This is a genomic window from Aquimarina sp. AU119, from assembly GCF_900312735.1.
GTDB lineage: Bacteria > Bacteroidota > Bacteroidia > Flavobacteriales > Flavobacteriaceae > Aquimarina > Aquimarina algiphila.
On record NZ_OMPF01000003.1, the window covers coordinates 1 to 57671 of the forward strand.

The following is a 57671-nucleotide window of genomic DNA, read 5'->3' on the forward strand; positions in this document are numbered from 1 at the left end:
TTAATTGCAGTATCAAATAAGTTATTGAAACAGGCTTTTGCAATAGCAAAAAGTGGATTGCCTTATGATGAAAATTATATTTCAAGATTAAACTAAAAAGACTTGCTTTTTAACTCAGTTCTTTGTTGTAGCATGTTTTATATTAATTAGTATTTTTTCAAAAAGTGATTCTTCTGTCTCTCTAACTTTCAACAATAATTTATTTTAATCCTTTTTAGATCTATTATTACAATTACCTTGACTATTCTTTCAAGAACTTTTAAATCAAGTTAGCTATGAAGACCCCAAAACATATTACTGCCAGCTTGGATAAATTAAACTTGTGACCTTCACCAGTTTCAAACAAAATAGTTGTAGCAATATGTAAAAATATACCGATCACTATAGCATTAACATAATCCATATATTCAGTAACTAAGACCAAATTATTAGATATAAAGGTACCTAAAGGCGTCATTAGTGCAAATACAACTAAGAAACCAATACTTTGTACTTTGCTGTAGTTAGATTGTAATAAAAAGGTAGTTAATAATGTTGCTATCGGGATTTTATGAATTAATATACCATATACCATGTCATTGTGATGATGAATCGGAAATCCTTCTAAAAAGCTATGAATACAAAGACTTATAAATAGTACCCAAGGAAATTTTTTATCTTCTTTATGTTTATGTTCATGACCATGTTCAACTCCTTGTGATAAAAACTCTAAAATAATTTGCAATAAGATACCGCACATTATAAAGAATCCGGTTTGCTTGGCTTCTATATGATGATACACTTCTGGCAATAAATCAAAAAGTGTTAATGCTAATAGAAATGCGCCACTGAATGATAATAAGAGTTTAGTGCCTATTGACTTTTGTTTTTTGGTTACAAAAGCAATAATAACGCCGATAACAATGGCAAAAACTGGAAGTAAATACCTATTCATAATTATATCTGTAAAAATTCCACATGGGTCTATTCTTATTTTTCTATTTCTTATTACTCTTCGTTCTTGTAGAATAAGTTTTACTAACAATTTTCCACTTACCATCAATTTTTAGCAGATGCATAAAATCAATGTAAGAAAAGGTGTCATATTCTAGCTCTAACTGAGCGTTGGCTGCATCTCCTGCTATATTTATAGCAATCATATAGGTTTTTGTTTCTACGGGGTCATTTGAGTTAGCATACTCGCTTAACGCTTCAATAGCATTTACTTCCTCATATTTTTTGTCTATCCATTTCATGGTAGCACTGGGATGGAATGCTTTTTCAAAAGACCCTTTATTATGCGTAGTCATTCCATCGAAGTAATAATTGATCGTTTTTTCAATCAATTGTAGATCGTTATCTTGTGCTTGTAGTTGTGTCATAATAATTGTATTCAAGATGAATATGAAATATATTTTTTTCATGATTATTTATTTTGAATTTTTAATTCGAAAATCTTAAGGACGTAAAGCAACTTTAAGCGTTCCAGAAGAGCGATCACGCATTAAATTGTATCCTTTTTCTGCTTCAGATAGTGGTAAAATATCAGTAAAAATCTTGCTAGGGTCAATAACACCTCTCTCTACTATAGGAAGTAATTTTTCCATATATGCGGCTACATTTACAACACCTGTATGAATGGTTATATTTCTAAATAATGCTGATGAATAAGGTTGATCAACGGGTTCATAAAGGTGACCAAAACCTAGAACACTTATTGATGCACCAGCTTGAGTCATTTCCATACCTTGGGCAATTGCTGTTTTATTCCCCACAGAATCGATCACAGAATTTGCACCTCTTCCTTCGGTAAGTGATTTTACAAATGCTACGGGGTCTTCATTTTTAGAGTTTACTACGTGAGTAGCTCCAATGGTTTTTGCTAATTCTAATCTGCTATCGTGACGTCCTACAAGAATAATAGTAGAAGGACCAAATAATGTAGAAGCCATTACCGCGCTTAGCCCTACTGCACCGTCACCAATAACTACTACGGTTTCTCCTGTCTTGATATTCGCATTCAATGCACCATGATAACCGGTGGCAAAATTATCTCCTAATGGAAGAACTTTTGTGTCATGTTCATCTCCTGTTAAACCTTCTGGAAGTTTGAATAATGAAGAGTTACCGTAAGGAACACGTATAAACTCGGCTTGTCCACCCTGAATATCATCACCTCCATGTTGAGCAAATAGAGGAGTTCCAAATAAACCTCCGTGGTCACATGCAGAAGGTAAATCGCGTTTGCAATAGTAACAATCCCCGTCTACAAACATGGCTGAAGCTACGACACGATCTCCAACTTTTAAAGAATGAATATCTTTACCTACTTGATCTACGACACCAACAAATTCATGGCCTATTCGCATCCCTTTAAATAAACCCATTTCTGGTCCATTTTGGGTGAATTCTAAATCTGCACCGCAAATACCAGCAAGGGTAATACGCACGATAACATCATCATCTTTTAATAATTGAGGTTTTGGTATATCCACAACTTCAATTTGTGACCTTTCTTTATAAACTACTGCTTTCATAATAAATCTTTTAACTTGTTTTTCACTTTGTTTATTTTTAAAAAAGATTAGGATCTAGTTTTACAGAACTTATGGTCTAATAAAACTCAAACCCAATCTGCCAATTATTGACACTACAAAGTTGCGTTGTATGTTAAGAGATTAATATGATGTTTGGTAAGAAAATTGCTTGACTTTTGTCAAGGAATACAATTGATGTAAATCAATTTTTATTTATGAGCGTGAACGAATTCTACTTAATGACTCTGGGGAAATACCTAAATATGATGCTAAGACGTACTGCGGGACTCTGTTTGCTATTTGAGGATATTTATTAACGTACTCCCAATATCGCTCTTCAGAAGTTTTGCTAATATTAGAAATGGTTCTTTTATAAGAATAAGCCATGGATCTTTCTGTAAATAATCTAAAATATTGAGATAAAGAATGTATTCTACTACAAAGTTCTTCAACATCTTCATATTTCATTTGTAGGATTATAGAGTCCTCAAGCGCTTCAGCATAATATTCTGCAGGAGTTCTATGTACATAACTGTAAAAGTCTGTAAAAAACCAATCTTCTATTGCAATAATTACAGTATGCTCTTTTCCTAAATCATCTAAATAAAAAACTCTAACTGCACCTTCTACAATATAGTTTCGATATTCAGATACAAATCCTGGTTGGACAATAAATTGTCTTTTCTTTACTCTAGTAGTTTTTAATATTGAAATAAAATCCTTTATTTCACTGTCTGATAATTCAACATATCTAGCTATGTGATCCAATATCCCTTGGTATTTACTCATCAATTTAGGTTTTTTTGACTCTTGTAAATAATATGTTTTTTATATTATTTGTTGTGTGTTTAAGCGGCTAATTTAACAAATACCAACTAAATAAAAGGTTTACAAAAGAAATTAAAAGTAAGTTATAATTGGGAATTAATTTTATAAATTAACTGGGCTGATTTTTTTATTTCAATCGGTTAAATATTTTCTTTTCCTCCAATCCATAAATTATTTCTTCACAGATTAAATTTAGTTTCTTCTTAATCGTTATCAATTACTTTTAAATTAGGTCTCCTTTTAAGAATCATTTCTTTTTGTTTAGAAGATAAGTTCGATGGCGAAACTATTAATTCTTTCAAATTTATAGGTAAATAATTAGTATCTATTGATTCTAATTTAAAATTATCTGCAAGTAACAAATGAATTAGCTTCTTCATTTTATACATTGATTCTGGTAATTTTTTTATTGCACAGTTTTCAAACCGAAAAGATTTTAATTTGGTTAATTGTGAAATTGATTCTGGCAAGCTCTCAATATCGTGCCCCCTGAATACTAATTGCTCTAAATTGGGAAGTTTTAAAATCCATTTAGGGAATTCTTGATAGTTGAAATTTAGAATTTCTAATTGTTTTAATGTCTTAAGTTCACCGACATCACTAGGAATTATATTTATACTATCCGCCTTTGATTGTAGGAAAAGACTTTTCAGTTTCTCAAAATTCAAAAAACTTGGCCCATATTTTTCTAAATCATAATTCGGATATCGAATTGATAACTTAGTAACATCTTTTGCGGTTTTTATTTTCTCAAATAAGTTTTCCGATTTAGATTTCGATAAGTTCAGCATTTTTTATTGCATATAACGTTAAATATATGTATCCTAGCAGGGCAAAATATTACCCTATTTTTGATTTTTCTGCGCATTGATTGCTAACTTTTACTTTTTGCAAGCATTGCGCCTTACCAAAAATACAACAACCATCAGATTGATCACTTAGTTGCTATGATCACATATATGGTGTTACAACATGTTTTCTATTGTCCGTTTAACTTTTCGATTATTAGAATACATTATGACAGCTCCACATTTTCCGTTTACACCATACAATTCCGTGGCTGAATTTCCATTTAATACTTTAATCTCCTCAATGTTTTGTGGTTCCACTAACTCTAAAATTTCATTGACTTTAGTGTATTCTGTTGGATCTAGTTGATATGATTGTTTTTTAAACTTAAGGGCAAACACTATTTTACATTCGCAACATCCTTTTTTCATTGCTCTCATCAATGATTTTGTTTTTTCGATATCTACTCGGCATCCAATTATATTAAATGTATTTTTGCGAATGTAGATTGAGTCAGAAAATATTTTCTGCTTAATTCTCGTGATTTTTTCAGATTTATTAGTCAACTGCTTAAATTTCATAAACCATTCAGCGTTCTGTTTTTCAGTCAGAACAGGTCTTGATTTCGTTTTTTGTGAAAACGCAAAGCCATTAATTAATAGGATTATTAAAATGCTTAGTATTTGTTTCATACTCCTTTCACGCACAATTATAATGCCAGTTGGATACTGATTAAAAAGATTAGTGATTTAGGTAAGGAAATATTTTTTTGAATATGTTGTAACAAGTGAATATAGTTACCAAGATAACTATATATTTTTATATGTATTTGTAAATGTTTGTAAGCATGTACAAATGGTTGTTGTTTATTCTGTTCTAAAAATACAATGGTGTTTTTTACCGTTTTTATAGATATTCGTTTATAATATCTTCAAATTTTTAAGGAAGAACTGTTTGGCTTAAAAAAGTAAAAACTTCTCAAAAAAATCTTTCAGACCTTTCATCTTATATTTGAAGGTTTTTTTATTGCTTGTTGTTAATCGTTGAAACGAATAAAGAATAATAACAATACATCAGTAATAAAGATATTGTTTTGCTGGCAGATGGATGACTCAAGTTTTACTCCTCCCTTTCAAAATAATCCCAGACTTCGTTTCCAAGTTTTTCACCATATTCTGAGTTCGTAAAAAGTACATATCCCCATTTTTTATCAATATCCATTAGATACCAACATGTAAATCCAGCATTACTTCCGCCATGAAAATATGTCGTATTATAATGTTGATCTGCGGTTACAAACCCCAGAGTATAATATACATGTATACCTTTTGATGTTGTAGTTATTTTATCTTTTTTATAAGAAATATGATATAAACAGGCATATGCTCATATGTACAATTAAAAGAGTTGATGTGTTTTTTAGTATAGTAAATGTATACATTTTATACTTTGAAAATCAAACTACTACTTTTACATTTTGTTTTATAGTGTTAATGATAAATATTTCTATGCTATTCAAATCAGTCATTTCCTATCATAGAAAACCAATCAAATTTTGCTTCGTTTTTGCTTTTCGAGCCAGATGAAGTAGCGTACATACCAATATAGACACCATTAAATTTTTCTGCAATATTATCAGAAACTATCGTATAATCCTGGACTTCTCCAAGAGTTTTTAAACCCTCTTCATTTTCCCCATACATAAATTGTGCTTTAAGACCTTCAACTTTTACACCTAGTATTACCTTTTCTTTTTTAAAGGGAATTTTTGCAACAATTTCAGGCAAAAATTCTCCTTTGTTGTCTTTTTGAAAAGCTTTAATCAAAATAATCTCCTTTTTACTTTTTAATAATTGATAATTATTACCATGCCTTCGGTAAATGACCAATCCAGATTTTTCGTTTTCATTTTTAGCATTAAAAATAAGCTTTGTTTTAGCTAGATAGTTAAAATTATGTGTACGTTTTGCTATAAAAGATGGGTTTACCAATTCAGTTATTTTTTCTGGACGAAGTTGAATAACCATTTGCCCATCATTTTGTGAATACCAATTAAAGCGGGGAGTGCGTAAAAAGTTCCATTCTAAATTAAGATTTTCACCATCAAAATCATCTCGTTCTTTTAGTTTAGGAACGGGAGTCCAGGGTAAATTAGGTCGTTCTTGCTGTTTCTGTAGTAGTCCAATGCCTGGGTTAAATATGGGAGTAACACCACTTTCTTGCTTTGTCATTTCTACCTTTGCCAAAAAAGTTTCACGAGCAAGAGTAACAAACCCTTTGATTTGCCTTTTTGCTAATAATACACTCCACCAATCTCCGGTTTGAGTTTCTACTAAATCAGCATGTCCAGTTTGACCGATTAAATGTGTTTTGCCTAAATGGCGATGTGTCATAATTGGATTAGCATGATTAGGAATATAAGGACCCCAAAGGGCTGTACTGTTAAATACTGTAACGGCATGATACTCGCCAGTTCCGCCTTCGCCGATTAATAACAAGTACTCACCATTTATTTTATACAAATGTGGGCCTTCTGCCCATCTTGCGTTGGAAGCATGACCATAGGTTAGTTGTTTTTTTTCTCCGAGTAAAACCCCGGTATCCGGATTTATTTCTTGCATCCAAATCCCATTTTTTCCTGGCCATTTATTACCAGAATTATCTATGATCCCAGCGCCTGTATAATAACAACGATCATCATCATCCCAAAAAAGAGAAGGGTCAATTCCTGGTGCGTCTTTAATCCAAATAGGATCACTCCATGGACCTGCTGGATTTTTGGCTGTTAGTATGAAATTACCTTTCTGGCCCACCATGGTTGTAATGATATAAAATGTACCCTTATGATAACGAATTGTGGGTGCAAATATGCCATTCGAATTTTTTAAACCGTCTTTATATACAATTTGATCAATGCGATGCAATCCATGGCCTATTTTTTCCCAATTTACTAAATCCTTACTTTTATGAATGGGTAATCCGGGATACCATTCAAAACTGGAGTTTACCATATAATAGGTGTCTCCAACTCTACAAATTGAGGGGTCAGGATAAAAACCTGGCAAAATGGGATTCTTAAAATTTTTTGGCACTGATTGCCCAAAAATTTCTAAACAAATTATTAAGACTAAAGGGGTAACTATTCTTTTTAAAAACATTACAGAATTTTATTTTTTAAACGTATAAAATTTATGCTATTACAGAAATAACTGTTAGTTCAAAATCGGAATTTGCACATTAAAAGATTGAATGACATTTTCGTCATCTTTTATATCAGCAGCACAAAGCAAGGCGATTGGTTTTCCATTTTCTATAAAAAGCTGAGGGCGCTCCAGGTGATGGACATTTTGTTTATACCCATTTATCCAATTAATTTCTAATGCAGAAACCAATGGATGATCTGATAATTTCCAATCCAACCCATCTTCTGATTCAAATAGCACTAATGATCGTCCTGCATCTGTAAAAGCTCCATGCATGTCTTTAACTATTGCACGATATTTACCTTCCTGATACCAGATAAAAGGATCTTCTGCAGGGAATTCATGACCTTTTGCTTGAAAAACAGGCTTGTCATATTTCTTAAATGGTCCGGTTGGATGATCTGAAGTGGCGACACAATGTACTACAGGCCCACCCCAAATTCCTGATTTTTCTTTTCCAACAGCTTTATATATCATAAGATATCCTCCTTCAGGACGTTGAGTAATTGATGGGTTACTAACCATTAATGCATCCAATGCATTTTTATTGGGGCTAACATCAATGAGCGGAGTATCAAACCTTTTCCAGGGTCCGTAAGGACTATCTGCAATAGCAACACCTATTCGTTGATTATTGCGATGTACAGGATTTAAAATCTGATTTCCTGGTGAAGTAGGTGTTTTAGCATCTCCTGTATTTCCCATATAGTATAAGTAATACTTTTTGTCAAACTTATGGATTGTAGGATTATGTGTACATAATCCATCCCAAAAATTATCACCTCGTGCAGGAAGTGCTACATCTTTAAACTTAAATGGGCCAAATGGACTCTTGGAAACTGCATGAGCAATTTCAGAATCAGTTACCCAAGCCCATCCTAACGCTTTTTCCCAACGCGAATAAAACATATGATACAATCCATCACTTCCTTTTACCATAGAACCACCCCAAATACTCCATGTTTCATCTTCAAATTTTGATTTGAGATCGGGTTTTCCTAAAGTCAGTTTAAACCCTTTAATGGGAGTGGTAATTTTTTTAGGATTATTTTTTTCAAGAACAGGATCATGATTTTTGCAAGAGTATGAAAAAAGAAAAATTAGGATGAATAGAGAAAAATACTTCATGGTATACTATTGATTGTTTTAAACCTAAAGGCGCTTTGCACCAGGTTGTTTCATCAGTTCTTTTAATTTATCCAAATAATTCTCATAAATGCCTCTTGGTGTGGTATTGTATAGAGAACAAAGTGCAGCGGCTTTACCTACTATTTCACCCATCATTCCACAAGTTTTCATTACTCTTACAGGTCCCAATCCTTCTCTGCTCACACTTATATTGCGACCAGCCATAAATAAATTAGTAATATTCTGACTATAAAGTGCGCGATAAGGTGCCCAGTAAGGACCTTCATAATCATATCCTTTTCCGGTAGTAGCAAAAGAAATAAATTCTTCTCCTTTAAGATCTTCATCAAAAGATTCATGCGGAGTATGCACATCGATACCCCACGAACATGGAAATGCACCATCTTCAAAATCAACTTTATCTCTAAAATGGTTAGCAGTTAACTTAACATCACCCATAAGTCTTCTGGATTCTCTTTTACCAGAAATAAAGGCAGACCATCCCAAACGATGGTTTGGATATAACTTATCTACATTCTTTAAAGCATCCCAAGCTCCATACATAGCTCGAAAATTTAGATCACGAATTTTTTCTACATCTGTAATAGGATCTTTATCAAAACCGCTTTCCCAGAACCAACCTCCAAGATTGCCCAAAGGATCTTCTGAACCCCATTGTCCCTTATAATTTGCTCTTCCCGGAAATGGTTTGTCACTTAAATCCAGTGCCCAGGGGCATCGCGGAAAAGGTTGTTCGACCTCTCCAATTTCACATGATAGGGTGAGTGCTGTTTTATCTTTACATTCGCATTTGAGTACTTCCTCTTTATTAGCTGCGTCCATTACATTCCACATATTAGAGAATCCCATAAATCCTGAACTGGATATTTCATAATCTGCTCCGGCGAGAAAACCAACGGTTGCATCTCCTGTACAGTCTGCAAAGAATTTACCTTTAATTTTAGTGTGTACTGCAGTTCTTGTATTTTGAGAAACTATAGCACTAATTGTATTATTCTTATGTTTTACCTGAATTACACGTTCTTCTAAAAATAAAGTAATACGAGGTTCATTTTTAACAACTTCTAGTTTTCGCTGGTCATCATAGGAATCACCTAATCTGGCATTACGGGTTCCGTATTTCCCCAGGTCTATGATTTCAGGAGCAATTTCGTCTACAATCTCTCCAATATGAGGAAAAGGCTCCTGTCGAGTATGACCTTCTGGCCAAACACGAACTTCTGAACTTCCATTTCCTCCTAAGACAGGTCGGTCTTGTATAAGTGCTACAGTTAATCCATTTCTTGCTGCAGACAAAGCAGCACAGGTGCCTGCAAAACCTCCTCCTGAAACTACCAGATCAAAATTGCCACCATCTTCTGGTTTTTCTGGTAAACCTAGTAGTTTTCTTCTGAATTTAGTAAGCGCCGTTACATCATTTATTGGCTCAAAATTTAAGTCTTTACAAAAAAGAATTGCCTCACACCTTCCTTCAAAACCTGTTAGATCGTGTAAAGCTACTTTTGTTTTTTGGGATACTTCTACAACTCCTCCATCATGCCAATGCCACTCTGTGCCTTTTGTACCAAAGGTTTCTTTTACAGGCTTGTCATTTAGAAGTAATTGAAACTTTCCAGGAGTACCTGGTGCTTCCCAAGGGGCCACCCAATCTCGCGTACGAACCCATAGCCTGTATTTTCCCTTTTCGGGAAATGCAATTTGCGTAGTGGCATCTTCAACAGGTATTCCTAATCCGTGTGCTAATAAATACGGAGACCCCATCTGGTTCATCGACTGTTGGTCCAATTCCCATCCTCCTTGATGGGTAAACTGTTCAGCTTCTACAAAAACAAATTTGCCCGAAATTTTATCAGAGATTTCGTAGTTTGCTAATATCTCCATAGGAGCTAATAACATCAATGTTGCTTTTCCTGCGGTACTGATAAATTGCCTTCTTTTCATAATGAAAGATTAATTCATTAAAAATAGATAATTCTTTAAGGCACAATGGGTAAATTAATACAACAAAAGATTAAAAGCGTATAACAAAAAAGTAAATTCTGGATGAGAACAATACTATTTTACTACGGTAGCTTCTAACTCTATTTTTAATGTTTCAAAAAGGCTTTTCACTTCCAGAAGTGTACTGGCTTGTTTTATGTTATGTTGAGTTACCCAGTTTTGAAAAACATCAAAAGAAGTAAAGAGTTCTTCTGATGAAGTTGTGTAAACGTTTAACCTTACAATGTTTTTACATTCATATCCTGCTTGAATGATAACTTTTTCTAAGTTTTGTATTGCCTGAATTAGTTGTGTTTTCATATTGCCGGTACTTGATTTTCCATCATCATCAATGGCTGTCTGACCAGAAACATAGAGTGTTCCTTCAGCTTTAGTTACTTCAACAGCTTGTACATAGCTTCTTTCATTTTGCCATGTCCAAGGATTAATAATGCGTTTTTCCATTTGTTTTTCATTTTTATTCTGCGCGAATATTGACACAGATGTGAATAGTATGATTACTAAAACCTTCCCAACATTTTTCATAACATAGATTTATATGTTCATTGCAAAGATTTGAACAAAATGGTTGTTTTTGCGTGACAAACATCACAATTATAAAAAAGAGAAAAAGACTAAGAAGAAAGTCTGCTAAGTGTCTCTCGCGAAACGCCTAGATAAGAAGCTAAAAGGGTTTTAGGAACGCGTTGAAATAATGAGGGATATTGTTTAAGAAGTTGCTCATATCTTTCTTTAGCATTTGATGTTAGAAAAGATAAAATTCTATATTGAGAAGCAATATGACCCGAGTTAGATTTCTTAAGAAAGAAACTCTGCATTTTGGGTAAGTCTGTAGATAATTTTTGATAACCTTCAAGTGTAATGCAAAATACATTAGTATTTTCGATACATTGTAAAGACATTTTGGCTTTGGTCTGAGTGAAATACGCTGAAAAATCACTTTCCCACCAGTCTTCCATAGCAAATGATACAATATGTTGTTTCCCATTTTTATCACCATAAACTAATTTTAAAAGCCCGGAGACAACAAAATAGCAATACTTCACTTTTTCTCCTTGTTGAATGAGAATATCATTTTTTTTATAATTTTTAAATGAAAAATGGGATACAACAAATGAATACTCATCGTCTGTAAGAGGTATTACTTTTTCAATATGTTTTTTAAGTTTTTCTTTCACCAGATAAGATGTCTTATCGTATAAAAGCTATCTAAATATAGAAAATGTTATGATACTTTTATATGAGTTACTAATGTAGTAAATCTTTAATGTTTTGTCTTTATAAGACACATTAAATTCATTACTTTTAAGATACTAACAGTTAAGCTTTAAATAAAAATGAAACCTATTATTTTTACATTGCTACTTTCCATTTTTATATTATTAAGTTGTGATAACAAAGTTCGTGAACAGCAAAAGCCAATTCATTCTACATCAATTGATTTCTCACAAACTAAAATTGTAGACTTAACGCATCTTTTTTCTGAAGAGACCATCTATTGGGTAACTGCAAAGGAGTTTGAATTAGATGTTGTTGCAAAAGGAGAAACAGATAAAGGCTATTTCTATTCTGCAAATAATTTTGCTACAGCAGAACACGGTGGTACGCACATTGATGCTCCAATTCATTTTTCAAAAAACGGACAAGCTACAGATGAGATTCCACTCGAAAAACTAGTAGGAAGCGCAATAAAAATTGATGTGTCTAAAAAAGCGTTACCTGATCCTGATTATAAAATAAGTATCGAGGATTTTTTAGATTGGGAAAAAAGGGAAAACATTCAAATACCCGATGGAAGTATTGTTTTGTTAGAAACTGGTTTTTCTAAGTTTTATCCGGATAAATTGAAATATTTAGGAACCGACAAACGTGGTAGTGAGGCAATTAAAGATTTACATTTTCCTGGGTTATCAAATGAAGCTGCAGAATGGTTAGTAAAACATCGTAACATAAATGCTATTGGTATTGATACCCCAAGTATAGATTATGGACAATCTCAATATTTTAAAAGTCATGTTACCTTGCTTTCTGAAAATATCCCTGCCTTTGAAAACCTAATGAACCTCGATCAACTGCCAAGTAAAGAATTTAATATAATAGCGTTACCCATGAAAATAAAGGGAGGTAGTGGGGGACCATTACGTATTATTGCTCTCTTAAATAATTGATTTCATCAGAAAAACAAAAACTATATCGATTATTTAAAGCGTAACACTCTCATTACTTGTGGTTTCCATTGATTTTTTATCGCCTGATTTTCTTTGTCATAAAAAGGCCATTGACTATTAGATACATAAATAAACCCAAAATCTGGATAGAATTTTCCGTTAGTGGGTTCTCCAGCAATATCAAGATTATTGTCGAGAAGGTCTATGGTATCAACGACACCCATATGATGATTAATTTTAATTATCTTTTTTGGAGACGAATTATTTTGAATAGCCAAAAGAGTGTGTTTGTTAACGAATGAAATACCGTCTATGCCTTTCAACAGATATTTTTCTGAAGTGAACCATTTCCTTTCTGATGGATTTAGAAGGTTAACTTGAACTATTCCTTTTATGTAATCAGCAATATATGCCAGATTGTTTTTATGATCAATAGTTATCCCCTGAATATTAAAAGCTTCATCCAAAGATATCGTATTGATAATACTCTTCTTTTTTGTGTCAATAATATAGAATTCTGGAGTAGTAGAGTTCGTTGCATATAGGTATCCGTTTTTACCTTGGACAATACTCCCTACAGTTGCATTATCTGCGAGTTCAATTTTGGTAAGAATAGTACCTTTTTTTATATCAATCTCATAAATAGTAGTTTTATTTTTGTGATCAGATGTATTGTAATCAGAAAATTGAGAAAGCATTGCGGTGGTAACCCATATTGATGTTTTTTTGTACCCTTTTTCAATTGCTAGCGCAGAGGCCGAGAATGTAGCGAGTATTTTGTGTTGTTTTTTCTGAATATCATAGGCAATAACTTCACCGCTGTGTACATCAGTCATATAAATGATATGGTCAATTTTAATGAGGTCTTCAATATGATGGTTATCAGGAAGTGTTAAGTACATCTCACTGGATTTTTTGGTTACTTCATATTCCTGCTTTTTTTGTTCTAATGTTTCCTTATAATTAGTCTTTTTTAATAGATTTTTAAAATCGTTATCTTCCTTATATTTTAGCTTAGCATTCCAGCTTAAAAGTAGGTTTAGAGTATGTACGGCTTCATCATTTTGATTATTTAAAGCATAAGCAGCAGATAAATTATATAAGAAAGTAGGCTGTGAAGGATGTAGTTTGAGAGCTTGTAGATTTAAAGATCTAAATTTTTTATACTCTTTATTTTTATATGCTTCTATGCTTTCAGTATATAACTGCTTAAGATGTTGAGCACTTCCTGAAAATATCAAACAGAACCAAAGAACAAAAGATATAAAAATGGATTTCATGATATAAAGTTTTATAATAAAAATAATATCCAAGCCTTGTTGAAAATTAGTTTTTGATATTTTTCACTGATTATATGATAAATTAGTATTGATTTGAATCTATCATGATTAAAGTACCTATAATATCATTTTTCTATCATAAAATATCAAATTTATGGAACAGTTTTGTGAGGTTATGTAGTATTATTTGGGTAGTTAATATTTTGGTTATCAGTGTATTGTTTTGTTTTTTTAGAAAGGATGTACATTGATATAATAGATAAAGGAAAATATTGATGATGTATAAACCATAAATCAAATTCATATCTTAACGGGATGAAAATAGTAGTAGTAGATGACGAAGCACTTGCTCGAAAAAGGATTTTAAAACTTTTGGAAGAAAGTGATGTATCGACGCAAATTTTTGAAGTATCTTCTGGTAAAGAAGCTATTTTACAAATAAATACAATTCAGCCAGATCTGGTTTTTTTAGATATTCAAATGACTGATATGACAGGGTTTGAAGTATTGAAAAAAATAAATATAGACAAAATACCCAGTATTATTTTTGTTACTGCTTTTGACAATTTTGCAGTAAAAGCATTTGAAGTGGAAGCTATTGATTTTTTGCTGAAACCCTATAAAAAGGAACGTTTTTTAGAAGCACTTCATCGTGGAATAGAAAAAATAGAGATAGAAGAAAAAAAGGTGTTTAAATCAAAGATCAATAGATTGATACAATTTTTGAGTCATGAAGATTCAAATATTGAAAAGGAGAAAGATATGTTTTTAGACAGAATTGTTCTCAAAACTGGTAAAAAATATCGCTTTGTCAAAGTTGATGAAATTAAATTTATTGTCTCCTCTGCTTATTACGCCGAAATATTTACAGTTAATGATGAAAAACATGTGTATAGAATATCAATGAGTGATTTTATCAAGCGATTGGATTCCGAAAAATTTATAAGAGTAAACAGATCAACTATTGTATGTATTAATAGAATTAATGAAGTTATAAGCGAAGGAATGGGAGATTATAGTATTATTATGAATGATAAAAAAACCTTTTCAGTATCCAAGAATTTTAGAAATTCTTTTTTAAAGAAGATGAAAATAAAATTATAAATGCCAAAAACTGAATCTAAATTTTTCTTTAATAAAAATCTAATAAGGTTTTTACTTCTATTTTATACAACAGCGTATATCATTGATATTGCAGCATCATTATTATTATCTTTTGAGACTGATAATACCAATGATTGGAGTCAAGTTTTTATAGCTTATATTTTTTCTTACATCACTAAGTTGATGTTTATTACTTTGGCGATTATAATCACCAAATTTTTCATCTTCCAGAAAAAATCAAATTTAATTAGTGTCTTTGTACATATTGTATTTGCTTTTTTATTATCATTTTATAATGCTATAGGACAAATGGTATTGCGAAAGTATAGTAGTGAAGATCCAATTGAGATAACTTTTGAGAGTGTATATTCCAGAGGACTTTATGGGCTTAGTTTTAACTTTTTCTTATATTTTTCTATAATAGCTATTGTATATGCCTTTTATTATCTTAAAAAGCAAAAAGAACAAGAACTATTACAATCCAATTTACAAACGCAATTACTGGATGCTAAGATAAAAGCATTGCAATCACAATTACAGCCACATTTTCTCTTCAACACTTTAAATGATATTTCTTCTCTAATGGATATAAGTGTTGAAAGATCCCAGGATGCATTAGCTGATCTAAGTGATATGTTGAGAAGAACAATGGAAATTAAAACAAAATATATTCCTTTACAAAAAGAACTAGAAATTCTTAATAAGTATATAGATATAGAAAAGATAAGATATGCTGATAAAATAAATTTTGACATTAGAGTCAATAAAGATGTATTAAATCTTGCTGTACCTCCATTGATGTTACAACCAATAGTCGAAAATGCAATTAAGCATGGCTTTTCTTATCATCATGATACCTTACAAATAGATATTATTATAGAAAGTATAGACAAAGAGCTCGTATTTAAAATTATTAATAATGGTAAACCTCTGGTCGAAGATGAAATACCTTTTAGGACAGGTTTAGGTAATGTAATTGAGCGTTTAGATACCCTTTATGGAGAAGATTATGAGTTTAGTATTACTAATCAAAATGATATTGGAGTAGTTACTATAATTAAAATCACTGTTTAAATACATTTTACAAGCATTAGTTGTTCTTATAGTATAATCTGTGTTGTTTGTCTATAAAAAGGTGTTGTTTATTAGATAAGTTTAGTATCAAAAAAAATCTTCCTTATTTTCCTGATCCCCTTCAAATCCTATTTAATTCTAAGCATCATGTTTAAGAAGATATATGTAATCGTTTTGATATTAATATATAGTAGTTGCTCAAAAAATGAAACTGAGATAACAAAAGCGATAAACAAAGAACAGAATACCTCATTATTCGAAACAATTTCTGAGAGTCATAGTAAGGTTCATTTTAAAAATAAAATGGAAGAAACCTTGTATTTCAACTTTCTCAATTATTCATATATCTATAATGGAGGAGGAGTAGCTGTAGGTGATATCAATAAAGATGGATTAGAAGATTTATATTTTAGTTCAAATCAAGAAAGTAATGCACTCTATCTTAATAAAGGCGATTTTGTTTTTGAGGACATTACAAAAACTGCTGGAGTAATGGATAAGGAGGGGTGGTCTACTGGTGTCTCTATGATAGATATCAATGCAGATGGCTGGTTGGATATTTATGTTTGTAAATCAGGATCATTAAAAAATCAGAAACAGAGAAAGAATAAACTATACGTAAATCAAAAAGATGGTACTTTTTTAGAACAAGGTGATCAATACGGGCTTGCTTCTACAGCATTTTCTACTCAGGCATATTACCTAGATTTTGATAAAGACGGGGATCTTGATGTATACTTGGTAAATCATCGACCTGATTTTAATAATAATGTAACTATTGATCCCAAAATTCAATCAAGTTTTCTTCCTGAAAGTACAGATCAGCTTTTTGAAAATAATAATGGAACATTTTATGAGATCACTCAAAAATCGGGAGTGCTAAATAAAACCTGGGGATTAAGTGCTTCTATTGGAGATTTTAATGGAGATAACTGGCCAGATATTTATGTTGCTAATGATTTCTTAGAACCAGACTTTCTTTATCTGAATAATAAAAATGGAACTTTTACCAATTCAATTCTTGAAACTTTTGATCATATCTCTGTAAATAGTATGGGTTCTGATTATGCCGACATTAATAATGATTTAAAACCTGATCTAGTGGTATTAGACATGTTATCTGATGATCATAAAAGAGGTAAAGAAAATATGGCATCAATGAGTACAGAAAACTTTAACCTTTTAGCAGCAGCAGGGTATCATCATCAATATATGTCAAACATGCTACAACTTAACCTGGGAGATGGAGTCTATAGTGAGATAGGGCAATTAACAGGTGTTGCAAAAACAGACTGGAGCTGGGCTCCTTTATTGGCAGATTTTAATAATGATGGATATAATGATCTTTTTGTAACCAATGGTATTCTTCATGATCTGTCTAATCAGGATTTTAGACATCGAATGAAAGCAAATATTATACGACGTAAAAAAGTAACGCTTGATGAAGCCATTAGTATGATGCCTTCTACCAAATTGAGTAATAAGGCTTTTTTAAATTCTGGTAATCTAACTTTTTTTCCTGTAACCAAAGAGTGGGGGTTAGAAAAAGAAATAAATTCTAATGGCGTAGCATATGCAGATCTTGATAATGATGGGGATTTGGATTTGATCCTTAATAATCAGATGGAAACCGCAAGTATCTATAAAAATAATCAAGACAATAATTTTATTTCTATTGCACTCCTATATGAAGAGAATAACCCAAATGGGATAGGAACAAAAGTCAATATTTACACAAAAAATCAACAACAGTCAAAAGAATTATATCCCGTTAGAGGGTTTCAGTCTTCAGTAAGTCAGCGATTACATTTTGGATTAAATGACATCAAAATTATTGATAGTATACGTATAGAATGGCCCAATGGGAGATATAGTATTATAAAACAAGTCAAAACGAATCAATTACTTACGATGCAATCTAAAGATTCAAAAAAACAGATTAAACATTCTCAGAATAAGAATGTAGATACATTTAAAAGTATAGATGGAAAGCAGTTTGGTATTGATTATATGAATAAAGAACGTGATTTTGACGATTATAAACTACAATTGTTACTACCTCAGAAACAGAGTGAAAAAGGAGCCGCATTAGCAGTAGCAGATGTAAATAATGATGGTAGAGATGATTTTTTTATCGGAAATGCCAAAGGAGCACAAGGAGCAGTCTACATTCAAAAAGAAGATGGAATGTTTAGAAATTCAAGTAGTGCTACGTTTCAAAAAGATATTGATTTTGAAGATAATACTGCTTTGTTTTTTGATATGGATAATGATGGTGATCAAGATCTTTATGTAGGGAGTGGAAGTTATGAAGATGTGGATAATAGTGTCTGGCTTCAGGACCGGATGTATATTAATGATGGAAATGGTAATTTTACAAGAAGTCATGGTTTACCCAATATTAGATCCGTTTCCTCTACAGTTTCAACATCTGATTTTGATAAGGATGGAGATCTTGATCTCTTTATAGGAGGTGGAGTTCTACCAGGTAAATATCCAATGTCTTCCCCATCATATCTTTTAAAAAATGATAAAGGAACGTTTATAGATGTAACTGATGATTTGGGTAAAGATCTAAACAACCTAAATATGGTTAATGATGCAGTATTTTCAGATTATGATCAAGATGGTGATGATGATCTTATCGTAGTAGGTGAGTGGATGCCAGTTATCATCTTCAAAAACGAGAACGGTACTTTTACCTATAAACAAGATAAAATATTAGAAAATACCTCAGGATGGTATTTTACAATCCAGCCAACAGATGTTGATAGAGATGGAGATATGGATTACCTGTTAGGAAATATAGGAGAAAACACTAAGTTTCATCCAACTATTGATGCACCATTGCATATTTATGCGAGAGATTTTGATGAAAATAAAAGCTTGGATATTATTTTGAGTAAAGAATCGAAAACAGGACTATTATTACCTGTTCGGGGAAAAGAATGTTCATCAGAACAAATTCCTAAGTTAAAAGATAAGTTCAAAACATATAGTGCTTTTGCTAATGCATCATTGTCTGAGATATATGGAGATAAAAACCTTCAAGAAGCCATTCATTTTACAGCTACTAATTTTAGCACAATCATACTGGTAAATAATGGTGAAGGTGATTTTGAGATACAACCCTTACCCATACAAGCTCAGTTTGGGCCTACTACCAATTTTATCATCGCAGATTTTGATAATGATACTATTGATGAAATATTGGGGGTAGGTTCTTTATATGATGCCGAAGTAGAGACCATAAGATACGATGCAAATAAAGGATATATTCTTCAGTTGGATAAAGAGAAATTATTTAAATATTATAAGACAATAACAGGACTACGAGGATTACAGATAAAGGCATCAGAAAATATCATAATTAAAGATAAAAAATACATTCTTCTTCAATGTAAAAATGAAGCATTAAAACTTTTATCTACAGGTTTCTAACCTAAGATGAGTAAAGAAAAATAAATATTCCATTTTCTTACTAAATTGCATTGTTTTCAATCTAATTATCATTGAATAAAGGATTCATGTAAAGTTCATAGAAAAAATAAATGAAAAACATCTGGAATAAAATAGCTTTAGAAGCTAAAAATTTTGCTAATAAAGAAGCGATTATAGAAAGAATAATTATTAAAAATATTAATGATAAAAAAGATTTTTGGCATGCAATTTCTGACATATTGGGAGATAAGCTTAAAACTGATGATTTCACTCGATCTGAATTACAAAAAGTTATTGTTAAAGAAATAGAAGAAGATCCTGACTTACAAGAAAAAATTATAGCTGATCTAAAAGCATATGTTGATCGGGATTTTGCTATAGAAACGTATTTAGAAGTGATTCTTTTTTCCAGAGGTTTTCAAGGAATTACCGCATATCGGGTAGCTAGAAGGTTCCTTCTGAAAAACCAGAAACTAACAGCAAAGTTTTTTCAAAATAGGATTTTCGAAGTGTATGCAATTGATATTCATCCAAATGCCAAATTAGGACAAGGAATAGTAATTGATCATGGGATTGGGTTAGTTATTGGAGAAACAGCCGAAATAGGGGATAATGTATTTATTTTTCATAATGTAACTTTGGGAGGTACGGGCCATCAAGGAGGAGATAGACACCCCAAAATAAAAAATAATGTATTTATAGGAGCAGGAGCTACAATTCTCGGAAATATTACTATTAATAATGGTGTCAATATCGCTGCAAGTAGTGTAGTTACCAAAAGTGTAGAAGAAGGGATGACGGTTGCAGGAATACCAGCAAAAGTGATAGGAAAAGCAAAAAAAATACAATAAGAATAAAAAGTGATTGGGTTTCTGTAAAAAATACATCAATACTCTGCGTGATTAATATATGAAACTCATTTATTAGCATCTCAATATTAATATACGACGATTCAAAAGAAAAATATAAATAGACTCTATAGTTTATTAGAATTTGCAATAGTCAAATCATAAAAAAAACAGATTATGCAAACAAGAACCTTATGTATCTTAGGACTAATATTTTTTGTAACCAGTTATATATTTTTTTCTCAAGGATCACTGAGTGAACAAAAACATATAGATTTAGCTCATTGGTTTAATTTGATTGGAGCAGTATTATTATTTTCTTTTAATCATGTATTTTCTAAAAATAAACTTAATTCTATAGCATCTGTTTTAACAACCTTAGGAATTATTGCTCATGTTGGACTTTGTACTATTGATTTTATGATGTGGAGCTTTGGTAGTAACGATATCGGAAGAAATGAATTAAGAGAACAAATAAATAATACACCATTAATTTTATACCCTTTTGTAATCATTGGACCATCGTTACTATTTATTGGGCTAGCCATCCATGCTTTGAATTTTATCAAAACTAACCCTATAAGTTCTCTTATGGTCATAATTGGTGGACCATTTGTCGGACTTTCATATTTTATTTGGAATAGCGGAATTTTAATGTTGGTTAGTTGCATTATTTTTGCATCTGGACTGACGATACTGTTATACAGAAATGAAATAAAAAACATGATGAATAAAAACTCTCTAATCAAATCTTGATTTTGAGATTTTTTGATATAAGAAATAATTTTTATCAACATTAATCTATGACTTGTACAGTATACAATATCTATATTTAGGTAAGAAAAATGTTTATAGGTGATGATAGGTTGTCCAACTCAATTAAAAATTCTCATTATACTCTAGTGAATTCTAATATTCTAAACTGATATTCTAATACTCGGTTAAGTTCATTTTTATATGCCATACATTTAAATGAACTATACTAGTAAAAGGGATATGAAATTATGGAATTAAACTTTTTGAAGGTAAAGAAAATAGGTTTCAAAATAGGGTTGTTTTTCTTCTTCTTATTGATAGGAACTGCCAGTAGCGCTCAGATATTTGATAAAGTATTGAAGAAGGTAAGAAATGTTACAGGTAAAAGAATGCCTTTTGAAAAAACTAAAGCAATATCAACCTCGATACAGGATACACTCTATGGTATTGATTGGTTTGATGAAGATATGTTTATACCAGAAATGGCAGAACCAATTGGAAGCTCTACTCTTGGACCAGGCTATTATAGGTCGACTGTGAGATCATATTGTTTAAAAGCCGGGGTATATGGTCCAACCAAAGGAGATGGGTACCAAATAGCTAAACTGAAAGGGAGAAAAGCTAAAGTAATACATTCCATTCTTAAAAAATCAGTCATATATCCAGATATTCCTCAATACCACGTGCAAACTCTTATTTGGGGAATAGAAGTAGGGACTAAGTTTTCCAGCTACCCTCTTGAATTTCAGAATACAGTAAGACCATTGTTAACAAAAAAGGAGATGTTATCAATGGAGGTGAATTTTGATAAGATAAAGTACAAATTACTTCCCGAAAAGGTTAAATCCCTTATGAACACCTATGCTTCACTCCGAACAAAAATGCAGTCTGCTCAAATAAAGTACGATGAGATAGAAGCGATTGCCGTAAAAAAAGGAGTAGCTCCATTAGGAGCGGGGAGTAAAGAAATAAAAAAAGGACTTTGGTCTTACATTGGAAATGGTTTTTTTATGCGTGCTTTTCCTAAGGTATATTCAACCACAGAAGTAGAATTATACAGGCCAGCTAAACTGGATATCATAAAAGATGATAAGGGAAGAATAAAAACAATTCTTGATAGAGGAAAATCAATAGAGATTGTTTATGATGATAGTATGGGATCAGATACTTTTGATTATGGAAATACAAAGGTACCTATATGGAAAATAAAGAAAATTCATTTACAAGGTAACCAAAAGGATCAAGATACCGTTATTGAAATCAATCATTGGATATTTAGAGGTTCTCAACAGCAATTGGATTTAGTCATGCAAAAGCATCAAAATTCGATTGAAATCAATCAGTTTGAAAAAACTAAAAGAGGAGGACCTTTTCCTGAGGAAATAAATTTTGCCAGGTTTGACCCAGATAAGAAAAAACCTACCTGGGAAGAAATATATGAAAGACTAAAAAAAGATAAAGAAGTATTTGATAAATACAAGAAATGGTATGATAAGTTAAAAGAGTATAAAGGATATGCAGAAGAAATAGATGAATTTGGCAGGGTACGACCAGATGAATATTATTTAAATGAAGAATTCCGGAAAAAAAGAATTCAAGACGCCATAAAAGTTGTATCTAACCCAGGAGATGCCAAAGGGAGATCAAAATGGATCAGGGAGACGTTAAAAATGACTATGGATTTAGTAGCTAATGCAATATGTGCGTTAGGAGGTTGTGGAGATAATAGACCTCTTGATCCAGATATGGAATCCTACCCTGGACAACCAGGAAATACAGCTAAACAAAGGATTGGCCTTAGTCAATATAAAAAAGAACCATAAAAAAGTGTTCTTTTTTCTATATCCATTATAATCTACATTATATTTAAAATAGATATAATTATTTTATTCAAAAAATCCTCTTTCATCAAAATAGACAAAAGAGGATTAAAACAATCAAAAGCTCATTTTAGTGTACTATAATTAAGCTGGTATTATTGACATGATCCTATGGTTTTCCACCAATGTTCACCACTACCGGGAGTAACCCAGATAGGACCTGTTTGTGCTTCATATAAAGTATTTTGATATACTACACGATCACCTTGATTATATACTGTAGGATAGGTTTGCCAGTTGGTAACACCACTACAAGAACCTCCTCCACCTCCGCCAGAAGAGGTTACGGTAATTGAAACAGAACCGGATGTAGTTGTAGCATTGTTATTATCCGTAGCAACAGCACTCAAGCTATAGCTTCCTACAGTAGCATTAGACCATGAATACGTATAAGGGCTACTTGTATCTTCTCCTAATTTTGTATTTCCCTGGAAAAATTCAACTTTAGTTATTGATCCATCAATATCAGTAGCATTTGCAGCAATATTGATGGCTTGTCCTACGACTATAGAAGAATTATTTCCCGGAGCGGTAATAGAAACCGAAGGAGATTGATTATTTCCTCCACCTGTACCACCATCGCAATCTCTTATAAATTCCCATGGTTGCCCTGCTCCTGTGCTAGATGAAGGAATATTACCTTGTGTCCACCATTTTGCTCTATACAATTTATTTTGGTATACAACTTCTTGTCCAGTGGTATATGCTAATGCGGCATTCCATTGAGAAGACTCACATCCGCCTCCACCGCCTCCACCGCCACCTCCGCCACCAGAGTATGGAGATTCTGGATAGTTTTCAGCGTTTGCTATAGCTTGTGATTGAGAAACCCCACTAAGTACCTGGCTGGCAACATGAACATAACCATATGCAGAAGAATTACCATTACCTAATAAGAGTTGCCATATCATAACTCCATCGTTAGAATTGTTAGCGGCAATATGATTAGATAAATCTGCCATATTTTGATAGTTGTATTCATAATATGGTCCCCAGGGTTCATTTGGATAATGGGTTCCAGCAGCAATTGAGAACCCATATTGATTAGCATAATACTTATAAGCATCGTACATAATCTTCCTATTACTAGCAGCTCCAGTGTTATACCCTTGATAAGCAATAAGATCAATTTTGTCACCTACAGCTTTCATTACAGGAATCATATGACCTGTTGAAGAAAAACCAAATAAACTAATAGCCTGATTAGGAGAAGTTGCATTATATAAATTAGTATCAGATTCTCCTGTTACAGCATTTCGTTTACTATACCCATAAGGAGAGGAGGGATCATCATTATTAAGCCCTCCTAAAGCTCCAGCTCCAGCAGGAGCGCAGGCTAATACATATTGTCCTTTTGGCATGATTGCTCTGGAATTGTTAAAGAAATCTATGAATCGTTGAACATTTATAGGCTCACCAATGGTTTGAAAACTTCCGCTAGGTTCAAAATCCCAATCGATACCTTCAAACCCCATATCATCTACTAAATCTTTAATGTGCTGATAATTTATGTCATAAGCGGCATTGCTACCCCAATAGGTTTCGCCTCCTATAGATAAGATGACCTTAATTCCTTTGGATTTTAAAGCTGCTACTGATTCTTTTAAGGTCTCACCACCATAAGGAGTTTGAATACCTGTATTTGTAATATCCAAAGATCCTTTTTGATACCTGAGATTTGGTTTCCCAAAGGCGAGGAAAACATGGGTTACATGCTCTGGAATATCTCTTAGTTTCGATCCCTGTCCTGGTGCTGCCCAACTTTCTGACCATGATGGAAAATATCCTAATATTATTGGCTCAGTGAGGGTTGATTTGTCAATAGAACTAGATTCAGCATTTTGTGCTTCTAATATTTCATCTTCTACAAAGTTTTCATTTGAGCAGGAAAAAAAGAAAACCTGTATGAATACGATAACCGATAGTCTTTTAAGTAAATTCATAATTAGTTAATTTTAGAGTTTGTGTAGATTTCTATTTTTATAATTAGGAGTTTATTAGATTAATGAAAGATCATATGTTCGTCTACTTCTTTATAATTCATTTCTGATGCTTTTCTGTATTTTAGTTCAACGGTATTCCAATCTGTTGCCCAACCCTTAGCTATGTTATTTAGATACACAATTTTAAGTTTATGTTTTCCTTTCTGTAGAGCAATCGAACTCTCTTTTGGATGTTTTTTTAACGGAGTTTTATAATCAATTAATAACTGATCGGCAACCCAAACCTGATCTTGTACACTAGAGAAATAGTAAACACCATCTTCTGGAATATCAACAAAACCATCTAAGAATACTGCCCTAAAATTATCTTCATTAACTTCATGTCCCCAACTATAGGTAGTATTAGAATCTTTAATTCTTTTTATAGTTGAAGTATGTGTTTTTGTATTGTTTTTAATATCATTCACATTTTTAAAATGTCCTTTAATTTCTTTCATAACAAGCCCTTTAGAAAGCTTTGAGGTATTCAAAGGAGCAATAGGTTTTTCTTTTATTATCGATAATTTTCTAATAGTACTCATTTTACCATTGTCTAATATTGAAGCAATCCTTAATTCTGATGTTTCTGTAAATAATAAGGGTTTTGTGTATTCTTCACTATTTCCATTTGGATCTGTCCCATCTGTGGTATATATCATTTTTACCGGATGAGTAGTTGTGAATTCTAGGTTTACACTATCAATAAAAGTTATTTTATCTGAAGTAGGGCCTTCAGGAAGAGGGATATGGTGACTAATATTATAATGATCTAATACATTATATATCGTATTCAATCGTTTTAAAAAATTATCAAAATCTTTATTTTCTTTGGGTGTCCAAGTGGTTTCAGCGAGAGCTATTATTCGAGGATAAAGCAAATATTCTATGGTTTTTTCCTGAGAAGCGTATTCGGTCCATAAATTTCCTTGTGCTCCTAAAATGTGTTTTCTTTTATCAATTTTAATTTCCTTTGGTATAGGATCATAGTTATACGTTTTTTCAAGTGAGATGTACCCACCAAAAGCAAGAGGTTCTACTTTATAATCACCTTGGTAGAAATTGAGATAAGTATACTCTACGGGGGTCATGATAACATCATGTCCTTCGTTGGCTGCTTTGATACCTCCTTCTTCACCTTGCCATGACATGATGTTGGTTGTAGGAGTAATACCACCTTCCAGAATCTCATCCCAACCAATCATTTTCTTGTTGTATTTTCCTAAGATTTTTTCTACACGAGACATAAAATAACTTTGGATCTCATTCTCATCTTTTAATCCTTTTTCTTTTTTTAATTGCTGACAGGTTAATGAGTTTTTCCATTGTTCTTTGGGGACTTCGTCTCCTCCCATATGATAATATTCATAAGGAAAAAGAAAGGAAAGTTCCTTGATAACATTTTCGATAAAAGTGTACGTTTCTTCTTTTCCAGCACATAGAATACTGGATTCGATACCCCATAAATTTCTCACTTCATACTCCTTGTTATCACATGAAAGCTCTGGATATGCTGCTAAAATTGCGATAGCATGTCCTGGAGTATCAAATTCTGGTACAATATCTATAAATCTATCTTTTGCATAACGTACTACTTCTCTTATTTCTTCTTGAGTATAATATCCCTGATGATAAGAACCATCAACATCTTTCCTTTTAGATCCAATGGTTGTAAGTTTAGGGTATTTCTTAATTTCGATTCTCCAGCCTTGATCATCGGTTAAATGCCAATGAAATTTATTTATTTTAAATAAAGAAAGTACATCAAGTTGTTTCTTTATGAAATCAACAGAGAAAAAATGCCGGGAAACATCAAGATGCATTCCTCTCCAACTAAAACGGGGTTTATCTTCGATGTCGACGGCATTAATTTTAAAAGGAAGCTGTATAGCATCATGATTATACAAAGGAAGAAGTTGCATAAAGGTTTGCATACCGTAGAACAACCCTCGATCTGTTTTTGCTTTTATTTTTATATCATTTTCTGAGATAGAAAGATGATACTCTTCATCCTCAAAACCTAATGTGTTTTCTTTTATAAGCTGAATCCTGTTATTCGTATTTCCAGTATCAGATACTGTAAAAGAATGGTTTATACGAGCTTTTATTTTTTCAACAAAGAAATTTGCAATAATCTTTGATGACTCATCTTTACATAGAAAAGAAGTGTTTTTGTTAATTTCAAATTTTTCATTTTTGGAGACTACTCTTAATGGTTTTGGAGTAATGCTCAAAAAATGATCTGTTGATGAAGGTAAAACTTCAGAGTTTTTACAAGCCATAAAAATTAAAAAAAAGAAAAATATACTTCGTATGTTCATTATTAATTTATTTTTTGAAGGATTTCTTGTTGAACGATTTGTTTAACCAGATGGTCGATGGGTTTTTTGATAAAACTCTTTACCTGATAACCATAGTTATCCAATTCTTTTTTAATTACATCCTGAGAATAATATGCAACAGAGCCTACGAAATGGATGGGATATTTACATAATTCTTCTTTGTATTGAAAAAGATATGTACGTATAAAGTTTAAAATTCCTTCATGTAATATTTCTTCGATATATATATTACCTCTATTTCTAAATATAAACTTAGCGAAAGAGGCTAAATACTTATTAGGAAAACTAGTACGATATAATATATTTAATAATTGATCAAGGTCAGTATCATATTCTTGTTTAAAAAGCGAGGCCATATCTAATGGCATTTGACCCAAGAAATAATCTTTGATTAATATTTTTCCAAAGTAATTACCACTACCTTCGTCGGCTAATAGGTAACCTAAAGCAGGAAATTTTTGAATTACTTTTTTTCCATCAAAATAACAAGAATTAGCACCGGTTCCCAAGATACAGACAATACCTGGCTTTTGGGTTGTAGCTTTCACAGCACCAATAATATCTTCTTCTATGCTAATTTCTTTAACGTTCTTAAATATAGATTGTAAAACAAGATTTATCTTTTTTTTGGATTTAGCCTCACCACACCCGGCTCCATAAAAATACACACCATGTATTAAGTCACTTTTTTGTACAATAAGATCTTCTTTTTGAATGATACTCTGGATATCATTTTTAGAAAGTAAAAGAGGATTTATACCATGAGTTAAAAATTTGTAAACAGGTTGACCATTATTATTGATGAGCACCCAATCACATTTTGTAGAACCACTATCTGCACATAATATCATAGTTTATTGCGTTGTATCATTAAAAATTATATTTTTTGAAAGCTTCTATAGCTTCATAGTCAGCCAATCCAAGTTGATCATATAGCATTGCGGTATTTCTATTCCTTTCGCGTGCTCTTAGCCAAAATTCTCTTGAGTCTTCACCCTGAAACATTACTCGGTCTTTTTGAGATTGATGATATAAAATAGCGTTAGTTTTTTTGTTTACTTCATGAGGGCTTAATGGTACAGCCATCTCAATTTCTGAAACGTCCCATTCTTGCCAAGCGCCTCTATACAACCATACCCAACAATCTTTCATGAAATCTTTATTTTTTAAATTTTTGACAGCTTCAAAAATAGCATCCAAACATACCTTATGAGTTCCATGAGGATCAGCAAGATCACCTGCAGCGTATATCTGATGAGGTCTTATTTTTGAGATCAAGTTTTCAGTAATTTTTACGTCTTTTTCGCCAAGTGGATTTTTCTTTATTTTACCAGTTTCATAGAAAGGAAGGTCCAGAAAATGCACTTTTTCATCAGATAAACCAAAATGTCTTATTGCTCCAAGAGATTCCATTCTTCTAATCAACCCTTTGATCAATCTTACTTCGGGAATATCAATATCTCCTGGGTTTTTGGAGGTAAGAAATTCTATTACTTTTTTGAAATTATTCCCTTCATTGTTGGTTTGAAAATTATAAGCTACTTCAGAAAATTTTAATGCTTCATCATCTGTAACAGCTATGTTTCCCGATGTTTGATATGCTACATGAACATCATGGCCTTGATCTATTAATCTTAAGAAAGTTCCTCCCATAGATATAACGTCATCATCGGGGTGCGGGCTGAAAATGAGTACTCTTTTTTTAGCAGGTAAAGCCCTCTCGGGTCTGTTGGTATCATCTGCATTTGGTTTTCCTCCTGGCCAACCGGTAATTGTATGTTGAAGTTTATTGAAGATCTTGATATTTAAATTATAAGAAGATCCTTCTACAGCCAAAAGACTTGACATCCCATTATCATTATAATCTTTGTCGGTAAGTTTTAAAACGGGTTTATTTAATTCCTGACTTAGCCATGTTACCGCTTTAAATTTTAATTGCTCTGTCCAGATACATTGATCTACAAGCCATGGTGTTTTTATTCGGGTAAGTTCTGAAGCTGCTTCAGAATCAAGAATGATAGTAGTGTTTTTATGTTGCTGTAAAAAGGAAGCAGGAATATTTGAAGATACTTCACCTTCTATAGTTTGCTGAACCACTGTTGCCTTTTTATGTCCCCATGCAAGTAATAGTACTCTTCTGGATTTCATAATAGTGCTTATCCCCATGGTCACGGCCTTTTTAGGAACATGTTCCAAACCATTAAAGTCAGAAGAAGCATCTGTTCTAGTCACGTGATCAAGGGTAATAATTCTTGTGCCAGAATTTGGGTGGGATCCGGGCTCATTAAAGCCTATATGACCTGTTCTTCCAATTCCCAGAAGCTGAAAATCTAATCCTCCATATTGCTTAATTTTCATTTCATAATCAATGCAATATTGATCCATTTCTTCTACTGGAATAGTACCATCGGGAATGTTTACATTCTCTGGATTAATATCTACATGATCAAATAAATGTTGGTGCATAAAATGATAGTAACTTTGTTGATGTTCTGTATCCATAGGATAGTACTCATCCAGATTAAAAGTTACTACATTAGAAAAGCTTAGTTCTCCAGAACGGTGTAAACTCACTAATTCTTCATACACCTTTATAGGAGAAGAACCTGTTGCTAAGCCAAGTACGCACGTATTACCTTCTTTTTGTTTTTGCTTAATCAATGCTGCTATTTCGTTTGCAACCAATTTTGAAGCTATTGATGAATCGGGAAATATTTCGTTATGAATTTTCTCAAATTTCGTTTTTTCGAACTTCCCTACCTGTTTATATTCAATTTCCTGAATCATATTCTCAAGAGTTTGATATTTTTTAGTTGTTTTAATGGCTTTAAGATTTAGATGAAAGAGATGGAATTAAAATGTATATTGTTTTTCCATCTCTTTCATAATTTAGTTTATGGCTAATTGTAATTAAAAATTTCCACCAGGAACATCCCACCATAACCGGGTACCTGCATTATCTGCGCCACCAAGTTTGGTTACAGCACCAGCTACGCCATCAGGGTTAGTTTGTAATTCACTATCCACAAAAGGGATTCTTCGAATTTGTAGATTGGTATCTACTATTCCACCACTTTGATTACTAACCACTGGGAATATTTTTGGGTAACCTGTACGTCTATATTCACTCCAGGCTTCTTGCCCCTCGGGGAACATTGCTATCCATTTTTGAGTAATTATACGTTCTAACTTTTCTTCATTACTAGCTGCGTTATCCCAGGCAATAGTAATGGTACTTAATGCAGCAATATTATTTGCAGAATTAATAGGATCTACATAATCTTGTGGAGTTGATGTATTATCTGCAATATAAGCAGCCGCTCCAGAAGATCCTCTTTGCTGAAAAGATAATGTTATACCTTGCTCATAGTTTCCTTGTATATCTCCAGAACCACTCCATCCTCTTAATGCTGCTTCTGCTTTTAGGAAAAACACTTCTGCAGCAGTCATAAGTTGAACAGATGATGTTAATACATTATCGTTAAGAACAGCAAAAGTGATATAATCTGCTTTTTGCGCTAACTCATCTGCGTATCCTGGTAATAAAGGCAATCCATTACGAACACCTTTTAATGATCCTGGAACTACAGGGACAGTAGTATTATCTCCTGGAACTGTTTCGCTGAAATATGAATTAGCTCTAGGATCATCATAGCCAATTAAAATAGACTCCATAGAAGCATTCATTCTAATATCTCCCCAAGAATTATTGATGGTCTTTATCGGGTGATCAAGAGTACCGTTTATAAAAAAGCTATCGGCATTAGATTCCATAACCCCAATAGGATGACTGAGTGATTTTTCTCCTTCAGTTTTTGCTTTGGCAGCATCTACTTTAGAAATACGAATGGCTAAACGTAGTCGTAATGAGTTTGCGTATCGTATCCAACTTTCATAATTACCTCCATATGCTAAATCAAAAGCAGTAAATCTTGGGCTATCTATATTATCAGATAAGATTTGAATCGCTTCTTCAAGGTCATTAAAGAAAGCAGTATAAGCCTCTTCCTGAGAATCATATTCACTTGTTGTAGCAGAGGCTCCAAATTTTGTATATACAATAGGACCAAAAACATCTGACACCCTGTGCATAGCAGTAACCTTTAAGATTTGAGATACAGCAAATAATTCTGGAAACTCATCTTTGGTCTCATTTTCAATAGTTCGTGCATTATTCATCACATTAGAATAAGGCACACTCCATATAAAATTATTCCAGCCACTTACCAAATTGTATGTAGTATTATTGGCTCCAGCGACAAATGGCCTAGGGTTAGTCATGTACCCAGAAAATACATCTGCATTAAGATTCTGTTGCAATTGATACGACCAAGGCGGTGTATATTGATAAATATTTTCAAACATAGGTTTGTATAAAGAGCCTACATTCTGGAAATCTACTTCTAATTGTTCTTGTGTAATATTTCTTGGATTTTCATCAATCCCTTCCAAATCATCTGAACAGGATGAGAATAGCATCGAAAAGATGACGATCCCCGATAAAAATATATTATTTATGTTTTTCATAGTCTTTTTTTAAAAAGTTAAATTAATATTCAATCCCCAGCTTCTTGTCGAAGGAAGACCTAAAACATCAACCCCTTGCAGTGCATTTCCGGTACTTAAGGAAACATTAGGATCGTGAGGAGCATCTTTATAGAAAAAGAATAAATTATTACCAATTGCCGAAGCTTTTATATTCTTGAAAAAAGAAGATTCTGATAATTTGAAGTTATAACCAATAGCCAGTTCTGCCAGACGAACATTGGTTGCACTGTATACATACTCTCCTGTAAATCCATTTCTACCTCCAGCAAGCCCGTAGTATTCCTGAGCCGTAAGAGTAGAAACAGTTCCAGAAGGATCAACAACTTCTATAGGTGCATTTTCAGTCTCTCTTCTAGAATTATTACTTAATCCTTCTACTACAGCTTCTGTTAAACTCACTGTTTCTCCACCAAATTTTCCATCTATAAGAAAGTCCAGGCTTATATTTTTATATGTTAATGTGTTATTCCACCCTAAAGTAAAATCGGGATTAGCATTACCAATTTTTTCAAGACCAGCTATAGTGTTATCTGGATTCTCATCATTGATAATCAAAGCGCCATTATCTACAATAGGTCGACCATTCGCATCACGTTTTACTACCTGAGCATATATATCTCCATAAGATCCGCCTTCGACTAAATAGGAGGCAAAAGTATTTACTCCAGGAGCAGAAATTACCTGATTATCGATTTGTACATCATCTGAAGGATTACTAATTTCCTCAACCTCGTTATCATTTGTAGCAAAATTTATGTTTGATGTCCATTTAAAGTTTTCTGTTTGTATTGGTGTGATAAAAATAGATCCTTCAAAACCTTGGTTGATAATATCACCAGAATTAACCCCTACGGTTACAGCTCCTGTTCCTGTTGAAACGGGAACCTGGAAATATTGATCTACAGTACTAGTGTGATAATATCCAATATCAAATCCGAATCTACCATCAAAAAAACGCCATTCTGTTCCGATTTCATATGATTGTTGCTGTTCTGGTCTAACCTCTCCAAGAGGACGTACAGGATTAAGTGGGCTTATACCTCCACCAAATAAGATTTGTCGCTCTGGAAAAACTGTATTTGCAGGAACATCGTTACCAACTTCTGCATATGAGGCCCGTACTTTTGCAAATGAAATTCGATCCCCTAAGTCAAAAACCTCACTCAAAATACCAGTTACACCTACCGAAGGATAGAAATAAGAATTATTATTAGAAGGCAAAGAAGATGACCAATCATTACGAGCAGTTAAATCAACAAATAGTTTTTCATTAAATCCTATGGTAGCACTTGCAAAGACAGAATTTACCTTTTTGTCTAAGGAAGTTTGAGATAGTGAAACCTGTGGATTAGCATTAAAATTTTGAATAGAGAATACGTTAGCAAATTGAAGCCCACCTGCGGTTCCCGAATCAGCATTTAGAATCTCTGTAGAACTTCTCGTAGTACTGGTACCAACATTTGCTGATAAAGAAATAGTATTAAACTGTTTAGATATAGAAGCAATTATATCTCCATAAATTTGTCTGATATCCTGTTCATTAAAAATGTATCGTCCAGTACTGGGAGCTAATGTAGCTTCTGTAGTAGCAAATATTTCTTTGTCATAATTTAAAAGAGTTTGATCATAAGTACCTCTAGTTTGTAGTGATAACCAATCATTAATTTTAAACTTTAAATTTAAAGAGGCTAATAATTTTCTATTGATATCTTCACTGGCATTTCTGTTTAAAATCCAGTATGGGTTTTGCTCAATATCAAAAGTTGGTCTAAACCATCGTTGACTCTGAATATTTCTGGTGTCATCAAATTCTTCGAATCGTTCGTAGTTAGATAATCGTTCTCCGGGAGAATCAAAATTGTAAGCACCAACTAAAGGGTTAAAATATAATCCAGATACTGGACGATTATCAATAGTTTGAGTTGAAGCTAAAACACTTGCGTTAGCAGTAACTATACCATCAAAAAACTTAGCAGTTTCTCGTATATTAATAGTATGTTGTTTTAGATCATTTGTCGGAAGTATACCAGAAGCAAAAGTATTAGAATACGAAAAATAAGTTTGTGCATTTTCACTACCTCCAGAAGCAGATAAAGAAGTTATTGATGTGACTCCGGTATTAAAGAAATCTTCAATGTCATTTTCTGCTTTGTCATTTAAGTCAATGTAATATGCAGCACTCTCAACAAGAATATTAGAAGAGAAATTTACCTTAAAACTTCCTGCTCTACCTTTTTTGGTAGTAATTAATATAACTCCGTTCAAACCGGCACTCCCATAAAGTGCTGATGCAGATGCTCCCTTTAATACAGTTAAAGATTCAATGTCATCTGGGTTAATAAGAGATAAGACGTCTCCACCATCTTTATTCCCACCATTAAGATCACCAAAAGTATCATTCGGTTGCCCTCCGGTCGGATTAGATAGCGGAATACCATCCACAACATAGAGCGGTTGGTTGTTACCTAGAGAAGAATTACCTCTAAGAGTTACCTTAACAGATCCTCCAACCCCAGAAGAACTTCTATTAACAACAACCCCAGATATCTTACCAGAAAGGCTATTGACAGGGTTTGTTTGTTTGACTTTACTTAATTCTGCTGCATTAATATCTTGAGCAGCATATGTTAATGATTTTCTACTTTTTTGAATACCAAGTGCAGTTACCACTACATCATCTAATTGTTCTGTATCTGCTTCTAACTGTACATTAATTACGGTATCACTACCGACAGTTATTTCCTTACTAGCCATTCCCAAATACGAAAATACGATTACATCTCCTGTGGCAGCAGTAATGGTATAATTACCATCAAAATCTGTCTGCACCCCATTCGTAGTTCCTTTTATAACAATATTAACTCCTGGCAGCGGTATGCCATCTGAAGCCCCCTTTACTATACCTGTAATTTGGATCCCCTGTCCAAAGCTCAGAAAAGAAAAAAATAATAAAGTGGTAAGGGTTAAAATTTTTTGTTTCATATTATAGTGTTGTTTATTTGAATGATCTCAAAGTAATATTTTAATACTCCTGCAAAATTTTTTTTAGACAAACGACACCGTTTTAATAACAATCAACAGATAGTCAGAGATATCAGTATTTTGGCTGTTATCACTTTCTTAATTTTTTTGGTTTTCTGTGTAAATAGCCTTACTTTTTTCAAAAATTTTTGTTAAAACGTTAATGAAAAAAAGAATTTTATCAATTATTAATAATGGGGAACGGTGTTCATAAAACAATTAAAAGAATCTATCACTTATACTTTTGGATTGTTTATTTTCTGTTTAATTGGGTACGATGGGGAAGTTATTTTAATGATTATTGGTATTCATTAAAATCCAATCTTGTCGAATTTCCTCTTCATTTGATTATAGTATATTTTAATATTTATTATCTGGTTCCGAAGTTTATACTTAAAAAAAAGTATGTAGGTTATCTTGTTGCACTTTGTATTGCACTTGGTGTACATTATGTTTTAAGATCTGGACTTAATTTTTGGCTGGTTACAGAGGATATTTGGCCAGAAGTACAAGGAAAACTTAACCCTTTTGGTTTTAATCATATTGTTGCTGTTACTATAGGAGAACTATATGTAATAGGACTTACTTCTGCTATAAAATTTACAGTAGATTTTGTTACAGAGCAAAATAAGAATAAACATTTAAGCGAATTACAATATAAAACAGAATTGAAATATCTGAAAGCTCAGATTCAACCCCACTTTTTTTTTAATACTCTAAATAGTTTATATGCGTTGACGATACAAAAATCTGAAAAAGCTACAGATTTGGTATTGAAACTTTCTAATTTCATGCGATATGTAATCTATGAAACCAGTCAAAAAAAGTTACCTCTTTTACAAGAGATCGATCACATAGATAATTATATCGAACTTGAAAAAATGCGTCATTGTGATAGGGTAATTTCAAATGTAGATATAAGTGGCAATATAGATGATGTTAAAGTCGTTCCTATGTTGTTTTTGCCTTTTATAGAAAATGCTTTTAAACATGGTCTTCGGGATAATGATAGAATGGAGCTATCTATTTCTTTTGAAAGAAATGGCAATGAATTGATATTCATATCCAAAAATAATTATGAAGAACAATTAGAAATTGAAAAATCAAATGGGATAGGTATAAAAAATGTAAAACGAAGATTGCAAATTCTCTATCCCAAAAATTTTACGTTAAACATATCAAGAAAAAATAATGAATATTCGATTTTACTTAAAATCCCCATCTAATGACTATTAAATGTATAATAATTGATGATGAACCCTTAGCCATAGAAGTTATTGAATCTTTTTTGGAAGAATTTAAAAATGTTCAGATTGTTAATGTTTTTAGAAGTCCGATAGAAGCATTGCCCGTGTTAGAACTAGGCGATATTGATGTAGTGTTTTTGGATATAAATATGCCTAAGATGAACGGCTTGGAGTTTTTGAAAAGCTTGCAAGTATATCCTCAAGTGATCATTACTACGGCTTATAAAGAATATGCACTAGAAAGTTATGAATTAGAAGTTTTGGACTATTTGGTAAAGCCTATCTCCTTTAATCGGTTTTTAAAATCTATAAATAAATTAACTGCTAGATTAATTGCAATTAAAAAACATGAACCTTCTATAGATCTCATTCAGCCAGCTCATATTTTTTTGAAGGTAGATAAGAAATTAGTTAAGATCCTCCTTAGTGATATCCTTTTTATAGAAAGCCTTAAAGACTATATCAGGGTGAGTACAATAGAAGGTACTTTTATGTCACATAAATCTCTTTCAAGTATAAGTGAAGAACTTCCTTCAGAAAATTTTATTAGAATTCATAAATCATATACAATAGCCATAGATAAAGTTAAGTCAATAGAAGGTAATCTTTTGGAAGTTGGAGGCAAAAGAATTCCTATCGGAAGAAATTATGCGGCGCACGCCAAACAACAAATATTAAAGAACAAATCAAATTTATTAAAATAAAAACCAAGAATGGAACTAAGTACCTTAGATTATTCAATCATCATATTCTTTTTCTTAACCACACTTATTATAGGTGTTGTAGTGGCCAGGAAGTCTGGAAAGAACACATCAGAATACTTTTTATCCGGTCGTAATATGCCATGGTGGCTCTTAGGATTTTCTATGGTAGCAACTACTTTTTCTACTGATACACCTAATCTGGTAACAGATATTGTTAGACAAAATGGGGTTTCTGGAAATTGGATATGGTGGGCTTTTTTGTTAACAGGTTTACTCACTGTATTTATTTATGCAAGATTATGGAGGCGATCAAATGTGAATACAGACATGGAATTTTATGAATTACGGTATTCAGGAAAATCAGCTCGGTTTTTGAGAATATTTCGCTCGGTTTATCTGGGTTTTATTTTTAATATACTTGCTATGTCTGGTGTTACATTAGCCGCTATTAAGATTGGTCAAGTAATGTTAGGATTATCTGCTATTGAAACCGTTGGTTATGCCGCTATTGTTACGCTTGTTTTTAGTGCAATAGGAGGGTTTAAAGGGGTAGTGTACTCTGATTTTTTATTATTCTTTGTTGCAATGGCAGGTGCAATCGGAGCAGCTTATTATTGTGTAAATTTACCCGAAGTAGGAGGTATTAATAATTTGGTGTCGAATCCCAATGTACAAGACAAACTATCGCTTGTCCCAAAATTGGAAGATAAAAAAGGGTTGATCACATTACTGGTTATACCTTTGGCTGTGCAGTGGTGGAGTTCCTGGTATCCTGGAGCAGAGCCAGGTGGAGGTGGGTATATAGCACAGCGTATGCTTGCTTCAAAAAGTGAAGGACATGCGATCGGAGCTACATTCTTTTTTAATATTATGCATTATGCATTAAGACCTTGGCCTTGGATTATCGTTGCACTAGCTTCCCTTATTGTATTTCCTGATCTTGCAAGTTTAAGCGAAGCTTTTCCGGGGATCACAGAGGATAAGTTGGGGCATGATCTTGCATATCCTGCGATGTTAACAAAATTACCAACAGGACTTTTAGGACTAGTGGTAGCGTCTTTAGTGGCAGCTTATATGTCAACTATTTCAACACACTTAAACTGGGGAGCTTCATATCTGGTAAATGATGTTTATAAAGAGTTTGTAGATAAGAATGCCACAGAGAAAAAACTAGTGAATGTAGGAAGAATAGCAACTATTTTATTGATGATAGTGAGTACTTTAATTGCGTTAGCATTAACTAATGCGGTTCAATTATTTAAGTATATATTAATGTTTGGAGCCGGTACTGGACTTATTTTTATTTTAAGATGGTTTTGGTGGAGGATTAATGCCTGGAGCGAAATTTCAGCAATGTTTTCATCAGGTATCATTTCTATAGTGATAAGTACTTCTTTTATTAACGAAAAGCTGTTTGGTAAAGCAATAGAAAATGGCTTTCAAGAAGGAATATTCCCTGATTGGTTCGAGTTTCCTTTTGTTGTTTTAGTGACTACTATTGTCTGGTTATTGGTTACTTTTCTTACCAAACCCGATGATGATCAAAAACTGTTTGATTTTTATAAGAAAATACAACCCGGTGGACCTGGATGGAAATTTATATTAAACAAAGCAAAAAAACAAGACGTAGAAATTATTACGGGCAAAGAAAGGTGGATGGTTCCTTCTGGGATATTAGCCATGATTTTAGGATGTATTCTAGTCTATGGAGCATTATTTGCAACTGGAAACTGGATATACGGAAATTACACAGATGCCTCTATGTTAACTGTTGTAGTAGTGATTGCAGGGTTCTTGCTATCCAGGCTTTGGAAACGAATAGGTAAAACTCTGGTGTCATAGCTATTGTGAAAAGGATACAATCAGTTGATTTTTTAAGAGGGTTTACCATAATATTAATGATTTTGGTAAATACCCCTGGAGATTGGTCTTATGTATATGCACCTTTATTGCATGCCGAATGGAATGGTTTGACCTTAGCCGATTTTGTATTTCCTTTTTTTCTATTTATTGTTGGTATCTCTATTTCATTTGTTTATAAGGAAAAAAATAGAGATACCAATACATACAAAAAGATCATATTTAGAAGCATAAAACTTATTATACTAGGATTGTTTCTCAATGCTTTTGTTCCCTATATTCCTTTTCTTGAAATTAAATCTTTACGCATTCCGGGAGTGTTACAACGTATAGGAATTGTATTTTGCATAGCATCTATATTGTATCTTAATTGCACTAAAAGGCAATTATTAATGATCTCAGGATTGATACTTGTAGGATATTGGTTATGGTTAGCGTATATTCCTTTACCCAACGGAGCTTCTCCAATATTGCAAAGAGGATCTAATAACTGGGCTAATTATATAGATTATAAGTTGTTAAAAGGACATATTTGGAAGCCTGATTATGACCCCGAAGGAATTCTAAGTACTTTTCCAGCAATAGTGACAACACTCATTGGAGTTTTTATAGGTGAGATTTTAATAAGTACAAAAAAACGGAAGCTATTTTTTCTATCAGTGATAGGAACGGTTTTTATTGTAATAGGGTATATGTGGGGATTTTTATTTCCAATCAATAAAGCCTTATGGAGCAGTAGTTTTGTATTAGTAACTTCAGGGTATGCGATTTTGTTTTTAGTGTTGTTTTATTATTTAATGGATGAAAGTAAGTATAATTTTGGTTCAGTTATAAAATCAGTTGGGGCTAATGCCATTATCATTTATTTTTCTTCCAGTATACTTACAAAAATATTTTATTTGGTTCATATCACCCAGGATACTTCTATCCATCGTTGGCTTTTTGAATGTTTGTTTGTTTATGAGTTTTTGGACAGAAGTTTTTCCTCATTTATATATGCAATTGCGGTTGTAGTATTTTATACCTTAATGTCTTATGTGCTATACAAAAAAAAGATATTCTTTAAGGTCTAAACATATTGTGTTACACAAATTAGAATACAAATATTTGTTAGTTTATAGACATTGTTTTTGCAGGTTATATTGATTCATTTTTACAACATTTCAGTTTATCCTTAATTAAGTGTTACAAATCAATATTTTGAAGTTGTTTAGCGAATTAATTTCTTAGATACTTCACTTCTTTCTACTTTAAAAAACGAAAAATCAACTTAAAGCTCTTTTTTAAACTTAGTAACACACAAAAATCGTTTAAACCCTAACTATAACAATTATGAAAACTTCGAGAAGCAGCACGATTCCGTGGCTGCATTACACAACTCATGTTAAAACCGTATGTATTCTATTTTTTTTCTTAGCCCTGGGAAGCTTAAATGCCCAGGTGAATACAGGAGGAAATTCTAACACATCCAATCATAACAAACAAATCATTGGTTATATAACCAATTGGGATGCTTGGAAACAACCTACGGCAGGAGTGCCAGCTCAAGGAGCATTAACTCAGTTGAATATAGACTATTCAAAATACACTATTCTTAACTATTCCTTTTTTGGAGTAGCCAATGATGGATCTTTACATAGTGGAGATCTTCGAAATAAGAATATTTATCAACCAGGAGCTGTGCAACAACCAGGTGATATACTATTTAGTGATGTATATAGTAGTTGGGATTTTCATATTCTTTTTGGTGAAATCGAACCTATTCAGTACATCAATGAAGCTGTAAAACAACGCGCTGAAGCATTGGGTTACCAGGTAACTGTAGGTGGAAATACCTGGAGCCATCCAGAGTGGGGGCTTGAAGGGACTTTACCATTACCATTACCAAAAGAAGGTAGTGATGGAAAAGGATTATTGGAGTTAGCACATCAAAATGGAGTAAAAGTAATGGCTTCTATCGGTGGATGGAGTATGTGTAAACATTTTCCTGAAATGGCGGCAGATCCGGTTAAAAGAGCACGTTTCATAGAAGATTGTAAAAAGCTGATTAGTATGGGGTTTGATGGAATTGATCTGGATTGGGAATATCCCGGGCCATTTCCTGGAATGAATTTTACAGGAACAAATGCTGACTATGCTAATTTTGAGAATTTAGTTCAGGAAATTAGAAATGCTATTGGTCCAGATAAATTAATTACAGCTGCAATGGCAGCAGATTATAAAAAATTAGAAGGATTTAACTGGTCAAATCTGGCCAATACCATGGATTATTTTAATATGATGACCTACGATTTTAATGGTGGTTGGTCTAATAAAGCGGGACATAATGCGCCTGTATATCCGTATGATGGAGCTGAAGCGCCAGAGTTTAACTGGCAAACATTATTTAATAAGATGACATCGATGGGAGTGCCTTCGAATAAAATAAACTTTGGTATTCCATTTTATGGAAGAGGAGTAGTAACAGAGGGTAATGCTGCATTAAACGCACCTACCGTCAAAAGAAATGTAACTATACAACCCGATGGACCTGTGAGTACTGCTGCCGATTATACAAATTGGCCACAAGAGGTATATGATGGTACACCAAATTATTTCTTTATTAAACAAAAGACTGGAGGAGGAAGCGGATGGACCAGACAATGGGATGATCAGGCTAAAGTACCTTATATGACAAAAGGAAACTTCTTTTTAAGTTATGATGATGAAGAATCTATAGGAATAAAAGCACAGTATATCAAAGACAATAACCTTGCAGGAACTATAGTGTGGACTGTTTATGGTGACTTAGAGATGAGCGGATCGGTTCAATCTTTTGGAACTAAATTAAAAAGGTGGTCCAATGTAAAATCACCATTAATCAATAAAGTAAATGAAGTTTTTGCAAGTGGCGTAGTGGGTAATGTAATGCCTACAGTTGCCATCACTTCTCCTGATTCTGGAGCAACATTTACTGCAGGTTCAAATATTACTATAGCCGCAAATGCCAGTGATAGTGATGGTACAGTGACCAAAGTAGAATTTTATAACGGAAATACTAAAATAGGAGAAGATACTTCCTCCCCGTATACATTTGACTGGAATGATGTGTCTGCAGGAAATTATACTATTAAAGCAAAAGCAACCGATGATAAAGGAGGAACTGCAACTTCGTCGATATCAATTACAGTCACGGGAAGTGGAGGTAATCAGTTGCCAACAGTATCTATTACTTCTCCTCAGGCTGGAGATACATTTACAGTTGGAGCTAATGTTAGTATTTCCGTAAATGCAAGTGATAGTGATGGTACAATTACTAAAGTAGCATTCTATAATGGAACTACACTTTTAGGAGAAAAAACAACTACTCCATATACCTATAGCTGGAATAACGTTTCAGAAGGGAACTATACAATTATGGTCAAGACTTATGATAACGAAAATGGTGAAGGGTCCTCTTCTGTTGCTATTACAGTAAGTGATACTGGTGGTTCATGTACCTCACCCGCGTATGTGCCAGAACAGGTATACACGGGAGGCGATATGGTTTCTTATCAAGGAAATGAATATAGAGCCAAATGGTGGACGCAAAATAATGATCCGGTTACCAATAGAGAAAATGTTTGGGAATTAATAGGGCCTTGCAGTGGAGGAGGATCTTCGCCACAGGTATCAATAACATCACCAACTTCGGGAACTAACTTTACCGTTGGAAATAGTATTACTATCAATGTTAATGCATCAGATAGTGACGGATCTGTTTCTAAAGTAGAATTTTATAACGGAACAACAAAGTTAGGTGAAGATGTAACGAGTCCATATAGCTATACTTGGAATAATGCTACTATAGGTAGTTTTTCGTTAACAGCAAAAGCTACTGATAATGAGAATAAACAAAGTACTTCTTCTGTTGTATCGATAACCGTTGGAAATGATGGTGGATGTACAGGTAATAGTGATTTTAAAGTGGTAGGGTATATGCCAAGCTGGCAAGGCACCCCTTCGAATATTCAATATGATAAATTAACACATATAAATTATTCATTTCTGTTACCAAATAGTGATGGTAGCCTTCGTCCTTTGGATGGTACTGCAAAAATGCAACAAATTATTACTCAAGGTCATGCTCAAGGTGTAAAAGTATTAATCGCCGTAGGAGGATGGATGGATGGAAATGATTCAGCATTTACAACCCTTGCAGCTAATCCATCAACAAGAACTATATTTATAAATAACCTGGTAAATTTTGTGAATCAGTATAATCTGGATGGTGTTGATATGGATTGGGAATATCCTCGAGAAGGAAATGAGCCTCAGAATTATGAATTATTAATGCAGGAGTTAGGACAAGCGATGCATAGCAGAGGGAAATTATTGACTGCTGCAGTAGTAGTTTCCGGATGGAATGCCGACGGAATATTAAGTGGTGTTTTTGATGATGTAGATTTCTTAAATATCATGGCATATGATGGTCCAGATCATTCTTCAATGGGACAAGCCGAAGGAGGATTAAATTATTGGTTAAGTCGTGGGTTGCCAAAATCTAAAGCCGTATTAGGAGTACCTTTCTATAGTAGGCCACAAGTAAAAAGCTATACTGAATTATTAGCGATGGGAGCAAATCCTAATAGTGATTCTTATCAAGGAATGAATTATAACGGAATAGCTACAATAAAAGCTAAGACAGAAATGGCTATAGAAAGAGGCGGAGGAATTATGATGTGGGAACTATCACATGATACTAACGATCAGGCAACTTCACTACTGGCAGCAATTCATCAGGTAACCGGTGATCCTTGCGGTGGAAATAATACTCCACCAACGGTATCAGTAACATCTCCTGCATCTGGAGCATCTTTTACCACCGGAACGAACGTAACGATTAATGCAGATGCTTCAGATAGTGATGGAAGTATTACTAAAGTAACATTCTATGTAGATGGAGCTATGGTAAGCGAAGATACATTATCACCATATTCTGCGAGTTGGACTGCAATTGAAGGAAACCATACGTTGACAGCAAAAGCCACAGATGATGATGGAGCTATGACTACATCTTCTTCAATTGAAATAAGCGTAACGGGAGGTACAGGTAATGAGTCGCCAACAGTAACTATTACAAACCCTTCTCAAGGAGCAACGTATACTGTAGGACAAAGTGTGAGCATAGCAGCTAATGCAAATGATACAGATGGTAGTATAAGTAAAGTGGCATTTTATGTAGATGGAATCATGATAAGTGAAGATTTTTCAGCTCCATTTACAGCAAACTGGACATCAACATTAGGAAGTCATAGTATTACAGCAATGGCAACAGATGATGATGCCGCAACAAGTACTTCTATTGCAGTAGCAATTACGGTAAATACAGATGCCGGAGGTGATTGCGATGCTGCACCTTATGTTGACGGATCAGCATATAATACGGGTGATGTTGTACAGAATTTTGATAAAAAATATGAATGTATTGTTGGTGGATGGTGTAGTATAGGAGGTCCTTATGCTCCTGGTGATCCAAATGGTTGGGCTTGGCCAAATGCATGGAAAGAAATTGGAGATTGTACCGGCGGTGGTGGAGCACTTACTGTGTCCATTACACAACCAAATGATGGTGCAAGTTTTACAATTGGACAATCTATAAATATAACAGCAACCGCAAACGATACAGATGGAAATGTTACTAAAGTTGAGTTCTTTGTGGATGGAGTAGAAGTTGGAGAAGACATGTCATCGCCATACAGTACAAATTGGACTGCTACTCAAGGAAATCATACACTTATGGCACGTGCGACCGATAATGATAATACAACAGTAGATTCAGCACCAGTTACCATAACTGTAGGATCAATAAATCCACCACCGCCAGGAGGAGATCTTCCTAAGCGAATATTAGTAGGATATTGGCATAATTTTGATAATGGTTCTTCAACTCCAAAACTAAGAGATGTATCTGATAAATGGGATGTAGTTAATGTCTCTTTTGCAATTCCTAAAGTTCAACTAGGTGCAGACATGGAATTTATTCCGGATAATAGTATATATTCTTCTATACAAGAGTTTAAGGATGATGTAAGAGTCTTACAAGGTAGAGGTCAAAAGGTCCTAATTTCTATGGGTGGTGCTACTGGAGCAGTTGATGTAGATAACCCTTCGGATGCTCAGATTTTTAGTAGTTCAATGACTAATATTATTAATGAATACGGATTTGATGGAATGGATATTGATTTTGAAGGTACTTCAATTTCTTTGGCACCGGGAGATACCAGTTTATCAAATCCGACTTCTCCAAAAGTAGTACATCTTATTTCTGCTTTCAGATCTATCCTTTCTCAATACGATATGTCTAAATTTATTCTATCGATGGCTCCTGAAACGGCTTATGTTCAGGGTGGTATTGGGCAGTACGGTGGTATTTGGGGAGCATATCTTCCTTTAATTCATGCATTACGTACAGAAATGGATTACATCCATGTTCAACACTATAATACTGGTAGCATGTTAGGATTAGATGGTAGATCATATTCTGCTGGAAATGCAGATTTTCATGTAGCGATGGCAGAAGTATTATTACAAGGATTCACATTAAGTACGGGAGAACAGTTTCCTGCTTTACGACCAAATCAGGTTGCAATAGGATTACCAGCTAGTCCATCCGCAGCTGGAAGTGGATATACAAGCGCATCCGAGGTTCATAAAGCATTGGATTATATTATCAAAGGACAATCTTTTGGGGGACAATATACCCTTCAAAACCCTTCAGGTTATGCTGATTTCAGAGGATTAATGACTTGGTCCATTAATTGGGATATTGTAGCTGGATTTGGATTCTCTACTCCTCATAGAACATATTTGGATGCCTTAGACGGTAGAGCAAGCAAAACGATCAATGCTGTAGAAGTATATCCTAATCCAATTGCTGGAGATTTAATGAATGTAAATATCAAAGCTTCCAGAGCAAATTCTGATTTCAACTTGGGAATATTTAATACCAGCGGAATCAAAATGTTAGATTTCAAGAGTACACTTACACAAAAAGGCGATAATCTTAAATCTTTTGATGTGAGTACACTTCAGGAAGGCTTATATTTTTATATTATTTCTTTACCAAAAGAAAAGATCAATGGTAAAGTGATGATAAAACGCTAACCCCGATTTCTTACCATCCGATGTTATAGAAACTACTATGGCATCGGATGGTTTTTATTTTAGATACCCTATTCTAATATCTTTTATGATATAGAAATCTATACTACTTTCTTAAAACCTAATGTATGAAAACACAATATATACGAACAAGGTATTTCGTTTTAATTCTATCTTTTTTCTGGACACTTATTAGTTTTACAACTATAGCGCAAGAAACTCCTGTTGCTCAAAATGGTCAGCTCAAAGTATGCGGAACACAACTTTGTAATCAATATAATAAACCAATTCAACTTAGAGGAATGAGTACTCATGGCATACAATGGTATGGGTGGGGAAATTGTTTAACAGAATCTTCACTAGATGCCCTAGCCTATGATTGGGATGCTGATATCCTTCGAATCTCCTTATATGTACAAGAAGGAGGATATGAAACTGATCCCGTAGGATTTACCAATCAGGTAAATCGATTAATTGAAGAAGCTACAGCAAGAGGAATGTATGCGTTAGTAGATTGGCATCAATTAAATCCGGGAGATCCAAATTATAACTTAGAAAATGCGAAACGTTTTTTTACCGATATCGCTAATCAACATAAAAATAAAAATAATATCATTTATGACGTTTGTAATGAACCCAATGGTTCTGGAGTTACCTGGAATCGTATAAAAACCTATGCAGACCAGATTATACCTGTTATTCAATCGATTGATAATGATGCCGTAGTCCTTGTGGGTACTCATGGGTGGTCAACTTTTGGTGTATCGGGACAGGGGAATTTGCAAGATGTTATTAATAATCCATTACAGTTTGATAATGTGATGTATACTTTTCATTTTTATGCTAAGAGTCATGGAGAAGTGTATTTAAACAGATTAGATGAAGCGTCTAGTCAATTGCCTGTTTTTGTAACTGAGTTTGGTAGTCAGGAGGCTAGTGGTGATGGACCAAATGATTTTGTAATGACGCAACGATTTATCGATCTGATGCAACAAAAAAAGATTAGTTGGACAAGTTGGAATTATTCTGATGATTTTAGAACTGGCGCAGTTTGGCAATCCGGAACTTGTTCTGGTGGACCTTGGACTACTGATAGACTTAAATCAGCAGGAAGCTGGATCCGAGATAAAATTAAATTTCCAGCAGATAATTTTCCTGGAAATGGAGGAAATGATACACAATCCCCTTATGCTGGTACTCCAAGAAATATTCCTGGTAAGATCGAAGCCGAAAACTATGATCTTGGGGGGCAAAATATAGCATTTAATGAACTTTCTGACAGTAATGAAGGAGGTGAGTATCGTAATGATGCTGTAGATATTGAAGTTTGTTCTGAAGGAGGATATAATATTGGTTGGATAAAAACTGGAGAATGGCTTGAATATACTGTAAATGTAGAAACCGCAAAAACATATACATTAGAATCCAGAGTTGCAGCAATTTCTTCTGGAAGAAAATTTCATATAGAAGTTGATGAACAAAATAGCAGCGGTCAGATTGATGTCCCTAATACTGGTGGATGGCAAAATTGGCAAACTGTAACAACTTCTGTAACATTAAATAAAGGAGTACAAGTAATTCGAGTCGTTATGGATAGTGATGATTTTAATCTGAATTATTTGATATTTAAAAATGAAGAAAATCCGTCGAATCAATCTCCAACAGTAGTAATTACATCTCCACAACAGGGAACTTCTTATACTGCCGGGCAGACATTAAACATATCAGCCAATGCAAATGACATAGATGGAAATGTTACCAAAGTAGAGTTTTTTGTGGATAATACTAAAATTTCTGAAGATATATCTTCACCATACACAACAGATTGGACTGCTATAACAGGTAACCATACAATTCGAGCCGTTGCCATTGATAACGATGATGCTATAACTTCTTCAACAGTGGATGTTATAGTACAAACGAATACAGGTGGAGGAAGCTGTGATGTGGATATATATTCACAAAACGGAAATTATGCTGCAGGAAATCAGGTGCAAAACAATGGGAGCATCTATGAATGTAAACCCTGGCCATTTTCTGGATGGTGTAGTGGAAATTCAAGTGCATATGCTCCAGGTACAGGAACCCATTGGGAAGATGCCTGGATAATCATAGGTGACTGTACCGCCAGGACGGCACAACAAGAAACTTATTTTACGTTGACAAGAAACTATCCAAACCCTTTTGATGAGGTAACGAATTTTCGATTAGAATTAACAAAATCAAGCACTGTAGCGTTTACTATATATAGTCATATAGGAAATGTAGTAAAGACCCAATCGGGAATAAAAATGAAAGCAGGAATACACGATATACCAATAAACTTTTCGGGCCTTAAAGAAGGAATGTATTTCTGTAAAATTTTAATAGATGGAAAAGAAATGATCCACAAAGTGATAAAAGAATAGCTTAATTAATTGTAATACAATCTTGGTATTTCAAAATACTCACTCTTGTTACATAGAACGGGGTCGAGATACATTATAATTCAATGTTGATTTCTTGACTCTGTTTTATGTGATACAAAATGGTTGTTATGTAATTCATCCTAAAACACATTAAAACACACGATAATGAAAAAACATACTTTTATAAGATTGATGTTATTAGTAGTGCTATGCTTCTTTTCGTTTCAAATACAGGCACAGACTGGGAGTTGTGCCAGTCCCCAGTATCAAGACGGAACAGCATATCAAACTGGAGACGAAGTACAAAATTTTGGTAAGCAATACCGTTGTAAAGTAGGAGGGTGGTGTTCTCTGGGAGGACCATATGCCCCGGGAGGGACAGCAGAATGGGCATGGCCAAGTGCTTGGGAGGTATTAGGTACATGTGATGGAGGAGATAGTAATCAATCCCCTATGGTGAAAATTAATTCGCCAGTCAGTGAAGATCAGTTTCAATCTGGAGAGGTAGTAATTATTGAAGCAGAGGCTACAGATCAGGATGGGAATGTGATAAGCGTTACTTTTTTTATGAATGGAGTTGAAATTGGTGTGGATACCAGTGCACCATTCGAGTTTAGGTTTTCTCCGATGGATGGAAATCATATTATTACGGCAGTGGCAAAAGATAATCTAGGAGCAACCACACAATCTAAAGAGGTTGATATTAAGGTAACTCCACCATCAGGAGGAGACTGTAGTAGTTCACCATATGTAAATGGAACATCCTATGTGACTGGTGATGAGGTTCAGAATTTTGGAAAGAGGTATCGTTGTAAAGTTGGAGGTTGGTGTTCTGCAGGAGGCGCATATACTCCTGGTGGTTCTGCAGAATGGGCATGGCCATTGGCATGGGAAGAGTTAGGTCCTTGTACAGGAGGTAATACACCACCAGAAGTTACAGTACTAACACCTTCTGTTGTCTATACAGGGTCTTTACCAGTAACAGTACCCTTTCGAGTTCACGCAATAGATGCTGACGGTATTGAGCTACCTGTTATTGTAAATGTACCAGAGGGATCATTCCCTTTAGACCCAAAAGATGATGATATTTATGAAAGAGATTGGTCTTTTTCAGATTATAAAACATATACATTCACGGGATATGCTAGAGATAATAGAGAGGGTGTAACAAATTTTTCGATTGAAATTACCATAAAAGAACAGATAAGTGGAGGAGATGCTATACTTTCAGAAGCACAATACAATGAGTTCTTCCCATATCGATTTGGAACTGATTTAGATACATTTGAACTAGATCCTGCTAAAGATTTCTATACATATCAAGCGTTTATAGATGCAATTGCCAGAATGTCAAATATTGAAATAACTTTCGAAAGACGTAAAGGAACAAATTTATACCGTCTTACTAGAAAAGATAAGCAAACCAATCAATCATCAGTGATTCGTATTGATCAGGATTTTAATGCTGATTGGAATCAATCCAAACCTATAATCACCCAAGTGGTTGATTATGGAACTTTTGCTAATGAAGGAAACGAAACGATCCGTAAACGTGAGCTGGCAGCTTTTCTGGCTAATATAGCTCAAGAAACTACAGGAGGTTGGGATACTGCTCCTGGAGGAAGATATTCCTGGGGATTGTACTTTAGAGAAGAACAAGGATATGAAGGGACTGATAGGATAGGGTATAGAGACGAAAATAATATTAACTATCCTCCCGCACCTGGCAAATCCTATCATGGAAGAGGACCAATCCAACTTAGTTACAATTATAATTATGGACAAGTAAGTGAATTCTTGTTTGGAGATAAAAATATACTTATAAATAATCCAGAACAAGTTGTGCAAGATGGAGCATTAGCTTTTCAGACAGCGATATGGTTCTGGATGACGCCACAATACCCAAAACCTTCTGCACATGATGTAATGGTCGGTAATTGGACTCCTACAGTATATGATCAGGAACGTAATAGAAAACCAGGTTTAGGGATGACAATTAACATTATTAACGGCGGTATAGAATGTGGATCAGGAACAGAATTCATTAAAGTAACTCATAGAATTGGTCACTATAATCGTTTTACAGGGATTGTTGGAGTAAATAATGACCTGGATACTACCAATGATTGTTCAGAATGTGGTTGCGCACAAATGACACCTTATACTACTCTCGAACCAGAATCGAGAACTGCTACTACCCAAACTTTAGCACTAACCAAAATGAATATCTATCCTAATCCATTTTTGGATACTGTCTCTTTTAGTTTTGAATTATATCAAAGACAGAATGTTTCTATTCATGTTTCTAGTCTTAATGGAAAACGATTAGATAAAGAAATAAAGAATAAACCTTTACAAAAAGGAACATATACTTTTTCCTGGGATACTTCAAATTACGCTAAAGGAATATACTTCTATTCAGTAACCATGGGTAAGGATACAAAGGTGTTTAAGATGGTCAAATTCTAAGAACTAACATAAAACTATAGATCACTAAAAAATAAAGTCATGAAAATTTTAAATAACATCCTCACCCAACATAGAATTAGAGTACACCTTATAATTACTATATTTTTTTCATTGGGAGTAGCCAAATATATGTCAGCATCGGATACTACATATAGTAATACAATGGATATAAAGATCATTGCCTGTAGTTCTCCATCATGGGTAGCGGATAATGTATACATCAAAGGAGATAAAGTTACTTATCAAGGGACAGAGTATGAGGCGTTTCATTGGACTCAGAATCAAAATCCAGCGAGTAATAACTCACAATGGGGTCCATGGGTAGAAGTAGGACCTTGTGATGGAAGTAATATTGTCCCAACGGTGTCTATATCTTCTCCTTTATCTGGAGCTACATTTACAACAGGAAATAGCATAACCATTAACGCTGATGCTTTAGATACTGATGGTACAATTACTAAGGTTGAATTTTTAGTTGATGGCATCGTATTATCAGAAGATACCTCTGTACCGTATATAGCAGATTGGATTGCAACATCAGGAAACCATACGCTCACTGCACGTGCAACAGATAATGATAATGCAGTAACGGTTTCATCTGATATTGTTATTACAGTAAGTATAGAGACAGGGAATCAAATGCCTATAGTTGCTATTGTAAGTCCAGCAAATAATTCATCATTTACCACAGGAGAAAATGTAGGTATTACAGCAGATGCAAGTGATGCAGATGGTAGTGTCAGTAAAATAGTATTTTATGTTGATGGAAATATGATTAACGAAGATACATCATCTCCATATACAATAAATTGGACAGCAACCGAAGGTACCCATAGTTTGGTAGCTATAGCAACCGATAATGAAGGCGCTAGTAGTACATCTTCGGCAATAAATATAACCGTACAATCAGATACCGGAGGAGGAAGCTGCGATGAATCACAATATGTTGAAGATGGAGGATATGTGGCTGGAAGCAAGGTGCAAAATGATGGTAATATCTATGAGTGTAAACCTTGGCCATTTACTGGATGGTGTAATGGTGGAGCTTCGGCATACGCTCCCGGCAGTGGAACCAATTGGGAAGATGCTTGGGTATTGGTTGGAGAATGTGGTTCTGGTGGAGGGGATGGAGAGCCTACTGTATCAATTACTTCGCCATCTACAGGACAATCATTTATAGAAGGTAACTCGATTACGATTAGTGCTAATGCTTCAGATGATAACGGAACAATAGCCAAGGTAGAATTCTTTAGTAATGGAATCAAATTAGGAGAAGATACTACTAGCCCATATAATTTTGATTGGAGTGGCCTTTCGATAGGAAATTACTCATTAACAGCAATAGCTACAGATAATGATAATTTGTCAACTACATCAAGTGCTGTTAATATACGTGTTATCACTTCAGGTGGTGGAGGTGGGCCACTACCAGAAAGAGTATTAAATGGATATTGGCATAATTTTCAAAATGGTTCGGGGTTGATAAAACTACGTGATGTTTCCTCTAATTGGGATATTATTAATGTTTCTTTCGCAGAACCAAAAATATCCTCAACAGACGGTGAATTAGGCTTTGAACTAGCTCCAGAATTTAGCACGATCAATTATACTGAAAGTGATTTTAAATCAGACATCCAATACTTAAAAGGAATAGGTAAAAAAGTAATTATTTCTATTGGAGGAGCAGAAGGGCAAGTGAGATTAAATACTATTTCTGCCAGAGATAAATTTATAACTTCTATGATCTCTATTATCGAAGAGTATGACTTTGATGGTATGGATATTGATTTTGAAGGACAATCACTATCTCTTGACCTTGGTGATACCGATTTTAAAAACCCTACAACTCCTGTCTTAGTAAATACTATCAATGCAGTAGAAAGTGTATATAATCATTTTGGGAATGATTTTATACTCACTATGGCTCCTGAAACATTTTTTGTTCAACTGGGGTATTCATTTTATGGTGGAATTTCGCAAGGAGCTGATCGTCGCGCTGGAGCATATTTACCTTTAATCCATGCATTACGAGATAAATTAACCTTTTTACAAGTCCAGTATTACAATTCAGGGTCAATAACAGCATTAGATGATAGTTTTTATAGTATGGGTAATGCAGATTTTTATGTTGCTCTCGTAGATATGTTATTAAAAGGATTTCCGATTACAAAAGATTCGAGTAAGTTTTTTCCAGCACTTCGTCCTGACCAAATTTTGATAGGAGTACCTGCTACCGTTAATGCAGGAGGAGGGTTTACAGGGTCTCAAGGAGTCATTGATGCACTGGATTATCTGATCAATGGTAATTCTTTTGGTGGTCAATATTCATTATCACAAAACTATCCAGGTCTTAGAGGAGTAATGAGTTGGTCGATTAACTGGGATCAATTTGGAGGGTTTGCCTTTTCAAACCCTGTACGAACTTATTTAGATGGATTAGGATCACGTCAAATAACTACATCTGTACAATCTAAAGCTCTTTTATATCCAAACCCATTACAGGATCGACTACAAATGCAATTAGATACAGAAACCTCTGTTGGATATACCCTAGAATTGTATAACCATATAGGGATAAAAGTATTTGAATATACAGGAGTACAAACCAATAAGAAGGCTTCATCTCCAATACCAGGAATAAATGTATTAGAACCTGGAGTGTATATCTATAAGATGAAAGTAGCTGATCAAAACTATTCTGGAAGAATCATAAAAGAATAACCATAACTATATTTTTATGATAAGAAGGATATAATTATTGTCCAGTTTTATTAAACACAAATCACTAAATATTAACCTAACTAAAATTTTAAAATGAAAACAATCAAAACATTACTCTTTTTAACCTTTTTTGTAATGGCAACTTCTGTGGTAGTTGCTCAAAACTGGAACTTGGTCTGGCAGGATGAGTTTACTAACGGAATAAGCCCTGACTGGGTTTTTGAAACCGGAAGAGGATCCTCTGGATGGGGAAATAACGAATTACAGTATTACCGTCGCGAGAATGCCAGTGTAGAAAATGGACAGTTAATTATTACGGCTAAAAAAGAAAATTTTGGCGGAGCTAATTATACTTCTGCACGTATGAAAACTCAAGGTAGAAGAAATTTTAAATATGGTAAAATAGAAGCAAGAATAGCTTTGCCGATGGGACAAGGGCTCTGGCCTGCATTCTGGATGTTGGGAAGTAATATTTCTTCAGTAGGTTGGCCGGCATGTGGAGAAATTGATGTTCTTGAGCATATTAATAACTCACCAGATATTCATGGAACTATTCACTGGCAGGATGGCAATGGTAATTATGCCTATTACGGAGGACATACAGCAGTTAATGTTACAAATTATCATTTGTATTCAGTAGAATGGAATGAGAATAATATCAAATGGTTTGTTGATGGAAATCAATATCATGAAGTTGATATTACTAATGGCGTAAACGGGACCAGTGAGTTTCATAATGAGTATTTTTTATTACTCAATATGGCAGTAGGAGGTAACTGGCCAGGGTTTTCTGTTGATGATAGTAAAATACCAGCACGTATGGCTGTAGATTATGTAAGAGTATATCAAGCTGGTAGTAATCCTCCAACTACAGGAGTAGCTACTATGTATCAACATTGTTCTTATGGTGGATATGGTATTGATTTAGGAGAAGGTACATATACAAGAGGTCAATTAATTGGATTAGGTATTGGAGATGATGATATCTCTTCAGTAAAAGTACAATCAGGATATCAGGCTACACTTTATTTTGATGATAACTTTACAGGAACTTCAATTATAAAAACAGGAGATACCAGTTGTTTGGTTAACGATGGATTTAATGACCAAGTTACCTCTATCATAATTTCCAAAACAGGGAATAATGGATCTAGTCAAACAATTGAAGCAGAAAATCACACTTCTATGTCAGGTATTCAGAATGAAAACTGTTCTGAAGGAGGGCAAAATGTTGGATATATCGATACCGAAGATTGGATGGCATATGCAAATATTAATTTTCCTTCTTCTGGGAATTATCGTATAGAATACCGAGTTGCAAGTGCGGTTGGAGGCGGTACATTATCTGCTGATATAAATGCTGGAGCTACGGTTCTTGGACAAGTGAATATACCAAATACAGGAGGATGGCAAAACTGGACGACAATATCTCATAACGTTACTATAAACGCAGGAACTTACCCTTTTGGTTTATATGCGGCCTCTGGGGGTTGGAATATTAACTGGATAAAAATAATAGGACTACCCGATGTGAAATTTACTGATTCGACGTTGGTTGAGAATAAAGAAAACAATGGTGAAGTAAGGAATACAGATACCATGACATTATATCCAAACCCTTTTAAAAACTCACTTCAATTTAAGTTTGAAGGAGAAAATGTCAGGGTTACTGTGTTCGATGCTTTTGGCCATAGAATACTACATTCTATAACAGTAGAGCCAGGAAGATCTATTGATCTTTCTAATCTTAAGAAAGGACTATACTTAGTTAGTATAGAAAAAAATGGAAGCACAGAAACAAAACGTGTAATTAAAGAATAATATCATGAATTTTAGATATAACAATAGTATGAAAGTTAAAAATAGAGCTACTCATATATTTTGTCTTGGACTATTATTCTTATTAGGGATAGTAGCTCAAGCACAAACATTGCCATATGAAATCACCAATAATTCAATATATCCGGATAATGAGATATTTGTTGCTATAGTAGGAATTACCGATGGCCATGTTTGGATAGATCCCGTGACAGGTGCAGTGAATCGAATGGACAGTACTTATAATACAGTTCAAGGCCCTGTAATTGATAGTAATCAGGGACCAGGAGAGAATGGTAAATATGCCAATTGTTTTCGTAGACTCAGCGATATTCCTAATAAAACGGTTCAGATTCCTAAAATAGCAGGATGTAGAATTATGGTTTCTTTTAAAAGTCAACTGTATCTCTACTTTTTTGGCCATTCAGGTGCTCCAAGTGGGTATTCTGCTCCAAATCTGGCAAACCCAACAGATCCCAATCAGGGTATAAAATTTGAATTGATTGAATTAACTTTCAATGATATTGGCCTTTGGTGTAATACATCAAGAGTTGATTCGTATCAATACCCCATGGGTTTAGAGGTCTGGGGAAATGACTTTTACAAAAAAGTAGGTGAGTTAAAAAAACATGATGATATTTTGGCCCAGTGGCAAGCAACGGTTCCTAATGAATTTAGAAGCTTACTCAATACAGATGAAGGAACGATTCATTTTCCTACCAAAGTCGAAGCATTTCCTAAAAACTTTATGGATGGGTATATAAATGATATTTGGTCTAAGTATGCTAATCAGGAGCTTGTATTTACATCAGATGCCGGTATTTGGAGAGGGAAAGTACAAGGTGGGAATCAATTTGTATTTAATAGAGATAGTGACGGACAGGTTGCAACAATCCCAGGAAAACCAACTACAATAGAAGCAATGGAAGGGAGTGGAGTCATGGCATCAGGACAGCGATGGGATTTGGTAGTACAATCTCAAATGGTTGCAGCAATTACAAGACACGCTATAGATTTAAACCTACCTTCAGGAGTGTTACAAAATTTTGGAGATACTTCTAAATATTATCAAACCTGGCCGTATAACTGGTACTCTAAATTCTTCCATCAGACAGATATTAGCTTCGAAAGCCAAACCTATACGTTTGCGTATGATGATGTGTATGATCAATCAGCAACAATCCATACTCCAAACCCTAGAAATGTAAAAATCACACTTGGAGGTCTCGAAGGAAATTCAAACCCTAATCCTCCAACTACAGAAGTAGCTACTATGTATCAACATTGTTCCTATGGTGGATATGCAATAGGTTTAGAAGAAGGTACATATACACGAGGTCAATTAATTGGATTAGGTATTGGAGATGATGATATTTCTTCAGTAAAAGTACAATCAGGATATCAAGCTACACTTTACTTTGATGATAACTTTACAGGAACTTCAATTATAAAAACAGGAGATACTAGTTGTCTAGTTAACGATGGATTTAACGATCAGGTTACCTCTATTATTATTTCAAAAATAAATGGTGGTGAATCTAGTCAAACAATTGAAGCAGAAAACCATACTTCTATGTTGGGTGTTCAAAACGAAAACTGCTCAGAAGGAGGACAAAATGTTGGGTATATCGATACTGGAGATTGGATAGCATATGCAAATATTAATTTTCCTTCTTCTGGAAATTATCATATAGAATACCGTGTTGCCAGTGCAGTTGGTGGTGGTACATTATCTGCTGATATAAACGCAGGAGCAATAGTTCTGGGTCAAGTGAATATACCAAATACGGGAGGATGGCAAAACTGGACTACAGTATCTCATACTGTTACTATAAATGCGGGAACCTATTCTTTTGGTTTATATGCAGCATCTGGCGGTTGGAATATCAACTGGATTAAAATAACGAAGCAGTCTGATGCACGATCTTTTGATGAAGCTTTAATAGGAAATACTAAAACAATTGAAGAAAAGATATTTCCGCTTATGATATACCCTAATCCTGTAGATGATTTTATGTATATCGCAGGACTTGATTTTGGTGCATTCGAACTCTATGATTTAAATGGAAAAAAACTTTTAGAAGTACAACCAAATGGCAGAAACATAATCAAATCTGATATGAGTTCATTGGCATCTGGTATATATGTCTATAAAGTAAAAGGAGCTAGTCAAACTCATTCTGGAAGGGTCATAAAACAATAGTCATAAACATAATTATTAACTATTAATATCTAACACAAATTCAATTATTATGATTAAAACTCAGATCACAAGATTGTCAATACTAAGTTTGTTATTGACAGCTTGTACAGCAGAACAATTTGATGAAGTCACCACAGCTTCAGAAGAAGTAACAAAAGCCAGTTTGGTAGAAATAGCCTATCCTGAGAACGT

Annotated in this window: 37 protein-coding genes (1 of these 37 running past the window's edge); 18 read left to right on the plus strand and 19 right to left on the minus strand. The window is 33.8% G+C overall.

The features are described 5' to 3' along the window. Nucleotides 1-259 precede the first annotated feature (259 nt). From DK442_RS03550 to DK442_RS03605, 12 genes are all read right to left on the minus strand, one after another. The gene (locus DK442_RS03550) at nt 260-934 is read right to left on the minus strand and encodes a ZIP family metal transporter (protein WP_109434680.1); all 675 of its coding nucleotides are present in this window, start codon (nt 932-934) and stop codon (nt 260-262) included. Between the two features lie 43 nt (nt 935-977). Then, complete coding sequence (locus DK442_RS03555) at nt 978-1403, minus strand: nuclear transport factor 2 family protein (protein ID WP_109434484.1); 426 nt, start codon at nt 1401-1403, stop codon at nt 978-980. A gap of 33 nt (nt 1404-1436) precedes the next feature. After that, nucleotides 1437-2516: a zinc-binding dehydrogenase gene (locus tag DK442_RS03560; protein ID WP_109434485.1), complete on the minus strand. Its 1080-nt coding sequence runs from the start codon at nt 2514-2516 to the stop codon at nt 1437-1439. Nucleotides 2517-2729: 213 nt separating this feature from the next. Then, a complete protein-coding gene (locus DK442_RS03565; RefSeq protein WP_109434486.1) occupies nt 2730-3305 on the minus strand; it encodes a Crp/Fnr family transcriptional regulator in 576 nt (191 codons plus the stop codon). A gap of 242 nt (nt 3306-3547) precedes the next feature. Next, complete coding sequence (locus DK442_RS03570) at nt 3548-4135, minus strand: leucine-rich repeat domain-containing protein (protein ID WP_109434487.1); 588 nt, start codon at nt 4133-4135, stop codon at nt 3548-3550. A gap of 174 nt (nt 4136-4309) precedes the next feature. Next, nucleotides 4310-4825 (minus strand): hypothetical protein, encoded by a 516-nt coding sequence (locus DK442_RS03575; protein ID WP_109434488.1) that lies wholly within the window; start codon nt 4823-4825, stop codon nt 4310-4312. 427 nt (nt 4826-5252) lie between these two features. Beyond that, complete coding sequence (locus tag DK442_RS03580; RefSeq protein ID WP_109434489.1) at nt 5253-5498, minus strand: serine hydrolase; 246 nt, start codon at nt 5496-5498, stop codon at nt 5253-5255. A 155-nt stretch (nt 5499-5653) separates the two neighbouring features. Beyond that, nucleotides 5654-7225: a glycoside hydrolase family 43 protein gene (locus tag DK442_RS03585; RefSeq protein ID WP_200825082.1), complete on the minus strand. Its 1572-nt coding sequence runs from the start codon at nt 7223-7225 to the stop codon at nt 5654-5656. 120 nt (nt 7226-7345) lie between these two features. Then, nucleotides 7346-8464 carry a glycoside hydrolase family protein gene (locus DK442_RS03590; RefSeq protein WP_200825083.1) on the minus strand — a complete coding sequence of 373 codons (1119 nt, stop codon included), beginning with the start codon at nt 8462-8464 and terminating at the stop codon, nt 7346-7348. A 24-nt stretch (nt 8465-8488) separates the two neighbouring features. Next, nucleotides 8489-10426 (minus strand): FAD-dependent oxidoreductase, encoded by a 1938-nt coding sequence (locus DK442_RS03595; RefSeq protein ID WP_200825084.1) that lies wholly within the window; start codon nt 10424-10426, stop codon nt 8489-8491. A 114-nt stretch (nt 10427-10540) separates the two neighbouring features. Then, a complete protein-coding gene (locus DK442_RS03600; RefSeq protein WP_109434682.1) occupies nt 10541-10930 on the minus strand; it encodes a RidA family protein in 390 nt (129 codons plus the stop codon). 170 nt (nt 10931-11100) lie between these two features. Next, nucleotides 11101-11664: a Crp/Fnr family transcriptional regulator gene (locus tag DK442_RS03605; protein WP_109434491.1), complete on the minus strand. Its 564-nt coding sequence runs from the start codon at nt 11662-11664 to the stop codon at nt 11101-11103. Nucleotides 11665-11823: 159 nt separating this feature from the next. On the opposite strand from DK442_RS03605, the gene DK442_RS03610 reads away from it, so the two are divergent. Continuing rightward, complete coding sequence (locus DK442_RS03610; RefSeq protein ID WP_109434492.1) at nt 11824-12654, plus strand: cyclase family protein; 831 nt, start codon at nt 11824-11826, stop codon at nt 12652-12654. Nucleotides 12655-12683: 29 nt separating this feature from the next. On the opposite strand, the gene DK442_RS03615 is transcribed toward DK442_RS03610, so the two are convergent. Further along, on the minus strand, nt 12684-13934 hold the full coding sequence (locus DK442_RS03615; RefSeq protein WP_109434493.1) for a hypothetical protein: 1251 nt from the start codon (nt 13932-13934) through the stop codon (nt 12684-12686). Between the two features lie 315 nt (nt 13935-14249). Here DK442_RS03615 and DK442_RS03620 point away from each other — a divergent pair, with 315 nt between their 5' ends. The 6 genes from DK442_RS03620 to DK442_RS03645 all read left to right on the plus strand — a co-directional run bounded on the left by DK442_RS03620 (nt 14250) and on the right by DK442_RS03645 (nt 22980). Beyond that, nucleotides 14250-15038: a LytTR family DNA-binding domain-containing protein gene (locus DK442_RS03620; protein WP_109434494.1), complete on the plus strand. Its 789-nt coding sequence runs from the start codon at nt 14250-14252 to the stop codon at nt 15036-15038. Further along, nucleotides 15039-16112, plus strand: coding sequence for a sensor histidine kinase (locus DK442_RS03625; protein ID WP_109434495.1), 1074 nt, complete (start codon nt 15039-15041; stop codon nt 16110-16112). Between the two features lie 147 nt (nt 16113-16259). Next, entirely contained in the window at nt 16260-19553 is a 3294-nt protein-coding gene (locus DK442_RS03630) for a VCBS repeat-containing protein (RefSeq protein WP_235010899.1), read from the plus strand. Between the two features lie 110 nt (nt 19554-19663). Further along, nucleotides 19664-20404, plus strand: coding sequence for a serine O-acetyltransferase EpsC (gene epsC, locus DK442_RS03635; RefSeq protein WP_109434497.1), 741 nt, complete (start codon nt 19664-19666; stop codon nt 20402-20404). A gap of 174 nt (nt 20405-20578) precedes the next feature. Then, a complete protein-coding gene (locus DK442_RS03640) occupies nt 20579-21157 on the plus strand; it encodes a hypothetical protein (RefSeq protein ID WP_109434498.1) in 579 nt (192 codons plus the stop codon). Between the two features lie 248 nt (nt 21158-21405). Beyond that, entirely contained in the window at nt 21406-22980 is a 1575-nt protein-coding gene (locus DK442_RS03645) for a hypothetical protein (protein WP_109434499.1), read from the plus strand. A gap of 152 nt (nt 22981-23132) precedes the next feature. On the opposite strand, the gene DK442_RS03650 is transcribed toward DK442_RS03645, so the two are convergent. From DK442_RS03650 to DK442_RS03675, 6 genes are all read right to left on the minus strand, one after another. Continuing rightward, the gene (locus DK442_RS03650; RefSeq protein ID WP_109434500.1) at nt 23133-24980 is read right to left on the minus strand and encodes an Ig-like domain-containing protein; all 1848 of its coding nucleotides are present in this window, start codon (nt 24978-24980) and stop codon (nt 23133-23135) included. A gap of 59 nt (nt 24981-25039) precedes the next feature. Further along, the gene (locus DK442_RS03655) at nt 25040-27337 is read right to left on the minus strand and encodes a family 20 glycosylhydrolase (protein ID WP_109434501.1); all 2298 of its coding nucleotides are present in this window, start codon (nt 27335-27337) and stop codon (nt 25040-25042) included. 2 nt (nt 27338-27339) lie between these two features. Beyond that, entirely contained in the window at nt 27340-28209 is an 870-nt protein-coding gene (locus DK442_RS03660) for a BadF/BadG/BcrA/BcrD ATPase family protein (protein WP_109434502.1), read from the minus strand. A gap of 19 nt (nt 28210-28228) precedes the next feature. Continuing rightward, nucleotides 28229-30145, minus strand: coding sequence for a glucosamine-6-phosphate deaminase (gene nagB, locus DK442_RS03665; RefSeq protein ID WP_109434503.1), 1917 nt, complete (start codon nt 30143-30145; stop codon nt 28229-28231). A 123-nt stretch (nt 30146-30268) separates the two neighbouring features. Then, nucleotides 30269-31885, minus strand: coding sequence for a RagB/SusD family nutrient uptake outer membrane protein (locus DK442_RS03670; RefSeq protein ID WP_109434504.1), 1617 nt, complete (start codon nt 31883-31885; stop codon nt 30269-30271). A 9-nt stretch (nt 31886-31894) separates the two neighbouring features. Beyond that, nucleotides 31895-34888, minus strand: coding sequence for a TonB-dependent receptor plug domain-containing protein (locus DK442_RS03675; RefSeq protein ID WP_109434505.1), 2994 nt, complete (start codon nt 34886-34888; stop codon nt 31895-31897). A 233-nt stretch (nt 34889-35121) separates the two neighbouring features. Between DK442_RS03675 and DK442_RS03680 the strand changes: the two genes are divergently transcribed. The 11 genes from DK442_RS03680 to DK442_RS03730 form a co-directional block, all read left to right on the plus strand. Continuing rightward, nucleotides 35122-36153 carry a sensor histidine kinase gene (locus tag DK442_RS03680; RefSeq protein ID WP_109434506.1) on the plus strand — a complete coding sequence of 344 codons (1032 nt, stop codon included), beginning with the start codon at nt 35122-35124 and terminating at the stop codon, nt 36151-36153. Further along, nucleotides 36153-36878 carry a LytTR family DNA-binding domain-containing protein gene (locus DK442_RS03685; protein WP_109434507.1) on the plus strand — a complete coding sequence of 242 codons (726 nt, stop codon included), beginning with the start codon at nt 36153-36155 and terminating at the stop codon, nt 36876-36878. The genes DK442_RS03680 and DK442_RS03685 overlap by 1 nt, the downstream gene beginning before the upstream one ends. A 9-nt stretch (nt 36879-36887) precedes the next feature. Further along, a complete protein-coding gene (locus DK442_RS03690) occupies nt 36888-38720 on the plus strand; it encodes a sodium:solute symporter family protein (protein ID WP_109434508.1) in 1833 nt (610 codons plus the stop codon). A gap of 5 nt (nt 38721-38725) precedes the next feature. Next, nucleotides 38726-39811: an acyltransferase family protein gene (locus tag DK442_RS03695; protein ID WP_370444654.1), complete on the plus strand. Its 1086-nt coding sequence runs from the start codon at nt 38726-38728 to the stop codon at nt 39809-39811. Between the two features lie 259 nt (nt 39812-40070). After that, a complete protein-coding gene (locus DK442_RS28435) occupies nt 40071-45863 on the plus strand; it encodes a glycosyl hydrolase family 18 protein (protein WP_109434510.1) in 5793 nt (1930 codons plus the stop codon). A 125-nt stretch (nt 45864-45988) separates the two neighbouring features. Continuing rightward, the gene (locus DK442_RS03705) at nt 45989-48268 is read left to right on the plus strand and encodes a cellulase family glycosylhydrolase (protein WP_109434511.1); all 2280 of its coding nucleotides are present in this window, start codon (nt 45989-45991) and stop codon (nt 48266-48268) included. A 165-nt stretch (nt 48269-48433) separates the two neighbouring features. Next, nucleotides 48434-50737, plus strand: a complete 2304-nt coding sequence (locus tag DK442_RS03710; RefSeq protein ID WP_160114032.1) for a glycoside hydrolase family 19 protein — start codon at nt 48434-48436, stop codon at nt 50735-50737. A 39-nt stretch (nt 50738-50776) separates the two neighbouring features. Further along, nucleotides 50777-53458 carry an Ig-like domain-containing protein gene (locus DK442_RS03715; protein ID WP_109434513.1) on the plus strand — a complete coding sequence of 894 codons (2682 nt, stop codon included), beginning with the start codon at nt 50777-50779 and terminating at the stop codon, nt 53456-53458. Between the two features lie 93 nt (nt 53459-53551). Then, nucleotides 53552-55279 (plus strand): carbohydrate-binding protein, encoded by a 1728-nt coding sequence (locus tag DK442_RS03720; protein WP_109434514.1) that lies wholly within the window; start codon nt 53552-53554, stop codon nt 55277-55279. A 4-nt stretch (nt 55280-55283) separates the two neighbouring features. After that, nucleotides 55284-57479: a beta-1,3-glucanase family protein gene (locus tag DK442_RS03725; RefSeq protein WP_109434515.1), complete on the plus strand. Its 2196-nt coding sequence runs from the start codon at nt 55284-55286 to the stop codon at nt 57477-57479. Nucleotides 57480-57528: 49 nt separating this feature from the next. Further along, nucleotides 57529-57671, plus strand: partial view of a M12 family metallopeptidase gene (locus DK442_RS03730; protein ID WP_109434516.1) — the beginning only. Its footprint extends 889 nt past the window's final position; only the first 143 of its 1032 coding nucleotides appear in the window; it begins with the start codon at nt 57529-57531; its stop codon lies off the right edge, out of view.

Bases quoted from the DNA above. Each gene is read 5' to 3' on its own strand.
- DK442_RS03550 (WP_109434680.1), bottom strand. From the start codon at position 934: ATGAATAGGTATTTACTTCCAGTTTTTGCCATTGTTATCGGCGTTATT.
- DK442_RS03555 (WP_109434484.1), bottom strand. From the start codon at position 1,403: ATGAAAAAAATATATTTCATATTCATCTTGAATACAATTATTATGACA.
- DK442_RS03560 (WP_109434485.1), bottom strand. From the start codon at position 2,516: ATGAAAGCAGTAGTTTATAAAGAAAGGTCACAAATTGAAGTTGTGGAT.
- DK442_RS03565 (WP_109434486.1), bottom strand. From the start codon at position 3,305: ATGAGTAAATACCAAGGGATATTGGATCACATAGCTAGATATGTTGAA.
- DK442_RS03570 (WP_109434487.1), bottom strand. From the start codon at position 4,135: ATGCTGAACTTATCGAAATCTAAATCGGAAAACTTATTTGAGAAAATA.
- DK442_RS03575 (WP_109434488.1), bottom strand. From the start codon at position 4,825: ATGAAACAAATACTAAGCATTTTAATAATCCTATTAATTAATGGCTTT.
- DK442_RS03590 (WP_200825083.1), bottom strand. From the start codon at position 8,464: ATGAAGTATTTTTCTCTATTCATCCTAATTTTTCTTTTTTCATACTCT.
- DK442_RS03595 (WP_200825084.1), bottom strand. From the start codon at position 10,426: ATGAAAAGAAGGCAATTTATCAGTACCGCAGGAAAAGCAACATTGATG.
- DK442_RS03600 (WP_109434682.1), bottom strand. From the start codon at position 10,930: ATGGAAAAACGCATTATTAATCCTTGGACATGGCAAAATGAAAGAAGC.
- DK442_RS03610 (WP_109434492.1), top strand. From the start codon at position 11,824: ATGAAACCTATTATTTTTACATTGCTACTTTCCATTTTTATATTATTA.
- DK442_RS03615 (WP_109434493.1), bottom strand. From the start codon at position 13,934: ATGAAATCCATTTTTATATCTTTTGTTCTTTGGTTCTGTTTGATATTT.
- DK442_RS03620 (WP_109434494.1), top strand. From the start codon at position 14,250: ATGAAAATAGTAGTAGTAGATGACGAAGCACTTGCTCGAAAAAGGATT.
- DK442_RS03625 (WP_109434495.1), top strand. From the start codon at position 15,039: ATGCCAAAAACTGAATCTAAATTTTTCTTTAATAAAAATCTAATAAGG.
- DK442_RS03630 (WP_235010899.1), top strand. From the start codon at position 16,260: ATGTTTAAGAAGATATATGTAATCGTTTTGATATTAATATATAGTAGT.
- epsC (WP_109434497.1), top strand. From the start codon at position 19,664: ATGAAAAACATCTGGAATAAAATAGCTTTAGAAGCTAAAAATTTTGCT.
- DK442_RS03640 (WP_109434498.1), top strand. From the start codon at position 20,579: ATGCAAACAAGAACCTTATGTATCTTAGGACTAATATTTTTTGTAACC.
- DK442_RS03645 (WP_109434499.1), top strand. From the start codon at position 21,406: ATGGAATTAAACTTTTTGAAGGTAAAGAAAATAGGTTTCAAAATAGGG.
- DK442_RS03650 (WP_109434500.1), bottom strand. From the start codon at position 24,980: ATGAATTTACTTAAAAGACTATCGGTTATCGTATTCATACAGGTTTTC.
- DK442_RS03655 (WP_109434501.1), bottom strand. From the start codon at position 27,337: ATGAACATACGAAGTATATTTTTCTTTTTTTTAATTTTTATGGCTTGT.
- DK442_RS03660 (WP_109434502.1), bottom strand. From the start codon at position 28,209: ATGATATTATGTGCAGATAGTGGTTCTACAAAATGTGATTGGGTGCTC.
- nagB (WP_109434503.1), bottom strand. From the start codon at position 30,145: ATGATTCAGGAAATTGAATATAAACAGGTAGGGAAGTTCGAAAAAACG.
- DK442_RS03670 (WP_109434504.1), bottom strand. From the start codon at position 31,885: ATGAAAAACATAAATAATATATTTTTATCGGGGATCGTCATCTTTTCG.
- DK442_RS03675 (WP_109434505.1), bottom strand. From the start codon at position 34,888: ATGAAACAAAAAATTTTAACCCTTACCACTTTATTATTTTTTTCTTTT.
- DK442_RS03680 (WP_109434506.1), top strand. From the start codon at position 35,122: ATGGGGAACGGTGTTCATAAAACAATTAAAAGAATCTATCACTTATAC.
- DK442_RS03685 (WP_109434507.1), top strand. From the start codon at position 36,153: ATGACTATTAAATGTATAATAATTGATGATGAACCCTTAGCCATAGAA.
- DK442_RS03690 (WP_109434508.1), top strand. From the start codon at position 36,888: ATGGAACTAAGTACCTTAGATTATTCAATCATCATATTCTTTTTCTTA.
- DK442_RS28435 (WP_109434510.1), top strand. From the start codon at position 40,071: ATGAAAACTTCGAGAAGCAGCACGATTCCGTGGCTGCATTACACAACT.
- DK442_RS03705 (WP_109434511.1), top strand. From the start codon at position 45,989: ATGAAAACACAATATATACGAACAAGGTATTTCGTTTTAATTCTATCT.
- DK442_RS03710 (WP_160114032.1), top strand. From the start codon at position 48,434: ATGAAAAAACATACTTTTATAAGATTGATGTTATTAGTAGTGCTATGC.
- DK442_RS03715 (WP_109434513.1), top strand. From the start codon at position 50,777: ATGAAAATTTTAAATAACATCCTCACCCAACATAGAATTAGAGTACAC.
- DK442_RS03720 (WP_109434514.1), top strand. From the start codon at position 53,552: ATGAAAACAATCAAAACATTACTCTTTTTAACCTTTTTTGTAATGGCA.
- DK442_RS03725 (WP_109434515.1), top strand. From the start codon at position 55,284: ATGAATTTTAGATATAACAATAGTATGAAAGTTAAAAATAGAGCTACT.